General features: G+C 55.8%; 53 protein-coding genes and 4 pseudogenes (2 of these 57 running past the window's edge). 24 read left to right on the forward strand and 33 right to left on the reverse strand.

The genetic code is table 11. The annotated features are described in order from the left end of the window. A protein-coding gene (gene urtB / locus PSEST_RS02780) for an urea ABC transporter permease subunit UrtB (RefSeq protein ID WP_015275556.1) crosses the window boundary here: on the reverse strand, positions 1 to 958 show its 5' portion. The gene continues 614 nt to the left of window position 1, outside the view; 958 of the gene's 1,572 nt are visible here — the first part of the coding sequence; its start codon is at positions 956 to 958; its stop codon lies beyond the left edge, outside the window. Between the two features lie 158 nt (positions 959 to 1,116). Beyond that, positions 1,117 to 2,385: an urea ABC transporter substrate-binding protein gene (gene urtA / locus PSEST_RS02785; protein WP_015275557.1), complete on the reverse strand. Its 1,269-nt coding sequence runs from the start codon at positions 2,383 to 2,385 to the stop codon at positions 1,117 to 1,119. Between the two features lie 319 nt (positions 2,386 to 2,704). Between urtA and PSEST_RS02790 the strand changes: the two genes are divergently transcribed. Continuing rightward, positions 2,705 to 3,334 (forward strand): pseudouridine synthase, encoded by a 630-nt coding sequence (locus PSEST_RS02790; protein WP_015275558.1) that lies wholly within the window; start codon positions 2,705 to 2,707, stop codon positions 3,332 to 3,334. 21 nt (positions 3,335 to 3,355) lie between these two features. On the opposite strand, the gene PSEST_RS02795 is transcribed toward PSEST_RS02790, so the two are convergent. From PSEST_RS02795 to PSEST_RS02815, 5 genes are all read right to left on the reverse strand, one after another. After that, positions 3,356 to 3,574, reverse strand: coding sequence for a DUF2788 domain-containing protein (locus tag PSEST_RS02795; protein WP_003298283.1), 219 nt, complete (start codon positions 3,572 to 3,574; stop codon positions 3,356 to 3,358). Positions 3,575 to 3,748: 174 nt separating this feature from the next. Continuing rightward, positions 3,749 to 4,141 (reverse strand): globin, encoded by a 393-nt coding sequence (locus PSEST_RS02800; protein ID WP_015275559.1) that lies wholly within the window; start codon positions 4,139 to 4,141, stop codon positions 3,749 to 3,751. A 160-nt stretch (positions 4,142 to 4,301) separates the two neighbouring features. Next, entirely contained in the window at positions 4,302 to 4,781 is a 480-nt protein-coding gene (locus tag PSEST_RS02805; protein ID WP_015275560.1) for an Lrp/AsnC family transcriptional regulator, read from the reverse strand. 544 nt (positions 4,782 to 5,325) lie between these two features. After that, positions 5,326 to 6,216, reverse strand: coding sequence for a cation diffusion facilitator family transporter (locus tag PSEST_RS02810; protein ID WP_015275561.1), 891 nt, complete (start codon positions 6,214 to 6,216; stop codon positions 5,326 to 5,328). A 25-nt stretch (positions 6,217 to 6,241) separates the two neighbouring features. Then, a complete protein-coding gene (locus PSEST_RS02815) occupies positions 6,242 to 6,658 on the reverse strand; it encodes a hypothetical protein (protein WP_015275562.1) in 417 nt (138 codons plus the stop codon). A 156-nt stretch (positions 6,659 to 6,814) separates the two neighbouring features. On the opposite strand from PSEST_RS02815, the gene PSEST_RS02820 reads away from it, so the two are divergent. Further along, positions 6,815 to 7,279, forward strand: coding sequence for a DEAD/DEAH box helicase (locus PSEST_RS02820; protein ID WP_015275563.1), 465 nt, complete (start codon positions 6,815 to 6,817; stop codon positions 7,277 to 7,279). 27 nt (positions 7,280 to 7,306) lie between these two features. Here PSEST_RS02820 and PSEST_RS02825 read toward each other — a convergent pair whose 3' ends face one another. Beyond that, the gene (locus PSEST_RS02825) at positions 7,307 to 7,906 is read right to left on the reverse strand and encodes a DUF6088 family protein (protein WP_015275564.1); all 600 of its coding nucleotides are present in this window, start codon (positions 7,904 to 7,906) and stop codon (positions 7,307 to 7,309) included. A gap of 166 nt (positions 7,907 to 8,072) precedes the next feature. Next, a complete protein-coding gene (locus PSEST_RS02830) occupies positions 8,073 to 8,363 on the reverse strand; it encodes a helix-turn-helix domain-containing protein (RefSeq protein WP_003292631.1) in 291 nt (96 codons plus the stop codon). A gap of 104 nt (positions 8,364 to 8,467) precedes the next feature. On the opposite strand from PSEST_RS02830, the gene PSEST_RS02835 reads away from it, so the two are divergent. Continuing rightward, a complete protein-coding gene (locus PSEST_RS02835; RefSeq protein WP_015275565.1) occupies positions 8,468 to 8,914 on the forward strand; it encodes a hypothetical protein in 447 nt (148 codons plus the stop codon). 219 nt (positions 8,915 to 9,133) lie between these two features. Further along, positions 9,134 to 9,472: pseudogene (locus PSEST_RS02840) on the forward strand (hypothetical protein); the annotation flags it as partial. Between the two features lie 78 nt (positions 9,473 to 9,550). Here PSEST_RS02840 and PSEST_RS02845 read toward each other — a convergent pair. Next, the gene (locus PSEST_RS02845) at positions 9,551 to 10,231 is read right to left on the reverse strand and encodes a heavy metal response regulator transcription factor (protein WP_003292635.1); all 681 of its coding nucleotides are present in this window, start codon (positions 10,229 to 10,231) and stop codon (positions 9,551 to 9,553) included. A gap of 424 nt (positions 10,232 to 10,655) precedes the next feature. Here PSEST_RS02845 and PSEST_RS02850 point away from each other — a divergent pair, with 424 nt between their 5' ends. The 7 genes from PSEST_RS02850 (at position 10,656) to PSEST_RS02880 (ending at position 17,058) form a co-directional block, all read left to right on the forward strand. Then, the gene (locus tag PSEST_RS02850; RefSeq protein ID WP_015275566.1) at positions 10,656 to 10,865 is read left to right on the forward strand and encodes a co-regulatory protein PtrA N-terminal domain-containing protein; all 210 of its coding nucleotides are present in this window, start codon (positions 10,656 to 10,658) and stop codon (positions 10,863 to 10,865) included. Positions 10,866 to 11,182: 317 nt separating this feature from the next. After that, positions 11,183 to 13,024, forward strand: a complete 1,842-nt coding sequence (locus PSEST_RS02855; RefSeq protein WP_003292636.1) for a copper resistance system multicopper oxidase — start codon at positions 11,183 to 11,185, stop codon at positions 13,022 to 13,024. Between the two features lie 12 nt (positions 13,025 to 13,036). Beyond that, positions 13,037 to 13,339: a hypothetical protein gene (locus PSEST_RS02860; protein WP_003292637.1), complete on the forward strand. Its 303-nt coding sequence runs from the start codon at positions 13,037 to 13,039 to the stop codon at positions 13,337 to 13,339. Next, entirely contained in the window at positions 13,329 to 14,327 is a 999-nt protein-coding gene (locus PSEST_RS02865) for a copper resistance protein B (protein WP_015275567.1), read from the forward strand. Before PSEST_RS02860 ends, PSEST_RS02865 begins: the two co-directional genes overlap by 11 nt. A 9-nt stretch (positions 14,328 to 14,336) precedes the next feature. Next, positions 14,337 to 15,146 carry a c-type cytochrome gene (locus tag PSEST_RS21640; RefSeq protein ID WP_003292639.1) on the forward strand — a complete coding sequence of 270 codons (810 nt, stop codon included), beginning with the start codon at positions 14,337 to 14,339 and terminating at the stop codon, positions 15,144 to 15,146. A 478-nt stretch (positions 15,147 to 15,624) separates the two neighbouring features. Further along, positions 15,625 to 15,954, forward strand: a complete 330-nt coding sequence (locus PSEST_RS02875) for a four-helix bundle copper-binding protein (RefSeq protein WP_015275568.1) — start codon at positions 15,625 to 15,627, stop codon at positions 15,952 to 15,954. A gap of 414 nt (positions 15,955 to 16,368) precedes the next feature. Next, positions 16,369 to 17,058: an SDR family NAD(P)-dependent oxidoreductase gene (locus PSEST_RS02880; RefSeq protein WP_231600321.1), complete on the forward strand. Its 690-nt coding sequence runs from the start codon at positions 16,369 to 16,371 to the stop codon at positions 17,056 to 17,058. Here PSEST_RS02880 and PSEST_RS02885 read toward each other — a convergent pair. From PSEST_RS02885 to PSEST_RS02930, 10 genes are all read right to left on the reverse strand, one after another. Further along, positions 17,033 to 17,488 (reverse strand): DUF305 domain-containing protein, encoded by a 456-nt coding sequence (locus tag PSEST_RS02885; protein ID WP_003292642.1) that lies wholly within the window; start codon positions 17,486 to 17,488, stop codon positions 17,033 to 17,035. The genes PSEST_RS02880 and PSEST_RS02885 overlap by 26 nt on opposite strands. Positions 17,489 to 18,032: 544 nt before the next feature. Then, a complete protein-coding gene (locus PSEST_RS02890) occupies positions 18,033 to 19,601 on the reverse strand; it encodes a hypothetical protein (protein WP_226924959.1) in 1,569 nt (522 codons plus the stop codon). A 204-nt stretch (positions 19,602 to 19,805) separates the two neighbouring features. Further along, complete coding sequence (locus tag PSEST_RS02895) at positions 19,806 to 21,179, reverse strand: heavy metal sensor histidine kinase (protein ID WP_003292645.1); 1,374 nt, start codon at positions 21,177 to 21,179, stop codon at positions 19,806 to 19,808. A gap of 90 nt (positions 21,180 to 21,269) precedes the next feature. Beyond that, positions 21,270 to 21,500, reverse strand: a complete 231-nt coding sequence (locus PSEST_RS02900) for a hypothetical protein (RefSeq protein ID WP_003292646.1) — start codon at positions 21,498 to 21,500, stop codon at positions 21,270 to 21,272. A 23-nt stretch (positions 21,501 to 21,523) separates the two neighbouring features. Next, the gene (locus PSEST_RS02905; protein WP_003292647.1) at positions 21,524 to 21,781 is read right to left on the reverse strand and encodes a DUF2933 domain-containing protein; all 258 of its coding nucleotides are present in this window, start codon (positions 21,779 to 21,781) and stop codon (positions 21,524 to 21,526) included. Positions 21,782 to 21,813: 32 nt separating this feature from the next. Next, positions 21,814 to 22,131: a co-regulatory protein PtrA N-terminal domain-containing protein gene (locus PSEST_RS02910; protein WP_003292648.1), complete on the reverse strand. Its 318-nt coding sequence runs from the start codon at positions 22,129 to 22,131 to the stop codon at positions 21,814 to 21,816. A gap of 142 nt (positions 22,132 to 22,273) precedes the next feature. Then, a complete protein-coding gene (locus PSEST_RS02915; RefSeq protein WP_003298789.1) occupies positions 22,274 to 22,630 on the reverse strand; it encodes a copper-binding protein in 357 nt (118 codons plus the stop codon). Beyond that, positions 22,627 to 25,791 carry an efflux RND transporter permease subunit gene (locus tag PSEST_RS02920; RefSeq protein ID WP_003292650.1) on the reverse strand — a complete coding sequence of 1,055 codons (3,165 nt, stop codon included), beginning with the start codon at positions 25,789 to 25,791 and terminating at the stop codon, positions 22,627 to 22,629. Before PSEST_RS02920 ends, PSEST_RS02915 begins: the two co-directional genes overlap by 4 nt. Beyond that, a complete protein-coding gene (locus PSEST_RS02925) occupies positions 25,788 to 27,239 on the reverse strand; it encodes an efflux RND transporter periplasmic adaptor subunit (RefSeq protein ID WP_015275570.1) in 1,452 nt (483 codons plus the stop codon). Before PSEST_RS02925 ends, PSEST_RS02920 begins: the two co-directional genes overlap by 4 nt. Further along, positions 27,236 to 28,489: a TolC family protein gene (locus PSEST_RS02930; protein ID WP_003292652.1), complete on the reverse strand. Its 1,254-nt coding sequence runs from the start codon at positions 28,487 to 28,489 to the stop codon at positions 27,236 to 27,238. The genes PSEST_RS02925 and PSEST_RS02930 overlap by 4 nt, the downstream gene beginning before the upstream one ends. Positions 28,490 to 28,752: 263 nt before the next feature. Between PSEST_RS02930 and PSEST_RS22015 the strand changes: the two genes are divergently transcribed. Beyond that, positions 28,753 to 28,926 carry a hypothetical protein gene (locus tag PSEST_RS22015; protein WP_157372369.1) on the forward strand — a complete coding sequence of 58 codons (174 nt, stop codon included), beginning with the start codon at positions 28,753 to 28,755 and terminating at the stop codon, positions 28,924 to 28,926. 122 nt (positions 28,927 to 29,048) lie between these two features. Here the strand turns inward: PSEST_RS22015 and PSEST_RS02940 are convergent, their stop codons facing one another. Next, positions 29,049 to 31,412 carry a heavy metal translocating P-type ATPase gene (locus tag PSEST_RS02940; RefSeq protein WP_015275571.1) on the reverse strand — a complete coding sequence of 788 codons (2,364 nt, stop codon included), beginning with the start codon at positions 31,410 to 31,412 and terminating at the stop codon, positions 29,049 to 29,051. A 494-nt stretch (positions 31,413 to 31,906) separates the two neighbouring features. Then, positions 31,907 to 32,011 (reverse strand): annotated as a pseudogene (locus PSEST_RS02950) (integrase); the annotation flags it as partial. 198 nt (positions 32,012 to 32,209) lie between these two features. Here PSEST_RS02950 and PSEST_RS22020 point away from each other — a divergent pair. After that, complete coding sequence (locus tag PSEST_RS22020; RefSeq protein ID WP_015275572.1) at positions 32,210 to 33,256, forward strand: hypothetical protein; 1,047 nt, start codon at positions 32,210 to 32,212, stop codon at positions 33,254 to 33,256. Positions 33,257 to 33,869: 613 nt separating this feature from the next. Here PSEST_RS22020 and PSEST_RS02960 read toward each other — a convergent pair. Next, positions 33,870 to 34,175 (reverse strand): annotated as a pseudogene (locus PSEST_RS02960) (tyrosine-type recombinase/integrase); the annotation flags it as partial. On the opposite strand from PSEST_RS02960, the pseudogene tcmP reads away from it, so the two are divergent. Together tcmP and PSEST_RS02970 are read left to right on the forward strand one after the other, a co-directional pair. After that, a pseudogene (tcmP, locus tag PSEST_RS02965) lies at positions 34,173 to 34,976 on the forward strand (three-Cys-motif partner protein TcmP); the annotation flags it as partial. The pseudogenes PSEST_RS02960 and tcmP sit on opposite strands and share 3 nt — an antisense overlap. A gap of 57 nt (positions 34,977 to 35,033) precedes the next feature. After that, on the forward strand, positions 35,034 to 35,666 hold the full coding sequence (locus PSEST_RS02970; protein WP_003292660.1) for an HAD family hydrolase: 633 nt from the start codon (positions 35,034 to 35,036) through the stop codon (positions 35,664 to 35,666). An 86-nt stretch (positions 35,667 to 35,752) separates the two neighbouring features. Here the strand turns inward: PSEST_RS02970 and PSEST_RS02975 are convergent, their stop codons facing one another. Then, positions 35,753 to 36,643, reverse strand: a complete 891-nt coding sequence (locus PSEST_RS02975; protein WP_003292661.1) for a cation transporter — start codon at positions 36,641 to 36,643, stop codon at positions 35,753 to 35,755. 92 nt (positions 36,644 to 36,735) lie between these two features. On the opposite strand from PSEST_RS02975, the gene cadR reads away from it, so the two are divergent. Continuing rightward, a complete protein-coding gene (cadR, locus tag PSEST_RS02980; protein ID WP_003292662.1) occupies positions 36,736 to 37,140 on the forward strand; it encodes a Cd(II)/Pb(II)-responsive transcriptional regulator in 405 nt (134 codons plus the stop codon). Positions 37,141 to 37,262: 122 nt separating this feature from the next. On the opposite strand, the gene PSEST_RS02985 is transcribed toward cadR, so the two are convergent. The 3 genes from PSEST_RS02985 to PSEST_RS02995 all read right to left on the reverse strand — a co-directional run bounded on the left by PSEST_RS02985 (position 37,263) and on the right by PSEST_RS02995 (position 40,947). After that, positions 37,263 to 38,636, reverse strand: a complete 1,374-nt coding sequence (locus PSEST_RS02985; protein ID WP_003292663.1) for a heavy metal sensor histidine kinase — start codon at positions 38,634 to 38,636, stop codon at positions 37,263 to 37,265. Further along, positions 38,633 to 39,307 carry a heavy metal response regulator transcription factor gene (locus PSEST_RS02990; RefSeq protein WP_008569962.1) on the reverse strand — a complete coding sequence of 225 codons (675 nt, stop codon included), beginning with the start codon at positions 39,305 to 39,307 and terminating at the stop codon, positions 38,633 to 38,635. Before PSEST_RS02990 ends, PSEST_RS02985 begins: the two co-directional genes overlap by 4 nt. Before the next feature lie 320 nt (positions 39,308 to 39,627). Next, on the reverse strand, positions 39,628 to 40,947 hold the full coding sequence (locus PSEST_RS02995) for an OprD family porin (RefSeq protein ID WP_014822255.1): 1,320 nt from the start codon (positions 40,945 to 40,947) through the stop codon (positions 39,628 to 39,630). An 839-nt stretch (positions 40,948 to 41,786) separates the two neighbouring features. On the opposite strand from PSEST_RS02995, the gene PSEST_RS03000 reads away from it, so the two are divergent. From PSEST_RS03000 to PSEST_RS03010, 3 genes are read left to right on the forward strand one after another with little or no spacing between them, the layout of a single operon-like run. Continuing rightward, a complete protein-coding gene (locus PSEST_RS03000; protein ID WP_008569960.1) occupies positions 41,787 to 43,094 on the forward strand; it encodes a TolC family protein in 1,308 nt (435 codons plus the stop codon). 8 nt (positions 43,095 to 43,102) lie between these two features. Beyond that, positions 43,103 to 44,449: an efflux RND transporter periplasmic adaptor subunit gene (locus PSEST_RS21645; protein WP_015275575.1), complete on the forward strand. Its 1,347-nt coding sequence runs from the start codon at positions 43,103 to 43,105 to the stop codon at positions 44,447 to 44,449. A gap of 17 nt (positions 44,450 to 44,466) precedes the next feature. Continuing rightward, entirely contained in the window at positions 44,467 to 47,637 is a 3,171-nt protein-coding gene (locus PSEST_RS03010; protein WP_015275576.1) for a CusA/CzcA family heavy metal efflux RND transporter, read from the forward strand. Between the two features lie 638 nt (positions 47,638 to 48,275). Here PSEST_RS03010 and PSEST_RS03015 read toward each other — a convergent pair. After that, positions 48,276 to 48,605, reverse strand: a complete 330-nt coding sequence (locus tag PSEST_RS03015) for a hypothetical protein (protein WP_023444715.1) — start codon at positions 48,603 to 48,605, stop codon at positions 48,276 to 48,278. Between the two features lie 377 nt (positions 48,606 to 48,982). Between PSEST_RS03015 and PSEST_RS03020 the strand changes: the two genes are divergently transcribed. Further along, complete coding sequence (locus PSEST_RS03020) at positions 48,983 to 49,903, forward strand: cation diffusion facilitator family transporter (RefSeq protein ID WP_008569956.1); 921 nt, start codon at positions 48,983 to 48,985, stop codon at positions 49,901 to 49,903. Positions 49,904 to 50,117: 214 nt separating this feature from the next. Here the strand turns inward: PSEST_RS03020 and PSEST_RS03025 are convergent, their stop codons facing one another. The 3 genes from PSEST_RS03025 to PSEST_RS03035 are packed head-to-tail and all read right to left on the reverse strand — an operon-like array spanning position 50,118 to position 51,695. Next, positions 50,118 to 50,579 carry a methyltransferase family protein gene (locus tag PSEST_RS03025; protein WP_003292672.1) on the reverse strand — a complete coding sequence of 154 codons (462 nt, stop codon included), beginning with the start codon at positions 50,577 to 50,579 and terminating at the stop codon, positions 50,118 to 50,120. A gap of 4 nt (positions 50,580 to 50,583) precedes the next feature. Beyond that, the gene (locus PSEST_RS03030; protein ID WP_008569955.1) at positions 50,584 to 51,264 is read right to left on the reverse strand and encodes a DsbA family protein; all 681 of its coding nucleotides are present in this window, start codon (positions 51,262 to 51,264) and stop codon (positions 50,584 to 50,586) included. Further along, entirely contained in the window at positions 51,261 to 51,695 is a 435-nt protein-coding gene (locus PSEST_RS03035; protein ID WP_003292674.1) for a disulfide bond formation protein B, read from the reverse strand. Before PSEST_RS03035 ends, PSEST_RS03030 begins: the two co-directional genes overlap by 4 nt. A 209-nt stretch (positions 51,696 to 51,904) precedes the next feature. Here PSEST_RS03035 and PSEST_RS03040 point away from each other — a divergent pair, with 209 nt between their 5' ends. Beyond that, positions 51,905 to 52,864: an arsenic resistance protein gene (locus tag PSEST_RS03040; RefSeq protein WP_003292675.1), complete on the forward strand. Its 960-nt coding sequence runs from the start codon at positions 51,905 to 51,907 to the stop codon at positions 52,862 to 52,864. Positions 52,865 to 52,889: 25 nt separating this feature from the next. On the opposite strand, the gene tnpC is transcribed toward PSEST_RS03040, so the two are convergent. Further along, positions 52,890 to 53,252 (reverse strand): Tn3 family transposase post-transcriptional regulator TnpC, encoded by a 363-nt coding sequence (tnpC, locus tag PSEST_RS03045; RefSeq protein WP_003292676.1) that lies wholly within the window; start codon positions 53,250 to 53,252, stop codon positions 52,890 to 52,892. Continuing rightward, positions 53,249 to 53,425 (reverse strand): hypothetical protein, encoded by a 177-nt coding sequence (locus tag PSEST_RS22030; protein ID WP_003292677.1) that lies wholly within the window; start codon positions 53,423 to 53,425, stop codon positions 53,249 to 53,251. The genes tnpC and PSEST_RS22030 overlap by 4 nt, the downstream gene beginning before the upstream one ends. A 63-nt stretch (positions 53,426 to 53,488) precedes the next feature. Here PSEST_RS22030 and PSEST_RS22035 point away from each other — a divergent pair, with 63 nt between their 5' ends. The 3 genes from PSEST_RS22035 to PSEST_RS03060 form a co-directional block, all read left to right on the forward strand. After that, positions 53,489 to 53,737 carry a hypothetical protein gene (locus PSEST_RS22035; RefSeq protein ID WP_101153433.1) on the forward strand — a complete coding sequence of 83 codons (249 nt, stop codon included), beginning with the start codon at positions 53,489 to 53,491 and terminating at the stop codon, positions 53,735 to 53,737. A 478-nt stretch (positions 53,738 to 54,215) separates the two neighbouring features. Continuing rightward, positions 54,216 to 55,874, forward strand: coding sequence for an ATP-dependent nuclease (locus PSEST_RS03055; RefSeq protein WP_015275579.1), 1,659 nt, complete (start codon positions 54,216 to 54,218; stop codon positions 55,872 to 55,874). After that, positions 55,867 to 56,977: the 5' portion of a UvrD-helicase domain-containing protein gene (locus tag PSEST_RS03060; protein ID WP_003292679.1), read on the forward strand. 74 nt of this gene lie beyond the right edge of the window; only the first 1,111 of its 1,185 coding nucleotides appear in the window; it begins with the start codon at positions 55,867 to 55,869; its stop codon lies off the right edge, out of view. The genes PSEST_RS03055 and PSEST_RS03060 overlap by 8 nt, the downstream gene beginning before the upstream one ends.

Consider the following 56,977-nt stretch of genomic DNA (forward strand, 5'->3'; position numbering starts at 1 on the left):
CGTAGAGGTGGCGAATCACCGTGCGCTCCAGCGCCATGCCGATCGCGGCGGTGACGAAGAAGGCCACCGGCAACGCCACCAGCGGGTAGAAGGCGAGGGCTTCAGGCGCGAGCCGCGCCATCAGCACCTGCACCATGTAGGTGGTGTAGGCGCCGAGCATCAGCATCTCGCCGTGGGCCATGTTGATCACCCCGAGCAGGCCAAAGGTGATTGCCAGACCAAGCGCGGCGAGCAGCAGGATCGAGCCCAGCGACAGACCGCTGAAGGCCTGGCCGAGCAGTTCGCCGATCAGCAGTTTGCGTTTGACCTGGGCCAAACTGGTCTCGGCGGCCTTGCGTACGGCGGCGTCGGTTTCCGCTTCATCGGCCAGCAGGTTTTCCAGGCGCACCCGCGCCAGTGGTGCGCCGGTTTCGCCGAGCAGGCGCACGGCGGCGAGGCGCACGGCCGGGTCGCTCGCGGTCAGCTGCAGGTTGGCTAGCGCCAGGGTGAGTGCCTCACGCGCGGCCGGGTCGTCTTCGGCTTCGAGGCGCTGTTGCAGGAGTGGGAGCTGTTCCGGTTGACCGCTACGCTGCAGGAGCTTGGCGGCGCCGAGGCGTTGTGACGGGTCTTCGGAGAACAGCTGGTGGCTGGCCAGAGCGGTGTTGAGCAGACCGCGCAGGCGGTTGTTCAGGCGCAGCTTCTTCGGCGTGCCGACAGGTTCGGCGTCGCTTTCGAGGGCGCGGTAGGTGTCGCCGTCCTCGACGAAGGGCGTCTTGTTCTGGTCGATGGCCACGCGGTTGGCGCGCAGCGCTTCGATCAGTGGCAGGCGCTCGGGAACCGGCGCGATGGCCCAGTCTTCCAACAGCCTGGCCTGTTTGGCTGGACTGGCTTTGGCGTAATCGGCCGCGTCTCCGGCCTGGGCCGCCCAGGGAAGGGCGAGCAGGAGCAGCAGCAATAATCGGTGCAGGGCAGTGTTCATTCGTGTTTTCCCCAGGGACCCCGGAGCTCTCTTGATGGAGCTTGTGGGCGTCGATAGGTGGAGAGAAAGGAGTCGACTCCGCGTCCCGATCCACCCTACGGACCCGCTTCGGTTGACGGTGGATGGCGCATATCCATCCACCGCAACGAAAACAGCGCTTAGTTCGACTTCACCGCGTAATCCGGCTTCTTGTCGTTGCCCGGGATATACGGGCTCCACGGCTGGGCGCGGACCGGGCTTTCGGTTTCCCAGACCACCGAGAACTGACCGTCCTCCTGGACTTCACCGATCATCACCGGCTTGTGCAGGTGGTGGTTCTTTTCGTCCATGGTCAGGGTGTAGCCGCTCGGTGCCTGGAAGGTCTGTCCGGCGAGGGCATCGCGTACCTTGCCGACGTCGGTGGTGCCGGCCTTCTCGACCGCCTGCGCCCACATGTGGATGCCGACGTAGGTGGCTTCCATCGGGTCGTTGGTCACGGCCTTGTCGGCGCCCGGCAGGTTCTTGGCCTTGGCGTAGGCCTTCCACTTGCTGACGAAAGCTTCGTTGACCGGATTCTCCACCGACTGGAAGTAGTTCCAGGCGGCCAGGTGGCCAACCAGCGGCTTGGTGTCGATGCCGCGCAGCTCTTCCTCGCCGACCGAGAAGGCGACGACCGGAACGTCAGTGGCGTCCAGGCCCTGGTTGGCCAGTTCCTTGTAGAAGGGCACGTTGGAGTCGCCGTTGATGGTCGACACCACCGCGGTCTTGCCGCCAGCGGAGAACTTCTTGATGTTGGCGACGATGGTCTGGTAATCGCTGTGGCCGAACGGCGTGTAGACCTCTTCGATGCTGGACTCCGGTACGCCCTTGCTGATCAGGAAGGCGCGCAGGATCTTGTTGGTGGTGCGCGGGTAGACGTAGTCGGTGCCGAGCAGGAAGAAGCGCTCGGCGCTGCCGCCGTCTTCGCTCATCAGGTACTCGACGGCCGGGATGGCCTGCTGGTTTGGCGCGGCGCCGGTGTAGAAGACGTTCGGCGACAGTTCCTCGCCCTCGTACTGCACCGGGTAGAACAGCAGGCCGTCGAGCTCTTCATAGACCGGCAATACCGATTTGCGCGAAACGGACGTCCAGCAGCCGAAGGTCACCGCAACCTTGTCCTGGGTCAGCAGCTGCCGGCCTTTCTCGGCGAACAGCGGCCAGTTGGACGCCGGGTCGACCACCACGGGCTCGAGCTGCTTGCCGAGCACGCCGCCCTTGGCGTTGATCTCGTCGATGGTCATCAGTGCCATGTCTTTAAGCGACGTTTCGGAGATGGCCATGGTGCCGGACAGCGAATGCAGAATGCCGACCTTGATGGTCTCGGCAGCCTGCAGGGTGAACGGGAACAGACCGCTGAGCATCAGGGCACTGGCGGCGAGGGTGGACTTCAACAGGGGACGGCGTTTCATTGTGGGCGGCTCCTTGGCTGTCCGTGCGCAACTGTGGGTTGGTCCTTGGGGACTGGGAGGCCTATCGCAGCATCCGTGCCAATTTCGCTGGAGCCCTTTGCGTGCGCGGCTTTGCTGGCAGTACGGCCGATGCGCCTTGGCGGGGCGCTGCGCTGGCGCAGTGCGAAAACGGGGCGGCCTGCACGTGATGGGGCAGCGCGTTGCACGCTTGTGGTGCGAAACATCCGCCGCCGATTGTTGTGATTACGTGGGTGACGGTGGGCGGCTTGCGGGCCTCATCGCTGCGCCCTAGCATGGCCGGCCTGTTCTGGGAGCTTTCATGCCGCGCATTTCTCGTCCCCACCCACCGCGCGCCGCCGCGGCGCGTACACCATCCCGGCGAGTCGCCAAGGCACCGCCGGCCGAGCCGCGCTTGCTACTGCTGAACAAGCCCTTCGACGTGCTCACCCAATTCAACGATGCCGATGGCCGCGCCACGCTGAAGGACTTCGTCGACGTGCCCGGCGTCTACCCGGCAGGGCGCCTCGATCGTGACAGCGAAGGCCTGCTGCTCTTGACCAACGACGGCCAGTTGCAGGCGCGTATCGCCGACCCCAAGCACAAGCTGCCCAAGACCTACTGGGTCCAGGTGGAAGGCGAGGTCAGCGCCGAGCAGCTGCAGCGCCTGCGTGATGGTGTCGAGCTCAATGACGGCATGACCCTGCCCGCCGAAGCGCGGCAGCTGGAAGAGCCCGAGCTATGGCCGCGCAACCCGCCGGTGCGTTTTCGCAAGAGCGTGCCGACCAGCTGGCTGGAACTGGTGATTCGTGAAGGGCGTAACCGGCAGGTCAGGCGCATGACCGCGGCGGTCGGGCTGCCGACGTTGCGCCTGGTGCGCGTGCGCATCGGCCCATGGACACTGGGCGGCCTGCAGCCGGGCGAGTGGCGGGAAGTGCCGGCGCAGCTGTAGCGCGCCGGCCGGTGCATCAACTCAGTGCGGGATGCCCTGAGTGACTTCGATGACGTAACCGATGACCGGCTTGGCGAGAAAGGCGAACAGACACAGGCCGAGACCGAGAAACAGGATGGCGGTGCCGAGGCGGCCGGCCTTCGACTTCTTGGCCAGGTCCCAGATGATGAACGCCATGAAGGCCATCAGCCCACCGACGAGCACGATCATCATCCACTTTTCGAAAACTTCGGGCTCCACAGGGATCTCCTGACTGACTTCGACGAATGCGCCCGTGGCAGGCCGGGCGCGAAAGCGCGGCAGTATACGCCGGCAGCAAGCGGCGCGTGTGCCACCGCTGGTTGGACGGCGGTGCTCGGAAAGCGTTCGTATCGAGCCGACCGGGTGCTGCTGCGACGAAATGCCTCACCTGCGTCAGTAGCCCGCCTTGATCACGTCGATGCCCTTGTTCAGCACGGCGCGCCACGCCTGCAGGTCCTGCGCTTGCAGCTCGTCGTCATGCTGGCTGATGGTCTTCAGTAGCGCCGCGATCCACAGGTCATAGAGTTCCGGGTGGATATTCAAACGCTCGCGTGAGTGACTCTGGCCCAGTGCGCGGAGCTTGGTGTCCGGCATGCCGCGGGCGAACAGCACCAGGTTGAGGATGCCGGCGCGCAGCAGCTGCTTCTGCGCCGTCATATCGGTGCGGACGAATTTTTCCCTGATCGCCGGCGAACTGGCGAGGAAGGCAACGTAGAAGTCGTCGAAGAAGCTGGAGCTCGCGCAGCAGCGGCCATAGCTCTGCATGACGCGATTGGTGTCTTTCATGGGGCATTTCCTTTGCAACGAAGGCTTGCGTGGCGACGCCTGCGTGGGGCGACGCGCTTGCGACCGGCTACCTGCGGTGGTCCACAGCGGCGCGGAATGAAGGGCGCGGATTATAGGCAGTAACCCTGCGAAAAGTAGGGTGCAGGTTGTGCGCTGTGTCTCAGCTGCGCAAATGCTCCAGCGGCAGCTCGGTACTCGACGCCACCTGGCGCAGGACGAAGCTGGAACGCACGCTGGAGACGCCTTCGATGCGCGTCAGGGTGCCGAGCAGAAACTGCTGGTAGTGCTCCATATCGGGTACCACGACCTTGAGCTGGTAGTCCGCATCCATGCCGGTGACCAGGCTGCATTCGAGCACCTCCGGGCATTTGCCGATGATCCCCTCGAAGTGCTCAAAGCGTTCCGGTGTGTGGCGGTCCATGCCGATCAGGACGTAGGCGGTCAGCGTCAGGCCGAGCTTCTTGCGGTCGAGCAGGGCGACCTGGCGGGCGATATAACCGTCATCTTCGAGTTGCTTGACGCGGCGGGAGCAGGGCGAGGGCGACAGACCGATGCGTTCGGCCAGTTCCTGATTGGAGATGCGGGCATCGTGCTGCAATTCGGCGAGGATGCGCAGGTCGTAACGGTCGAGTTTGCTCATCTTCCGACTCTTGCGGGTTATGGTTGCGCTGGATGATGGATTAATAGCTTGCAGTTGCGCAAGTGGTGCTTATTTGAGCAATCTTCGCAATCCTGTGCTGGAGTCGGCAGCGTAAGCTTTATCTCAACTTCAGCCCCCGGCAGAAACGGACACGGCACAGGATCCCCGCCGTGACCACCGAAGGCCTTACCAAGGTCGACGGTCCGGGCCCCCGGTGCTCACGAGGCGCCGCGCGAAGCAGCCGTTACCATCGGCCAGACGAATCGAAGAGACTACGCCCAGGCGTGGTCTTTTTCGTTTTGGGCGTTGTGGTGGTTTGGGTGTCGAGCCAAAGCCGGTTGTCGAGTTGGCTGATGGCTTGGTTTCGCCCTGCTGGGCGAGTTCCTTTTGGCCGTAGCCCGGATGGCCGGCCCCGCCAAACGGAACCAAAAAGTCTTGCCCTACACTGAAGGCGCGTTTGGCGTTGCCCGATCGCCCTAGGGCGAAACGAAGCCATCAGACAGCGCCAAAAATCGGCCATTGGAATGGAATCCGAAAACGCCAATCACCGCTTCGGCGGCGCCACCTCAAGCGGATCGGCATGCACCAGCACCTCCGCATTCGGATAGCGATCGTGAATCGCGTTCTCCACTGCCACGCACAGATCATGCGCCTGCGAAAGCGGCAGCTCGCCCGGCAGCTCCAGGTGCAGCTGGACGAACCAGCGGGTGCCGGAAATACGGGTGCGGAAGTCGTGACAGCCATGCACACCCGGAACCTCGCAGACCAGTTGCTGCATCTGCTCGCTGATTTCCGGTGACAGTTCGGTATCCATCAGCACCGCACCGGCCTCGCGGACGATGGTGATGGCGCTCCAGAAGATGTACAGCGCGATACCGATGCCGAACAGCGCATCCAGTCGCTCCCAGCCGAAGCCGGCGAGGATCAGGGCAACCAGGATGCTGGTATTGAGCAGCAAGTCGGAGCGGTAGTGCAGCGAATCGGCGCGGATGGCGGTGGAGCCCGTCACCTTGACCACATGGTGCTGATAGCTCAGCAGCACGGCGGTCATCACCAGGGAAAAGAGCATCACCGCGATACCCACGCCCTGGGCGCCCAGTGGTTGCGGGTGCAGCAGGCGGTCGACGCCCTGCACGCCGACCAGAATCGCGCTGACGCAGATGAAGGCGGCCTGGCCGAGCCCTGCCAATGCTTCGGCCTTGCCGTGGCCGTAGCGATGGTCGTCGTCGGCCGGGCGCAACGAATAGTGCACCGCCAGCAGGTTGAGCAGCGATGCGGCGCCATCGAGCAGCGAGTCGGTCAGACCGGCGAGCAGACTCACCGAGCCGCTCAGCCACCAGGCCACCGCCTTGCTCAGCGCCAGGACGATTGCAGTCGCCAGCGCGGCGGCGGTGGCCCGGCGCATAAGCCGGGCGTGGTCGCGGTTGATGCTCATCGATGCCTGCTACTCGTTTTCGTCATCAGGCAGCGGGGCGCAGACCGAAGGCCGCGAGCTGCTCCATGCTGCCGTTGTGCTGGATCAGGCGCGGGTCGTCCAGCGGCAGGCTGCGGCCGATTTCCTTCTCGATGATGGCCTTCAGGCGCGCCTGATCGATCTGGCCGTCGGCACCAATGGCTTCCTGCAGCTTTTCCGGCGCCATGGAGTACTGATTGTCAGGCAGGTAGATCGCGCCGGTGGCGAAGTCGATGCCGAAGGCGATCAGGCCCGGAATGACATAGAACAGCAGGCCGACGGCGTTGAGCACGGCTACAGCTGGGTCGATGCGGCCTTCGATCTGCCCGCGGCGATCCGGGTAGAACAGCGTGCCGCACGCGGTCAGCTGGGTGAACAGGGAAACGGCCAACACGCCGCCGATAATTCGGTTACGAGTACGCATAAGGACCTCCTGGAAAAAGTGGCGCAACTATACAAGGGCTGGATGATGTTTTCTCGACATCAGACCGCCCGAGCCGCGCCACTGTTCGCAAAAACTCGCCGGTCCGCTTTCGAAGCGGTCGCCTCGATATAATCGGCGGCCGCAATCGGAGCCGACATGATCAGCCTACCTATCGACGAAGCCCTGCCGGCGTTGCGCCAGGCCCTGCAGCAGCGCGACGAAGCCGTGCTCGAAGCGCCGCCCGGCGCTGGCAAGACCACCCGCGTACCGCTGGCGCTGCTCGGCGAGGCCTGGCTGGGCGGGCAGACCATCATCATGCTGGAACCGCGCCGACTGGCGGCCCGGGCCGCGGCGGAGCGATTGGCCAGCGAGCTGGGTGAGCGCGTCGGCGAAACCGTCGGCTACCGCATCCGCCTGGACAGCAAGGTCGGGCCGAATACCCGCATCGAGGTGGTCACCGAAGGCATCCTCGCGCGTCGTCTGCAGGACGACCCGGCGCTGGAAGGCGTCGGCATGGTGATCTTCGACGAATTCCACGTTTTGCTAAATGCGCAGGAAGTCGCATTGTCTTGTCAGAAAAGCCAGCCACGTCTCGCCTCAGGCTTTGGTAGCTGCCAGTAGGTGGAGTCGGGTAGGTGCTATTGCGCACTACTCAATCTCCTTGGCAGCAAAGCGCAATGCCGACCGCATCCACTCCGGCATCTTGCAGGCCCGGAGCTTCATCAGCTCTTCGCCGCTCAGCGCACTAACAATCTTGGAAACCACATTAGCGGACAGCCCTTCTTTCCCGATGTAGTAGAGAGCAGTAAGCGCCACACCTACCGTCGTGCCGGCGTGCTGCAAGCGGTCCTTGGATACGTGGCGGAGGCGAACCACCGCATTGCCAACCTTGATCTCGCGAGTAGATCCGCTGGTGTAAAAGGTCGGCAACACCTGCATCTGTGTGCTGAGGCCCAACCTCCGAACAGCCTCCGCGCCGTGTATCTGGATCGTCTCGCCGTTCGCCTTCGTGATGACCTCCACGACAGCCAGCGGACTCGGGCGCACCACCCTGCCGGTGTACTTGCTCATTTTGGGGCGCATGTAGACACCGCGAGCGACTCGCTCCAGCGTGCCTGATTGCACCAGCCTAGAAAGCGCTTTATTAATCGACGCACGGGAACCGACCTGCGCGAACACCGCGCCGGCAAATGGCCTCCCCTTTGGCATGTGCTTGACTCGATTTAAAATAGCTTGCGCGACGGACATATGAGCCCCAAAAAGTCAGAATCCACATATTTTCTGACGCCCACAAAAACTATAAGCCCTGCCAAAAACAGGACCTCCAGGCCAGCCACTGGGGACAGAGGGACAGCAAGATCAACACTCACTGTGCGGCCACGGAACCGGCCCCTCACACAGCCTCGCTGAGTAATCAGTCAGGTTCGACTAGAGCTCTCAACTCCTCACCAACCTTCTCCAGGAGCTGCTCAAAACTTTCAGGAGCTTCGGATCCAAGCAAGTAGGTCAGGGCCAAGAGGGTGACAGGGTGAGTGTCGAGCACCGTGCAGAGGCTATCGAGCTTTTCGAGAGTCGGGCTCGTTGCCCCGCGCTCCAGCATGCTGACGAAGGTACGACTGCTAACGAGCGAGAAATCTTCCTGTGCCAGCCCCCTACGCTGCCGCACGAGCCTCAACGCTTTCCCGAACGAATCCCGGACTTCCATTTTGCTGCTCCGCAAAATGGAACGATGAAGCGCGATTGAACAATATATGACTACAAAATATATTGTTCATCAATCAAGTACAATTATCATTAGGAGATTGGCGCGTGTTCAAAACCAGTCGGAATGCGGAACTGCTTCCTGGGCTCTCAACAGCGCCAGATGGCGTGCAGTTCTGGTCATATGTCGAGCTAGAGATGACCTGGCCCTGGTTCTACCTGCAGATCGTTGAGGACGCTGGAAACGCGGCCTTTCGAAGCATGCTAATGGTTCCGTCGGTTCCATTGCTGGAACAGGTCATAGCTGCGCAGACCGAGCACGCCTGGCTGGAGCAGGCGTATCTTGTGAGTCCCGGGCATATGAACGAGGTGGGTCGCTGGTTGATGGAGCCGTTACTGGAGATCCTTTCAATTCGTGATGCACAAGGTAGCGAGCTTGGGCACCAGTACCGAGTGGAGGGAGATCGCACGTACTCAACCTCAGCGTGTCAGTCTCTCGGCAGTCGAATTAGTAAACACGTGATCTTCTCTGCTGCATTACATCTGCGAGGCTAACGCCCCACTTCCTACCCGTATCCATAGTCCCATCTGAACCGAGCTCAGTTGTCTTTCCAGAATTCGCTCCGCTGCACAAGGCCGAACTCATCGCCAGTCCTATCGGGATTCTCGTCGAACATGGTGTTGACCATACGCTCGCGGCGGAGACCACTCAGCGCTCGGAAAAAGCAGGCCTCACAGAGATGCACCTCATAACGCTCGCCATCATGCAAACACGATTTGCTGTTGGATGAGCATCACTTCGACGATGCCACCGATGACCGCGTCCGAGGAGAACTTTCAGAGCTCTTGCCCAACCAGGTCTACGAGGTAGAACGGCAACCTTTTTTGGGCCTGATGAGCGGATTGACCAACTACACCATGGCTGACGAGTTTCGCGTAAAGCAGGCGCTCGATATCGCTGTTGCGACCGGTGATTTGCTGGCGGTCGGTAAGGATGGCAAGACCAGGCGTCGCAAGGGCACTAGCATCAAATCCAGTGATATTCTGATAGCTCCCCCGCAGAGACCCATCTTCTTCGTGCCACAGCTGAAGAAATCCAGCTCGGAGAACTGAGGTTCGGCACCGCTGCTCGCCTTAACCGCATCGGTACCGGTAGCTTGGCCCATCGCGTGAAATGCCGAGCATTTCGCTCTAGGGGTCTGGCGCGTCGATCAAATAGCCCATCCCACGCGCGGTTTGTATGAGCTTAGGTTCGAACTCATCATCGATTTTTGCTCTCAGCCGTCGTACCGCCACCTCAATCACATTGGTATCGCTGTCGAAATTCATGTCCCATACTTGGGAGGCGATAAGGGACTTTGAGAGCACTTCCCCGCGACGCCGAAGTAATAGCTCAAGAAGTGCGAATTCCTTTGCAGTTAGGTCTATTCGTTTCCCCGATCGCGTAACTCGACGCCTGAGCAGATCGACCTCAAGGTCGAGGAGTTTGAGTATTGTTTGGTTGGGGACATTATTGCCGCGGCGAAGCAACGTACGGATCCTGGCTAGCAATTCGGAGAAGGCGAACGGCTTGATGAGATAATCATCAGCGCCCAACTCCAATCCCTTTACTCGATCCTGAACCCCGTCTCGGGCGGTGAGAAAGAGCACGGGAACCTCATTACCAGCAGCGCGGACTTTCTGTAAAACCTGCCACCCATCCAGGCCAGGCATCATCACGTCTAAGATGAGCAAGTCGTATGTGGTATGAAGCGCGTGCTGAGCAGCATCGGTCCCGTTTTCAACTCTATCGACTGTGAAGCCTGCCTCTGAAAGCCCCTGCTGTAGGTAGGTGCCTGTTTTCGGCTCGTCTTCAGCAACAAGAAGCTTCATGAAAGTATTCCCTCCGGCATTTGGAGCAGTGTGCCGATTGTCAGGGCGTGCAGCCAGTACCTTACAGAAACGTAATGCTCGCATCATCTGTCTGACAGCTTGTAGCGTTAACGTCTACATCAGCAGTTGCTCCCACACTCTGCTTTTTGGCCTTTTCCATGCTCCTTTGGCCTATCGGCGCCTAGATGGCGCCCTTTTTTTGCCCGCTGGAAACAAGACCTATTTGCCTGAACGAAAAGGCACCATGCACGCTACCTGCGCTTTCGCTTGGGCTCACTGCTTTTATGCATTACTGACGAAACCGTAATGTCTAAATCAGGCTTCTGACAGGAACGCTCGGTTAGCTTAGACACAGGACCAAGCCAAAGCCCCTATTTATGGAGCTGCGCTGGGTCTCCCATGTCTTCGAACGAGGTAACAAGTAATGAAATTCTTCAGATCCGTTTCTGTACTGCTCGCCATCGCAGCAAGCTCTTCCTATGCAATGGCAGAAGGTGGTGGTGATCGTACCTTTGCTCGTATGGAGCAGGCTCGCCAAATAGCGATCGCTAGTTATCAGGCTGACCAGAAGGACCAAGCCCAGGAGGTAGCCTCAAAAGCAACTTCAGCGAAGCACGCCCACGCTAATTGCTGAAGCGAAACCTTACGCAACTGTGACCATGCACCTTGAGTATCGTTGCAACCGGATCCTTGCACGGAAATCAAAAGCCATTGCGCAGCTTCCACCTGGAGATTGACATGCTCACAGGCGATTTTTTGGGCGATTTCTGAAGCGCTTTAAGCTTACAAAAATGTAATCCCGCGTCTTTCTTAGGCATGCCATATTTACGATTAAAGGCGAGTCGCTTGATAAGACAGACCGTGCGCGAGTTTCTAAGATCAATTAACGCTGGCAACACCAACCTTACGGCTGGTTTCGGCTTGGCTCCTTAGTTTGATTGGAACCTACACATGCAACGTAAAACCTCTAGGCGAACCTTTGTTAAAGGCTTGACTGCCGCAGGCATCCTTGGCGGTCTTGGCTTGTGGCGAGCTCCGGTCTGGGCAGTGACTAGCCCAGGCCAGCCCAGCGTACTAAGTGGCACGGAGTTCGATCTGCTGATTGGGGAGACGCCGGTCAATATCACCGGCGCGGCCCGGACAGCGATGACTATCAATGGGACCATCCCAGGGCCGCTTCTACGTTGGCGTGAAGGGGATACCGTCACGCTGCGAGTCAGAAATAAGTTGAGCGAAGATACATCGATTCACTGGCACGGCATGATCCTGCCGGCCAACATGGATGGCGTGCCTGGATTGAGCTTCCACGGCATCGCTCCCGATGGCATGTATGTCTACAAGTTTCAGGTTAAACAGAACGGTACCTATTGGTACCACAGTCATTCAGGCCTACAAGAGCAGCTTGGTGTCTATGGTCCCTTGGTCATCGATGCGAAGGATCCCGAACCGTTCAGCTATGACCGCGACTATGTGGTGATGTTGACTGATTGGTCCGATGAGGATCCCGCTCGAATCCTTTCTAAGCTCAAGAAGCAGTCCGATTATTACAACTTCCACAAGCGCACTGTCGGAGACTTCATTAACGATGTGAGCGAAGACGGCTGGGCCGCTACGATTGCGAATCGGAAAATGTGGGCTCAGATGAAAATGAGTCCCACCGACCTCGCCGACGTAAGCGGCTACACCTATACCTATCTAATGAACGGCCAAGCACCCGACGGGAACTGGACCGGCATCTTTAAGCCCGGCGAGAAGCTTCGTCTGCGGTTCATCAACGGCTCGGCCATGAGCTATTTCGATGTCCGCATTCCAGGGCTGAAGATGACTGTAGTCGCAGCCGATGGCCAATACGTCAACCCAGTTAGCGTCGACGAATTCCGCATTGCCGTGGCAGAAACCTACGATGTGATTGTCGAGCCTGCGACCGAGGAGGCTTACACGATCTTCGCCCAATCGATGGATCGCACAGGATACGCCCGTGGCACGCTAGCGGTTGCCGAAGGGCTGAGCGCTCCTGTTCCAGAAACCGATCCTCGACCACTAATCACCATGGACGACATGGGGATGGATCACGGCAGCATGGGCGGTATGGCGGGCATGGACCATGGCGGCGACATGGGCGCGATGGACCATAGCAACATGTCCGGCATGAACCACGGTGACATGCAAGGGATGGGCGACATGGGCGCAATGGCCGGCATGGATCACAGCAAAATGGGTGGGATGTCCGGGATGGACCACTCTGGAATGGCTGGGATGAGCGCAGGTATGCAATCGCACCCGCCCTCAGAGTCCAATAACCCACTGGTGGACATGCAGACCATGAGCCCAACTCATAGGCTGAACGATCCCGGTATTGGCTTACGAGACAACGGCCGCCGAGTCCTGACCTATAGCGACTTGAGAAGCACTTTCCCCGATCCGGACGGCCGTGAGCCCAGTCGGACGATCGAACTCCATCTCACCGGCCACATGGAGAAGTTCTCCTGGTCATTTGACGGTATAGAGTTCTCTGATTCGGAGCCCCTGCGGCTCAAATATGGCGAGCGGGTACGCATCACTTTGGTCAACGACACCATGATGACCCATCCGATTCATCTGCATGGTATGTGGAGCGATCTTGAAGATGAGAATGGAAAGTTCATGGTTCGCAAGCACACGATCGACATGCCTCCAGGTTCGAAGCGCAGCTACCGCGTGACAGCCGATGCGCTCGGGCGTTGGGCTTATCACTGTCACCTACTGCTTCACATGGAAATGGGCATGTTTCGTGAAGTCCGAGTGGACGAGTAAGAGGAACTTTATATGGGAAATTTTACGAAGCGTAAAACTCTTATCGGCAGCGCGTTAATGTTCAGTCTGCTGGGCGTAATGAATATGTCAGCTGCGTTTGCAGAGCAAAAGCATGATCAGCACAAGCAATCATCGGCTTCATCGCAGAATCCAGGCAACAAGCCGGCATCTCAGACACAAGGCACCTCTAACTCAAAAATGAACCACGACGACATGGATCATGGCTCGATGGACCATGGAGAAATGGAGCACGGCAAGATGGATCATGACCCCAAGGCCACTGATACTGAGGTGGATTCGCACCATGACCACTAGACCTTCTCGCTTTGCTCTGATTGCGCTCGGAGTTTCGTTGAGCGCAGCGGCTGGAGGGACAGCCAACGCTGCCGAGATGATGGATCATTCGATGCATCAAACCCCTCCTGCTGAGGCAGCTCAAGCCCCTGCATCTTCAGCGAAGCCCGCAGCTAAGAATCATGGCTCCGGTGGGCAAACGGACCATTCTGCGATGGGTCATGGTGCGATGGACCATAGCACGATGAACCATGGCCAAATGAAGCATGACGATACGCTCGAAATGCCCGGCATGGTTCATCCCTCGTTCATTCCAGTATTGACCGATGCGGATAGAGAAGCGGCTTTCCCTGGTCTTCAAGGTCATACAGTCCATGACAAGTATCTGGCCTGGTTCCTTCTGCTAGATCAACTTGAGTACCAGAACGCAAATGAAGGTAGCACCCTCAGTTGGGAAGCTACTGCCTGGGTTGGTGGCGATATCAATCGGTTCTGGTTTCGCTCGGAAGGTGAGCGAACGAATGGCGTTACTGAAGATGCGGAAATTCAGGCGCTCTACGGGCGTGCCATCAGCCCCTGGTGGGATGTGGTAGCAGGTGTTCGCCAGGACTTTAAGCCCGAGTCGCCGCAGACGTGGGCGGCTTTAGGCGTCCAGGGGATGGCTCTGTATAACTTTGAGGCGGAAGCCACCGCCTTCGTCGGTGAAGGTGGGCAGACAGCAGCACGTTTTGAAGGCGAGTACGACATTCTCCTCACTAACCGGCTGATCCTCCAACCGACTGCCGAGCTCAATTTCTATGGCAAGGACGATCCTGCGCGCGGAGTAGGCGCTGGTCTCGCAAACACAGAGGTGGGGCTCCGCCTCCGATACGAAATCGTTCGTGAGTTCGCACCGTACATCGGCGTCACGTGGAGCCGGGCATACGGTAATACCGCCGATATGGCGAGAGATGAAGGCGAAGACGTAGATGAGGCGCGGTTCGTTGCTGGCATCAGGCTTTGGTTTTAAGGACCCTAGATGAAAAGAATAATTATTAGCTTCGCTGCCTTCTGCGCACTAGGCCTGTTGGTGGTGGCCGGTGTTGTTTTCTCGGGACTAATAAACGTTGCCGCGGATGATCCTCATACGGGAGTCGTGCACGCATTCCTGGAAACTGCTCGCAATCGCTCGATTGAGGTTCGCTCCGAAGACATAGTCGTGCCATCTCTCGACGATGAAGACCAAATCCGCGCCGGGGCGGGGAACTACGACTCGATGTGTGTGGGTTGTCATTTGGCGCCAGGCATGGCTGAGACCGAGCTAAGCAATGGCCTTTATCCCGCTCCACCCAGCCTGGCTGAAGCGGGGCCATACGATGACCCAGCAAAAACATTTTGGGTCATCAAGCATGGCATTAAGGCCACTGGGATGCCCGCGTGGGGTAAAAGCATGGCTGACCCGTACATCTGGGGAATGGTGGCTTTTCTGCAGAAGCTTCCTGAGTTAGATGAAGGAGCGTATCGAGCACTCGTTGCGTCTAGCGGTGGTCACCAGCATGGTGGTGGGGAGACCCCAGCTGGGCATAGTGAGCAACACGGCGAGATGGCCTCGGGCGACCACCATCAGGGCGACAGTGGCGGCTCGGATCACCATGGCTCCAGCAGCACAGGTGGAGCATCCGGCCAATCAGGCTCCGGTCATCATGGTAATAACGAAAGCGATGACCATCATGCGTCCGAGGAGCCCCAGGCGGTTGAGCACAGCAATGGCAGTGACAGTGCCGATGCGGAAGGCAAATCCCCTTCAAAAAACCATGTGCACGCAGACGGGAAGCAACACGAGCACTAACATCCGGTATATGTGTGCCTATGCGGTTCTGATCGAGGCTCTAAGAAAGGCGGTTCAGCAAGCAGAGGATCGGCCCTAGGCCATCCTAGTCGACGCAACGGTACCGGAGGGCTTTGCAATTGCTTCCTTCCTAAAAGTTAGGCCGCAAGGCCAGTAACTTACCTAGTTAAGCGGCTTGCGCTCCGGCCGTTCCCCAACGAATGCTCCCAGTCGTGGCGACAGGGAGCTCCCTCATTTTCAACTCAATCATCTCGAACAGACTAGCGAAGCCGTACAGGCAATCTGACGGCCACATCGCCACCAACTGCGCCCGCAGATCCCCGGTGCGGTTGGACTTACCTTACAACATTGTAATGAGGTTTTTCGAAACGGGCTCGGTAGGAGCGTGTCGTAATTCAGTGTCTGCTAACAGGCTGATGAGCCATATCGGCCAGTAACCAAACGACGAAATACAACTATCGAACCCTGGAGAACGTAAATGACAAACTCAATGTTCGCATCCTGTATCCAAGCTTGTTCGAACTGTGCCCTAGTGTGCGAAATGTGCGCCTCTGCTTGCCTACGCGAGGATGATGTAAAAATGATGGCTCGCTGCATCGAGCTTGACCGCGACTGCGCGGACATTTGCAGGTTGGCTGCCACACTGATGAGCCGCGAAAGTGAATATGCTAAGAAGTTCTGCGCCCTTTGCGCCAAGATCTGCCGTGCATGCGGAGAGGAATGCGCGAAGCATGAAATGGATCATTGCCAAGAGTGTGCGAAGGCGTGCATGAACTGCGCTGAGGAATGTGAGCGTATGGCAGGATAACATCCGTAACTCACTGCTCTGGCACTACTAAATTGGGAGTGTCAGAGCCCCTCGAAGAATAAGAAAAGCCATGGTGCGCTTAATGTTCGCGCCTCCATGACATATCGAAAAAGTGCGTACGATACCCGCAACTGCCAAGAGCGAATCAATCCCTGTCCAGCAGCATTTCATTCCAAAGCGAAATACGATAGTTACGCGCTAGCAACTCTTACTTAGCCACCGATGATCGCCACCGTAACGGTCTATTCTCTTGCCACTGTCTCCCGATTGAGCGCTGAAAACTAATTGAGTGAATTAGCATGAAAGCTCCTGGCAAAAAGGCGGTCCAACAACAACCAAGCGGGCCATGCGACCTTATTTTGCTGGGAGAAAACGAAAATGGTTTTGCGAATATTCCCATCGCAGCGATTGGCTTTGCTGCTAGTACTGCTCGCCGTTCTGCAACTCAGTGGCTGCGCCGTTTCCCCGCGCCTGAAACCAAGCGACCAGCCAAGCGTTGCTCGCAAAACCTTTGTCATCACTGGTGCCTCCAGTGGCTTCGGCCGCGGCGTGGCGCTCAAGCTTGCCGCTCTGCAAGGCGACGTGGTGCTAGCGGCCCGCCGGACCGACGTGCTCGAAGAACTGGCCGCGCAGATACGCATGGCTGGAGGATCGGCACTGGTGGTGACCACCGACGTGAGCAACCCGAACGAGATGCAGGACTTGGCACGAGCCGCCATCGAGCGTTTCGGCAGGATCGACGTTTGGATTAACAACGCTGCGGTCGGAGCGCTGGGTCGTTTCGAGGACGTTCCCGTCGAGGACCATGCGCGGATCGTGGATGTCAATCTTAAGGGCATGATCTATGGCAGCCACGCAGCCATGCGCCAGTTCAGAGCTCAAGGCTTCGGCACGCTTGTCAACGTGGGCTCAGTCGAGAGCGAGATACCGCTGGCTTATCATGCCTCCTCCGCAGCGACCAAAGGTGGCGTCATAAATCTCGGCGCGGCAATCGCTGAGGAGATTCGCCTGAGCGGTAGCGAGACCATCAATGTCGCCACCGTCATGCCCTGGGCTGTGGACACACCGTTTCTGGGAATCAATTTGCCCTTTCTAGTTCATTGATCAGGGACTTCATTTCTGCGATTTCTCGGCGCTGAGCGTCGATGATTTCGTCAGCTAACTTGCGGACGCGAGGATCTGAAATCTGAGCTCGTTCACTTGTTAGGATTGCTATGGAATGGTGGGGGATCATGGCCTTCATGTAGTCCGTGTCGTCTACCGTCGCTTGCCCACGTACAAGCCATAGTGCAATGGTAAAAGCTACTGCACTTCCTGCCAATATCGCTAGGTTTACTGACTTACGCTTATACATGTTGAGCATGAATGCGAGCATGACTACTGCCATTACCGCGCCCATCACTAATGCCATCCAAGCGCGAGTCTCGCTCCAAAAAACATGCTCGAACGAGTAAGTATTTAAGTACATCACGCCATACATAATGATCGTAGACGTGGCTACCATCGCTGCAAAGCGCCAGTAAGACATTTGCATAGTTAGACCTCTTTAATGATTGCTGCTGGATCGGCGACTCAACGTGTTCGCGCAGCCCTGCTTAGAAGTGGCTTTCGAATGCTCTCCTAAAAACGGACAAGCCGAAGATGATGAGGTTTCGATTTTTTGAGAAGCTTACAAAAATGTAATCATCGACCGCTTTAAGACCGGCTTAAAGCGCTGCCAGCGCTGTACTACGCGTAATGTTCCCCTGAACTAATCAATCGCTAATAGCTTATAAGCAGACAATACCAACGTCGCGCTATGGACCACTGCGCGAAAGAGCGGGCCCACTAAGATGGCCTTCAAGCCTTGAGACCCGACTACTCGGCTTAGCAAGCCCAAAGAGTTATCGTGAGCAATAGAACACTCGGAGAGAACAATTCAGCACCCAGCATATGCCACGTTCTTGTCGAGTGTGACCGCAGGGTTAGTATTCGCACATTAGATGTGTGGCGGCTAAGACGGCTGGGTGTAGCTGGCTCCAAAACTGAGCGGCGAGGTTATTCTGTCCCAAGCCGCGCCTTTCGTGGCGCGCGGGACCTCACTCACTTTGAAACAACAGACCTTCGATTCGATCATGTTCTTCCGGTGTTGGCAGGGCAGATGAGTCAACATTGCCAATACTATTTGGCTGACCATTTTCTGGTGGGCCAACTTCAGGGTGGTAGGCGCCATCTGCGTCGAAAGCAACCCAGCCGTACAATTCTCGGATGACTTCGGAAGGATGGCCATCTTCCATTGCCACATACCAGTCCGCCAATCGGAAACGCTTACCGGCAAGCTTAGAAGTAGCCATTTCGGCTCGAACCAGCGCCAGATATAGCGGGTGCGGCAGTTCCTCTACGGCGCCGGTTTCGTCGAGCAAGAACATGAACGAGGCGTGCGACCGTTGCTCTGTAGAACCGGCTCGCTCCTCTTCCTCGCCTAAGGTAAAAACGGGAGCAAAACCGCCCCCCTCTGTTCTGAAGTTGGTCGTCTGGCCTTGGTAGACCCTGGCAGCGTTCCACTGCACCTCGCCAGCATAAGCGTAAGCGCGCAGATCAAACTTCATCGATCGTACCTGAGGGTCGGCGACGATTCTACGCTCGCCAGGAGCTACAAGGGACTGGGCCACGTAGTTTCCGCCAACGATTTCTTCCCAAACGCGCTTGGTGAGCTTGTCTCCTCGGTATGCACCGCGACTACCATACCCGCTGACAGGCTTGAAAAAGAGGCTACGGCGGTTTTGCCACAGGTGCTCTGCATTACCATGCCCGACAGGAACGGTAAGCGGGACGTATTGGGCCAATACGGTTCGGATTTGCTGATCAACGCCAATCTCTTCCAAAAAACGTGCGTTGGTTAGGTCAACCAACCTGCGTTTGTCGGCGTAAAGGGCATAGGCCTGAGGGTGTGGCGTTACCGTCACGACATCAGCCAAATAAGCGCTGCGCAGCGCGCTGCAATTGTCGCCTTCCAGATAGAAATCGGTGAGTCGGTTGTAGACGAGATCCACAGGCTTTCCGTCGACCAAGAGGGACTCGTTGTGAAAGGCCAGATCGGCTGGGTCTGCGATTAGGCAGTCGATTCCTGCTGACTCGAATAACCGCTGAAAAAGAAGGAACTCCGGATACAGGTATTGGGCTTGTGGGCTTTCATCCAAGATCACCACGCGCGTGAGCGGACGTGGCTCGCCGCTCGTAGACCATTCCTGGGCGAACATATCCAGAATCGAACGCTCGAAGCCGCCGGGTCCTTCCTGACCTGGCGAAAGCCCGACTACGCCGCTGCAACAACTACGCTGCGCGCGGGCGAGCAATACGTTTAGCATCGCTCCGCCCGCATTTGTGTTTATTTCGATGAGCCCAAGCTTGTCATCATCCAGATGGAAGTCGTAGCCAAAGAAGACGCCGCGCGCGCCCCGAGGATCGTGTCGGGCAATAGGAGGTGCAGAATCCAGAGCATGCTCACGCCAACCGGGCGAGCTCACGGTCTGCTCGATGGCCTGAATAACCTCATTAACCTGGCGCAGCCGCAAGGATGAAACAAAGACCGGTCGTGCTGCAAACACATGAGGGCAACGTGACTTCAATAGCTCCGACAGCTCTGAATTCCCAAGCTGTTCGGTCAATGAGTTTACGAGCGCAGCTTGATCTAGGCTTACGCAGAAGCACGCTTCGTTGAGCGCTGCGGCTGTCGTACCGCATTTTCTCGATGAGGACGCTTGCACGGGAACCTCCAGAACCAAACATACAGCTTCGAAAGTCTCGGCCTCTTTCGGTTCAGCCTGGCGTTTCTATGAGCGTAGGTCAGGGTCGTTGCTGGCACTCTGCCATTAACTAGACATAAGCTTTGGAAGCGTCATTGTGAAAGTCGTATGCCCCTCAGCTGATTCGCAAGCGATGCGCCCTTTGTGCGCTTCGACTATCGAACGAGTGATAGCCATGCCGAGGCCCGCATTCATGGTGGTTCCTTCGCGCCTTGCGGTGTCGACCCTATAGAATCGATCAAACACTCGGGCCTGAAGCTCGGCTGGAATCGTTGTGCCTCGGTTGGATATGGCTGTGCAAACCGAGCCACCGCTCTCGCTTATTTCAACGCTGATGGTGCTGCCTTCCTCTGCATATCGAACTGCGTTAGAGACTATGTTTGAGACGGCCCGTCTCAGCATCGATTTATCGCCATGTACCGATCCATCGCCTGAAAGCGCGATTTCTACCTTTTTGTCCTCGGCTGCAAGCTCGTAATATTCGATAACGCTCGCGGTAATCTCAGCCATGCTGGCATCTTCGGCATTGGGCGTAATCTTCCCGTTGTCCGCCTTGGCGAGGAATAGCATGTCATCGACCATCTTTGACATGCGCCTAAGTTCTTCGAGGGCGGAATACAAAATGTCTTTGTAGTCGGTATTCTCGCGGTCGCGCAAGAGCGCGACCTCCATTTGGGTAAGCATGCTGTTCAGCGGCGTTCTTAGCTCATGCGCGATATCCGCTGAGAAACCTGACAATCTGAGAAAAGAGTCGTCCAAGCGCGAAAGCATTTCGTTGAAGTTGTCTACGAGTTCATGCAGCTCGCCTGGCACCGACTCGGTTGGAATTCTGGTATCTAAGCAGTGGGCGGTTACTGTAGAAGAAGTCTTGGACAGTTCGTCTATTGGTTTTAAGCCTTTCCTGATCAGAACAACACCTAACGCGCCACTCAGAAGTGCACTAACGACAAGCGTATAAGCAAACCACTGCTGAATCATATCGAAGAAGTGGATTCGGTGCGTTACATCCAAAGCCAAATAGATAACAGTGTCCTGCCCTTCTACCCACCGATTTACTTTTCTGGTAATTCCGCTGTACTGGTGGCCACCGAAACTTACCGTCCAGCGTTCCTCTTGGATGTCTGTGACAAGAGGTAGCAAGCTCTCAGACAGATTGTGATGGGAGTAAACCGTCTTACCGTCTACTACAACCGCAGTCGCGAAGCCAAAGGAGTGCTCAATAACGGCATCGATCCTTGAAGCGGTCTCAGGCCCGAATGCTGAGCTGTTGAGTAGCGTACGCTCTACTGCAGCGGCCTTTTCATTAAGCACTTGTGCATCTTTGCGTTCGAAATGGAGCTGACAAAAATAATTAAAGCTGATTGCGGCCGCCAGCAGCACAACCGTAACCACGAGCATGAAAGCTATCGCCATTCTGCTCGTCAGTGACACTTTTCCCATCAGTACGGTCCTGGTTAGGCCATCAAGCACAAAAAAGCAGGTGGGGCACCCCCCACCTGCTTCGATCATTGTTACTCACACCCTCATATCCTATGCTGCGTCTGGATTTTCGCCATTTTGCGAGTGGTCGGCTTTGGCGGCCCCCATCATCTCACGACACTCTTTCATCATTCCACGCATGTCACCCATCATTTCCATATGCTTGTCGCCGCTCATCATGCCGGTTTCTGAATGGCTTTGGTCCGCTTTATCTGCCGCTGCGAAACTCAGTCCGCTCGCCAAGGTGATTGCGATTGCTGTAACGGTGATGGCCTTTCGCATGTTAAATCTCTAAGTTCAGTGGGTTATTCGCTTTTGCTTAACAAGGTGTTTTCGCCAACGTTGGGCTCCTTGGGCTTGTCGCACTTACCGCTAGACATATGCTTCATGCATACGACCATCATCAACAAGCAGGGCAAGAGAAAGAGCAGGCTTGGCAGCGTTGTTGCCAACGCCGCAGTGCTTTGGTTCAGTAGCATGTAGCCAACCACAGCTGCGGTTAACCCCGTTACGACCGGATTGCGCTGCAGTACGCTTTTAATCTTGGATATTATGCTGCTCATCTAACTATCCCTCGGATATTAAGCTTGGCAGATTAGCCATTGTTCACGCCAACTGGGGTGCTCAGGAACTCTACCGTATGGATCTTCCCGTCGGGGGTCTTGACCTTCATCTCATACGTCTGGACTTGGGCACTAGTTCTATAGTTTTGAATCATTCGAGTCGTGCCGGTCGCCCCTGCAGGTGCGATGCTCAGCACTTGACCCTCTTTGACAAGCTCCTTAAGGGTGGGCTTTGCTCCTGCCGAGTCATTTAAGCGATTCAGCGTACGTTCGCTTCCGCCTTCGGCCATTGCAAGCGAGGAAGCAACGGTCAGAATAAAAGGAACGATTACTTTGGTTATGCGGTTCATGGTTTGCACCTCTTGGTTAGTTGATGCCTGTAGATTAAAGGCTTGCTACTTACAAGAAGCTGTTGCCAAGGTTACAAAGCGGTAATCGCTTCATTCTCGTGTTGGTACGACCGCCGCGCCTGCGGCGGTCGCTTTCTGCTCTTTACTGCTTTTCGATGCGCGTAATGGTGGAATCCATACCTTTCGAGGAGAACTCGAATTCGACCTGGTCCCCTTCTTTCAGCGTTTGGAGCTGATCAGGCTTTGCTTTGAAGCCCATCGTCATCGACGGCCAGCCCAACGCTTCGACCGGGCCGTGGGCAATGGTGACGGTTCCGCTCTCGGTGTTTACTTTCTTGACCGTACCTGTGGCTGTAGCGGTCTGTCCCGCCGACTTCTGGTCCATTGGCATGTTCATGCCTTTGTGATCCATCGGCATGCCGTCCATTGGCTCCTTGTCGGCGGCATAGGCGACTGGCACCAGGAAGAGTGAGGCAAGGGTGATGTGCTTAATGTTCATGGATGTTCTCCAGTGGGGTTGGTTGCTTGCTGGGTGGTAACTCGCAATTGCCGGCGGCGCATCAGCAGGTAAGCTGCCGGCAGAACGAACAGGGAGAGCAAAGGGGCGGTGATCATCCCGCCCACCATGGGCGCGGCGATGCGGCTCATGATTTCGCTGCCGGTTCCGCTACCCCAGAGGATGGGCAGCAGACCGGCGATAATCACTGCTACGGTCATGGCCTTGGGGCGCACCCGCTGCACAGCGCCTTCGCGGATTGCGTCGAGCAGTACGCCTTCGCCATGGGCTCCAGCGTTAACCCGATCTGTCCATGCGTTCTTCAAATACAGCAGCATAATGACGCCGAACTCAGCAGAAACGCCTGCCAGTGCGATGAAACCGATTCCTGTCGCTACGGATAGGTTGTACCCGAGCAAATAGAGGAACCAGACGCCACCGGTTAGGGCGAATGGCAGCGTGGCCATGATCAGCAACGCCTCCCCAAAGCGCCCAAACGTGAGGTAGAGCAAGACAAAAATGATGAGCAAGGTAGCCGGCACGACGAGCTTCAGCTTCGCGTTAGCTCGCTCCATGAATTCGAATTGGCCGGAATAGCTGATGCTCATGCCGGATTCGAGCTGGACCCCTTTGCTGATCTTTTCCCTCAGATCGCCCACCACAGCCGCCATGTCGCGGCCACGAACATCGACGTAAACCCAGCCCGACAGCCTTGCGTTTTCGCTTTTAAGCATGGGCGGTCCGTCTGTCACCTGTACTTTGGCCACGGTCCCCAACGTGATCTGGCTGCCTTGCGGCGTGTAGATCGGTAGGTTGCGCAGATCGGATATCGAGTCGCGCCACTCGCGGCCATAGCGGAGGTTGATCGGATACCTGGCGAGCCCTTCCACGGTTTCACCAATGGTTTGACCACCGATGGCACCGGCCACGATCGATTGCACGTCCGCGATATTCAGGCCGTAGCGTGCGGCGGCGACACGATCGATATCCACATCGATATACCTGCCGCCGGTCAGTCTCTCAGCAAGTGCCGAACTGACCCCAGGCACCGTTTTGGCGATTTTTTCCACTGCCTGGGTGGCTTTGTCGATCTGTGCCAAGTCAGTGCCATACACTTTCACCCCGATCGGGCTCTTGATACCCGTCGCCAGCATATCGATACGGTTTCGAATCGGCGGGATCCACAGATTGGCTAATCCAGGTACCTGTACGGTGCGATCCAACTCCTCAACCAGCTTGTCAGGCGTCATCCCAGGGCGCCATTGATCCTTCGGCTTGAACTGAATGGTCGTCTCGAACATTTCCAGCGGGGCGGGATCTGTAGCGGTGTCGGCTCGACCAGCCTTACCGAACACGTGTGCAACTTCTGGAACCGTTTTTATGAGCCGGTCCGTCTGCTGCAGTAGCTCAGAAGCCTTCTGAGCGGAGAGGCCTGGAAGCGCAGTGGGCATATAAAGGAGGTCACCTTCATCCAGCGGGGGCAAGAACTCCCCACCAAGGCGAGAGGCCGGCCACAAGCCTGTCAGGAAGACCAGAACAGCCACCAGCAGAGTCATCTTGGGCCAGCGCAGTACCGCGTCCAGGGCCGGCTTGTAGATCCAGATGAGGCCACGGTTGAGTGGATTACGGTGTTCGTCAGGGATTTTGCCCCTGATCCAATACCCCATGAGCACCGGAACCAGCGTGACAGACAGGCCCGCGGCGGCTGCCATTGCATAGGTTTTGGTGAACGCCAGTGGACCGAACAGCCGGCCTTCCTGCGCCTCCAGGGTGAACACTGGTATGAACGACAGCGTGATGATCAGCAGGCTGAAGAACAGTGCCGGCCCCACTTCAACAGCCGCGTCAGTAATGACCTTCCAGTGCTCCTGGCCCTTCAAGGTGGAGTCAGGATGCCGCTTGTGCCAGGCCTCAATGTGCTTGTGGGCGTTTTCGATCATGACGATTGCTGCATCGACCATCGCTCCGATGGCGATCGCGATGCCACCCAACGACATGATGTTGGCGTTGATGCCTTGCCGCTGCATGATCACAAAAGCAATCAGGATGCCGATCGGCAACGACACGATGGCGACCAACGACGAGCGCAGATGCCACAGAAAAATCGCGCAAACCAACGCAACGACAATGAACTCCTCGATGAGCTTGTGCGTGAGGTTTTCAACGGCACTGTCGATCAGCTTGCTACGGTCGTACGTCGTGACGATTTCGACGCCTTGGGGCAGGCTCGCTTTCAGCTCATCCAGTTTGGTCTGAACGGCAGCGATGGTTTCCCGAGCGTTCTTGCCGCTCCGCAGGATCACCACGCCGCCGACTACCTCACCTTCACCGTCAAGCTCGCTGATGCCCCGGCGCATTTCCGGGCCGAGCTGGATATGCGCAACGTCCCCTAGCGTCACAGGCACGCCGCCGTCGAGACGCAAAGGAATGGCTCGAAAGTCTTTGAGTGTCTTGAGATACCCGGTCGCACGGACCATGAACTCGGTTTCTGCGAGTTCCAGAACACTCCCGCCGGTTTCACGGTTGGCTTCATCGATCGCCTTTGCAATCTGCTGCTGCGTCACGCCCCTGCTTGCCATGCGCACGGGATCCAGTACGACCTGATACTGCTTGACCATCCCGCCTATGGGCGCGACTTCCGCCACGTTGGGCAGTGTCTTGAGCTCATAGCGCAGGAACCAATCTTGCAAAGAGCGCAGCTGCGAGAGGTCATGTTTGCCCGTTCGGTCTACCAAAGCATATTGGTAGATCCAGCCGACACCTGTGGCGTCAGGGCCCAAAGCGGGTTTGGCGGCGGCGGGAAGCCGACTCTGCACCTGACTCAGGTACTCCAGCACCCGAGAACGGGCCCAATAGAGGTCGGTGCCGTCCTCAAACAGGACGTACACGTAGCTATCCCCGAAGAAGGAGTAGCCGCGGACCGTCTTTGCGCCGGGGACAGACAGCATGGTCGTCGTCAGTGGGTAGGTGACCTGATTCTCAACGATCCGGGGCGCCTGCCCGGGGTATGGCGTGCGGATGATGACCTGAACGTCGGAAAGGTCTGGCAATGCATCAACAGCGGTGTTTTTGACCGACCAGACACCCCAAGCCACCGCGAACACAGTAGCCAGCAGGATCAGAAAGCGGTTGGCCACTGACCAGCGAATTATGGCTGCGATCATCGCTGGCCCCCCAGCTTCTCGATGTGCTCAATGACCAGGCCCTCTTCGCTTTCACGCGCGCCGACACGGACGTGATCGCCGGTCTGCAACTTTGTTAGGAGCGATTGATCTGCAACCGGAAAGGACATTGTCATCCCAGGCATGTTCAGCGTCTTGAACGGCCCATGCGACAGGCCAACCATGCCATCTTCCAGGCTGACGATCGTACCTTCAGCCTCGTGCAGCGCAGGTTCTGTAGAAGTTGCAGGCTCCTCCAAACCCTGAGCGGTCAGCCCGCGTAGGCTCGCCTCTGAATCCAGGAGAAACTGACCGGACGCCACGACCTTCTGACCGGCTTCCAGCCCTTCAAGCACCTCTGTCTGGTCATCGAATTCCCGGCCTGTGCGAACCTCAATCGGGCGGTAACGGCCTTGATCCTCGGCCAGCATCACCAATGCGCGCCGACCGGTGCGAATGACCGCCTCGGACGGGATGACCAAGACATCTTCGACGTTGCGACTCAACGTCACCTCGGCCGTCATGCCGGGACGAAGCCGTTGTTGCGGATTAGGCAGTTCAACCCGGACGCGCACAGTACGGCTATCCAAGTTGGCTTGTGGTAGTACGGCCTGGATCGTCCCTTCCAGAACTTCACCTGCAAAGGCCGGGAGGCGCGCGTTGACCAGCTGCCCAGGCGCCACATTTGCAACCTGCGCCTCAGGCACCGCAACCTCTAACCATACCTTTTCCAGCCCATTAACACGTGCCAGAGACGCACCAGTGGATACGGTCATGCCCTCGCGAACGTCGAGGCTGTTCAGCACGCCGCCTATTGGACTCCTCACTGTCCAAACAGGGCGCGCTTTACCAGTTCGTTCTAGCTGCACTATGACTTCTGGCGGCATGCCAGCAAGGCGCAACCGCTGGCGAGCCGCTGCGAGCAGCTGGGGTTCGCCAATCCCTTTGAGCGCCAGGTACTCTTCCTGTGCGGCAACCCATTCGGGAACCAGCAGATCGGCTAACGGCGCGCCTTTTTCGATGACATCCTCCGGTGCTCGGTCGTAAACGCGCTCGACAAAGCCACCGGCACGCGCCTGCACAACCGCCACGTCTCGCTCGTCGAACATCAATGCGCCTGTCGCTTCGAGCGACTGGCTGATCGATTCACGCGTTACGGTTGCAAAGCGCACGCCGAGATTCTGCGTCACGCTCGGGTCGATACTGATCGATGCCCCGTCGCTTCCCTCATCTGCATAGCGTGGAATCAATTCCATATCCATGAATGGCGACTTGCCCGGCTTATCGAACTTTTGCTGGGGGACCATAGGGTCATACCAATAGAGCACTTCCTTGTCTTCTTCTGCAGGCGATTGTCCGAAGGCTGCGGTAGGCAGACCGATTAGCGCTGCAGCGCTAATCATCAGAGGCAGACTGAAGGCGAGTACCAGCCGCTTGTGTTGGAATGTCATGGTCGGGTATCTCCAAAGGCGAAATGCAGGCGGGCATTGCTCAACGATCGATCGCGGGCGACGTCAATACGCCGTAGCCGGGTCTCCACAAGCTGTCGTCGCGCTTCGATCACAGCGGTCAGCTCACCGCTTCCGGAGCGGTAATCGGCCATGGCAAGGCGGACCTTCTCTTCAGCGAGGGGTAGTAAGGTTTTGTCGAGGCGGATGAGTGCGCGGTCCAGACGCTGATACTCAGCGAGGTCAGTACTCAGCTCTTGGTTGTACAGGCGCAAGGTCGCTTGGCGCTGAGCCTCGATCTGGGCAAGGCGAGCTCGTTCGGCCGCGATCTTCGGATCCTGCCGAGAGCTGGTAAACAGCGGCAGGTCGAAGCTGACGCTGAGGTTCACCATGTCGCCGTACTCACGGCCACGTCGCAGGTAGTCGATCCCCCAACTCCAATCCGGTGTTTTCTCTGCGATGGCCTGGTGAACCTTTGCCTCCGCTTCACGAGTCATCGGGTCGAAGGCGAGTAACGCCGGGTGCCGGTTCAGGTTGTGCTGATAGTTATCAACGGCGGCAAGCCATTGCGGCCAGTCACCTGTAAGCGGCTGGCCTGCTAGCTCGCCTATCCAGCGCCGGAGGCCGGCCCGCGCAACAGCCTGGTTACGCAGCAGCTCATCCTCTTGTTCAGCCAGCAATGCTGCCTCTTGCCTCGGAAGTACGCTGTCTGCGGTTTGTCCGCTGCCGCCAGCAATGCGGGCCTGAACAGCCCGCGAAAGGAGCTGATTCTCGCTGTAAAGCTGCTTGAAAAGGCTTAGCTTCTGCTCGACCGCGAAGCTAGCGATCCATGCCTCGGCGGTTGCTTGGCGCACACCGAGACGTTCAACCGTTTGCTGGGCGTTTGCGAGCGCAACACTAGCCTGCGCGGCCTCGACACGAGCGCGCCTTTTCGCTCGGTTTGGCACATCTTGCATGACCCCAACCATTTGCATGGTCATGGCCTCTTGCTCCAACTGCCAGCGAGCGTCACCTTCGATGGGCACGCTTTGCAGTCCAAGCTTAAGTTTAGGGTCAGGAAGCTCGCCGGCAGGGATTGCAGCGCTGCGTGCGGCCACCAGGTTGGCGGCTTGCGCATGCAGCGAAGGCGCGTCTTGCTCGGCCACGCTCAGAGCTTGTTCTAAGGTCAAAGCGGACGCTAACCCTGGAAACGAGAGCGCGCCCATGATCAAGGCGGCCACGTACGGCGGCGCCCAATAAATACGGGGTTTCATTTGCGAAGGATTCCTGATCTTTCATGCGAGCCAAAGGCGCGCAGTAGCCGGCCCGAATGCTCACTCGGGCGGTTCCTATAATTTGATCGGAATTAGACGCGGGGTGGACGCCAGACGGCGTCTAAAAGGCTAGAGGGGATCAGGCCGTTATAGGGAGTGGTCACGGGTTTAGCAGCAGGCATCAGCTGGGCTTTTATTGAGACAAGCTGAAGGATACTTGCAGTTTTGCATTCTTGGCCCGTCTTGCAGACGGTCGCCGTTCCATGCTCATTCGCTTCACAGCACTCGTGTTCAGCACCGTCATCGGCGCCAACCATCGAAGCGTGGTCGGTCGTCATGGCGCCCACACCTTCCATATCGGACATCATGTGATGCCCGGACGATCCAACCGTCATGAGCATTTCCGCTATCCCATTGATCTGAAGCGCAAGCACTAGCAGCAGGATAAGGAAGGAGCGCATGTAGGACGTCATATTTCCAGCTTACGGGGCAATTCATGAGCAATCAATGAGGCAATCGGTCGCTTCGCAACCGAAGCCTAAGCCTAAGCCGACAGGCTTCAAACTACACGCGTTTGACGGAGCCGGAGTGCGTTGAACACAACCGATGCTGAGCTGAGGCTCATGGCCAGGGCAGCAATCATCGGAGACAGCAACAGTCCGAAGAACGGATAGAGCAGACCTGCGGCAATCGGGATGCTCAACCCGTTGTACATAAAGGCAAACAGAAGGTTCTGACGCATATTGCGAACCGTCGCCACCGAAAGCGTGCGCGCGCGCAGTATCCCCATCAGGTCACCTTTAACGAGCGTAACTTGGGCGCTGTTCATGGCGACGTCAGTGCCCGTGCCCATCGCTATGCCGACATCAGCCCTGGCGAGCGCCGGCGCATCATTTATTCCGTCGCCTGCCATGGCGACTACTTTACCTAGGGCTTGTAGCTTAACCACCAGCGCCTCCTTGTCCTGCGGCTTCACTTCGCCATGCACCTCATCGAGCGATAGCTCACGAGCCACCGCGCGGGCAGTGGTAAGCCCGTCGCCGGTGGCCATGATGACTTGCACGCCCTCCGCTTGGAGCCGCGCTACAGCTTCCTTGGAAGTCGGTTTGATTGGGTCCGATACGGCCAGCAAGCCGGCAAGTGCCCCATCAACAGCCAGGTACACAATGCTGGTACCGCTCTCGCGCATTTTTTCTGCCTGATATTTCAACGGCTCGACGCTCACACCCGCATCTTCCATAAGCGCGGTGTTGCCTAGCTGTAGCTGCTTGCCTTCCACCAGACCACGGACTCCGATCCCTGACCCTGACTCGAAGGTCTCTGGCTTCGCCAGCTGGAGACCTTCGCTTCTGGCATGGTCTACGATCGCGTGGGCTAGGGGATGCTCACTACCTTGATCCAAGCTGGCAGACAAACGGATGACTTCCTGCGAGTCAAACGGCGTGACGCCTATGGCCCGATCGAAGACAGGTCGGCCCTCGGTCAAGGTTCCTGTTTTATCGACAATCAGCGTGTCTACCTTACGGACATTTTCGATGGCGCCTGCGTCTCTGAAAAGCACTCCACTTCCAGCCGCTTTGCCTGTGGCAACCATGATCGACATAGGCGTTGCCAGGCCAAGTGCGCAAGGGCAAGCAATGATCAAAACCGCAACTGCATTGATCAGGCCGAATACCCAGCCCTGGTCAGGCCCGAACAGGCCCCATGCAAAGAATGTCAGCAAGGCGATACCGATGACCGTCAGCACGAAATAACCTGCAACCGTGTCTGCCATTCGCTGCATGGGTGCTTTGGAGCGTTGTGCATTCGCAACCATCTGGACGATTTGTGAAAGCATAGTCCCGGAGCCAACCCTGGTGGCTCGCATGACAAGCGAGCCGCTCGTGTTCATCGTCGCGCCGATAAGCGAATCGCCTGTCCGCTTCGTCACCGGAACCGGCTCGCCCGTTAGCATGGATTCATCGACGGCGCTCTCGCCCTCCAATACCTCTCCATCAACGGGTACCTTTTCACCAGGACGAACGCGCAGATGGTCGCCCTCATGAACATGTGTGAGCGGGATGTCCTCCTCTGAACCATCTTTGGCGATACGGCGAGCGGTTTTAGGTGATAAGCCAAGCAGGGACTTAATTGCCGAGGACGTCTGCGAGCGGGCCTTCAATTCCAGCAACTGGCCCAGCAGAGTCAATGAAATGATCACCGCGGCGGCTTCGTAATAAACGCCTATCCGGCCGCCTACTGTGAATGACTCTGGAAACATGCTCGGTAAGAGGGTTGCTACGACGCTGTAAATATAGGCAGCCCCCGTGCCAAGCCCGATCAAGGTCCACATGTTTGGGCTGCGATGTTTGACCGAGGCGAGACCGCGCGCGAAAAATGGCCAGCCTGCCCACAAGACAACCGGGGTCGTGAGGGCCAGTTCAACCCAGTTCTGGCTAGCCCCGTGAAACAGCGGTATCGCATGTCCCGCCATTGCCAACAGGGTTACTGCTACGGTCAGGGGCAGAGACCACCAGAATCGCTTCGAGAAGTCCTTGAGTTCGGGATTCTCCTCCTCGTCGAGTTCAGGGATCAGAGGTTCCAATGACATCCCACAGATAGGGCAATCACCTGGACCCATTTGGCGGATCTCAGGGTGCATCGGGCAGGTGTACTCTGTCGTTGCATCACCGGCGGGTGGTTTCTGTGCGGGTGGGGTAGATGCCCGAGAGGAGGTTCCATGAGCCTGCGGTGCAGCGAGATATCGAGCAGGGTCGGAACGAAACTTGGTCTGGCAACCCTGGCTGCAGAAGCGGTAAGTGCTTCCCTGATAATGCTCTTGATGCTCGCTATCCTCTTCCACCTTCATCCCGCAGACGGGGTCTGTGAGTGCTGCAGTACCTTTCGTTTGGTCGGGCTGGTGATGGCACTGCTGAGAGGACATACGGGGCACCTTATGGATTGGTTAGCGACGAACTTGGCCTATTGCAGGGACATTTGCGGTTTTTCAATGCTTGCAGCGTCTGACAGCCAATATATGCAAAGCGTCCTGACCAAAGGCTGAAGTAACCATTACATTTCTGTCAGGTTCTCTGGTATGTCAGGTCGTATGTATGTTGAAGCGAGCTGCTGGAAAAGTAGCTCGCGCAGATACCGCCTGCTGGCCTAGCCTATGCCTCCATTGTTCGATGCTCGGCCGCTTCATTTTGATGAATACCGAACCGTGCAAAAGCCTAAGCGCAGGTACTCTGCTTTTGAATACGCCTTTGGCAGAGTGGGATACGCCGTACGCTCTAATGAAGCCATAGGAACTCCTTTTCTGAGGAGTCAGAAAAGATAGTCCACGATCAGAGGCTGTGCGGTCGATTTGGTAAATTCTCTTGGCATCAACACGTTACGTGCGAAGTGAGTGAATTTTACTTATATCTCGGCATGACCCCTTACTCGGATCGCCCAGATATCTCTCAGTCGGAGCGGGATTTTCTGCCCGACCAATTTCCCTTTGTTCCAGGGCTGACGGCTCCAGGTAGCGATGATGTTCATGGCAAGTCCTCCACGTGTGGGAGGACAAGGATGGCTAGCCAGAGCAATGGTCGCTAACCGGCCAGAAGCTGACGTTCAAATTCGTCTAATAATTGCGTGTCAGTCATTACCGCCGGGCTGCGCCGGCAGATGGTTTGCGTGGCTAGGTGTTGTCAGGTAGGTTCGATCGAATCAGTGGGTCGAATAACAAGGGCAGCTATGGACTTCGCTAAGGCTTACAAGCAGTGCAGAAAATCGATGGCGCTGGGGCGAGGAATAAAAGCAGTAGAAGCTTGCTTACATCGAGGGAAGCATGAGTTTGATAGTTTGCAGGAAGCGAAGCTGAGCTGTTTTCGGGATATTCGCGGATATAAAATTGTTTCATCTGGTGAGTGTGCATTTTTTCCAAGAGATCTTTCGGAAATCAAAGTGGGCTCTGGGCTAGCTTGGTACAGAGATACGTTTGCGACTACTGAGATAGTACTCCCCCCATATCATAGCTTTGGATTTCTATCTGAATACGGCGGAAAAATCTCGAAAAGCAACAGTGAAGAGGAAAGGTACGCTCACGCGAATAATATGCTGTTGGAAATGTACACGCCCCCACGAATGGCCGACCTGATTTGTGGGGCATGGTCTCAGCGCATCACTTTTGCTCAGTATCAAGAACAGCTGATTGAGGCTGTAAAGGCATACTGTCTGGGTCTGTACGGCGTGGCAATTGTTGGAATTCTGCCTTGCATAGAAGGGTTCCTAAGAGAGCTTGGAAAGCACGTCTCTCTTCCAGTTAAGGATGCCGTGAATATAGAGACGCTTCTAAAGGTTTTTCATCGAATAAAGCAAGGTGAGTTGAAACGACTGGTCGCAGGTTATGATTGGTATCCAGACAAGGAATTAACGATAAACTATTTAAGTCGATATCATGAGCGAGTGCAGATGCTGGAGAGCATGGAAATGTACTTCCGTGGGTGTTTTTACGGTCATACAGAGTCGTTACCATCGCACTTTGTTTTAAATCGGCATGGGATTGCGCATGGATTCTTTAAAGGCTACGCAACACCGAGTAATTTCTTGCGGCTTTTTAATTTAATTAGCTTATTGTCGTTTGCAGCCATTCTTGTCGAAGGGCGCGGTAGCATGTTACAGCCGGGAGTTACCACTGATTCCGAAGCATTGGCATTGAATTTTACTAAATGCCTATTATCCCGACGATACGTTCAGCCGAATGCTCAATCGATTCTTCCATCCCCTATTATTTTGGGCTAGCCCTATACTCCACGGCACGCCCGCCGGCCGCGCATCGGGCAAGGATTCGGCCGGGCAAGGTGGTATTCAGATTTGCAGTCAGGTAGCGTCGCGCTCTTCCAAGGGAGGGGCGAGCGATGTGGACAAAGCATTACCGAGTGATGCGATCTGAGTTGGCCAAGTGCGAAAAAGCCAGGTCCGAACTGGAGAAGATGCACCCGCCCCACACCGTCCAACCGGAACAGGATGGACAGCTTCAGGACTATATTCAGAAGTCGGACAGTCTGTACGAATGGCGGCTGCTGATCTTGACCGAGTACTGGATGATAGAGGCAGACCGCCTCGGTGTCCCACTGCCTGATCGCGATGACAGGACTTTCTGGGGGCGAGTCGAATTTGATAGCGACCCGCGGGAGCCCAGGTATCTCACAGATGCTGGCATTCGCATTGTCAGGGCAGACATCCGCGAGGAGCGTAGGCAGCGCCGCGAGCCGGTAACCTTCTGGAGTAGCATCATGATTGGGGTAGTCGGCGCCCTGACCGGCCTAGCATCTGTCATACCGAACTGGTGGGCAGACTAGGGCGGCTATTGGCCGGTTAGCGACGGCCTGGCTTCGACCGTCGCTATGCATGGTCAAACCTCGGTCTGTTCCGCCATCTCTAGGGCATCATCGACCTCAATCCCCAGATATCGAACGGTGCTCTCCAGCTTCGTATGGCCGAGCAACAGTTGAACTGCCCGCAGGTTCTTCGTCCTGCGATAGATCAGCGATGCCTTCGTACGTCTTATTGTGTGAATGCCATACAGGGCTGGATCAGGGCCAATGGCTTTCACCCAACCTTTGACGATACGAGCGTATTGACGAGTGGATAGATGGTCTGAGATATGCAGCCGGCTCGGAAAAAGGCAATCCTCGCTGCGGGGCTGGGCATGATGTATGGCGATGTGCCGTTCCCTAAGATCAAATGGATTTTCCAGAATCTCAACAAAGCCGAGGTCCTGCTGACCTTCAATGTCGATTTTTTGGTTACGTATCTAGCCGACCGCCAAGCGAACCGGAAAGCCATTGCAAATATCGGCTTGGATCAGCATGTGCCATGGGACATGCTTAAACAGCTGAAGGCGCATCAGCCACGGAGCTGGCAATACCTGATCCAGCGCTATCTGTCCGAGGGGATCAAGCAGGAAAGCGGTGCCCAGTACATGACCGTCTTCTTCATTCGTCCGGCCGGCAGCAACCCGATGGCCTATTGGTTTATCCATCTGGCGAACAACTACCGCGCTAACGATGTGATGAAGAAGATCCACTGGAAATACGGCAACAACTTTTCCCATATGCTGTCGCCTTCCAGCTTTTTCAGCTACGACGCCAATCGGGATATCGCCGTGACAGGTCAGCACGATTTGCTGTTGGATGAGCATTATTTCGACGATGCTACCAATGACCGCATCCGAGGAGAACTTTCGGAGCTCTTGCCCAAACAGGTCTACGAGGTAGAACGGCAACCTTTTTTGGGCCTGATGAGCGGATTGACCAACTACACCATGGCTGACGAGCTTCGCGTAAAGCAGGCACTCGACATTGCTGTCGCGACCGGTGATCTGCTGGCGGTCGACAAGAACGGCAAAACAAGGCGTCGAAAAGGCACAAGCATCAAGTCGACAGATATCCTGATAGCGCCCCCGCAAAGACCCATCTTCTTCGTGCCACCTCTGAAGAAATCCAGTTCAGAAAACTGAGAGGGGCGGCATCGCTCTTCGGGTGGGCGGTTCGCCTCCAACGGTAGAGGTACCGGCATGATACAAGCAGTAGTTTTCGATGTGTTTGGCACGCTTCTCCAGATAGGTGAGCGCCGCCATCCTTTCCGCCAACTGATGCAGAACCTGCGGCTTCAGGGCAAAACACCAAGGCCGGATGACGCACGGACTCTGATGACTCGAAATCTGGGCTTGGCTGGAGCTGCCGATTATTTCGGTGCGCAGTTGAGCAACTCTGAGTTAGCTAGCCTTGAAAGCGACCTTTTCACCGAGCTGGCCAGCGTTCGCCTTTTCGATGATGCGTTGGAGTCGCTAAATCAGCTAAAGGACGCCGGCCTGAATCTCGCGTTGTGCTCCAATCTCGCAGCCCCATATGCGATTCCGGCCAAACTGTTACTGCCGTCGTTCGATGTTTACGGATGGAGCTTTGAGGTTGGGACAATAAAGCCTGAGCCCGCAATCTATCGTCAGATGATCGAACAGCTTGGCTGCGAAGCCTCCGCTATCGCAATGATCGGTGACACGTTGCAAGCCGATATGCTTGGTCCAATTGGGCAAGGCATGCGGGGCTACCACCTACAGCGTGAAGGAAAAGCCGATCAGTGCGGCTTCGTCTCGCTGATGGACTTTGCAGCCCACGTTCTGCAATACCCACCATCCGCCAACGGCTAAAGCGGCGTCGCCAGTTTTAGCTGACGCCGCTAGACCCGGATGGCTTACAGGCATGAAGACACCCTTTTTCTGTAACGGGAGCTCCTTCAACCCTTGAGCGCCAGAATACGCCGAGCGCCGTTGAGAACGATGAATCCCACGACGGTACCGATAATCAGGTCTGGGTAGTTGGACCCAGTCCAAGCGACGAGCGCTCCGGCGACTATGACGCCCATGTTGATGACCACATCATTGGCGGAGAATATCCAGCTCGCTTTCATGTGAGCACCACCTTCCCGGTGTTTGGAAATCAGCAGCAAACAACCCGTGTTGGCGAGCAATGCCAGGAACGCGACGGCCATCATTATCAGCGACTCGGGCTCGCTGCCGAATATAAAGCGTCTGATCACCTCTACGAGCACGCCGAGGGCCAAAATCAGCTGGAGCACACCAGCAAGGTGTGCAGCACGCACCTGCAGATTGACGCTGCGCCCAACCGCATAAAGGGCCAGGCCGTACACTGCCGCGTCAGCGAACATGTCGAGCGAATCGGCAATCAGACCCGCGGACCTGGCAATCAGGCCAGCAGTCATCTCTACCACGAACATGAAGGCGTTGATGCCTAACAGTAAACGTAGGGAGCGGGATTCCTGTGTAGAGTTCGCCGGATTCTCGGCGGCTTTGATCATCTCAGGGTCTGCCGCGACAGTTTTCTGAAGAGTGGCGCCTAGCCCTAACGTCGCCAGCTTTTTGGTTATGGGCTCAACGGCACTGTCATGCATGACATCTAACCGACGGTCCGACAGATCAAAAGTCAGCTTCCGAACTCCGTCCAAACCATTCAGCGCCAAGCGGATCATTCGCTCTTCTGATGGACAATCCATCTTGGGCACGGCGTAAACACTGACCCATTGCCCCGTCGTATCGGAAGGGTTTTGCATATCGGCATCAGCGGCTGGTGTCGCATCGCAGCCGCAGGGACCATCGGACTTGCTCATGATACGGCTCCACTTGAAATCGAAGATGGGATCATTAAAAGCCTTATAGCTACTATAAGGTCAATAACGCAGAGCCGATGAGGATTCACACGATGCGCATTGGTCAGTTAGCAAGGCTAATAGGGATTGATACACAGACGATCCGCTTCTATGAGCAGCAGGGCTTGTTGCCACCGCCTGATCGCCAGGCGAACGGCTATCGTGTCTACACCGAGAAGCATGGCGAGCGGCTAGCTTTCATCCGGCGCTGCCGAATCTTGAATCTGTCACTTCCAGAGATTCACGCACTCCAAAGCTACCAGGATGACCCTCGCCAGCCTTGTACGGCCGTCAATGCCTTACTCGATGATCACATTTCTCAAGTCAGATCCCAGATAACCGCTCTGCAATCACTCGAACGACAACTCGTTTCACTGCGGGCTAATTGCAACGATGGGCGGGAAGTTGAGGCTTGCGGCATTCTCGCCGGAATTAGCGAGGACGCATGCATTAAATGAACGGCGTTGGGGCTTGCGGGCCTGGTTACCCGGCCAACGCGCATGCCCTCGAAATGGTTGTTTGTCCCTGTGGTTTTTGCCCCTTCGTAGTGATGGCTGTCTCCGTGCGGTATCACTTTGAGTCAGGCCTGCCGAGGAAACGTGAGTTCAAACGTGGTCCGACCGTCTTTGCTGGCGACGGCCACGTGGCCTTTGTGGAGGTTCATCACTGAGCGGACAATCGCTAGCCCCAATCCTGCCCCGCGAGGTTGTATGCCGTTAACGCGGTAAAAGCGGTCGAACAGATGTGGGAGATGATCCGATTCGATAGTCGCGCCATGATTGGTGACAGCCAGCGAGACGATGTCTACGTCCTCCTCAAGGATCTTAAGTTCGACCGTACTGCCAGTATTTGAATGCCGCAGCGCGTTGGATAGCAGGTTGGAAATGGCCCGCTGGACCATAAGTCGATTTCCCAAAATCATGGCATCGCCCGTTACTGTCGTAGCGACTCCCGCTTCTTCGGCAAGGACTTCGAAGTATTCACATACGCGCCTCGCCTCGCTTCCTAAAGATAATTGTTCGAGCTTCAGTGCTGGGCTGGCGTGGCTGGCCTGGGCGAGAAACAGCATGTCTGACACGATTCGATCCATGCGTTCGAGTTCTTCAACCGACGACTCGATCACCTCCCGATAATGCTCCTTGCTTCGCTCACGCACCAAAGTCACCTGCGCCTTGCCTATCAGGTTGTTCAGCGGAGTTTTTAACTCATGAGCCACATCGTCCGAGAATTGTGACAGTTGCTGAACGCCGTCATCGAGTCGATGAAGCATTACGTTGAGGCTGTGCGCCAATGCCTGGAGCTCTTGCGGAAGCCGATCGGTGCGGATTCGAGGTGATAGATCCTGTGTAGATACCTTAGTCGCCAAGGCCCGGAACTTGCGAAGCGGCCGCAAGCCATTTTGGGCGATTAGCCATCCAGCCAATCCGATCAATATCAGTAGCATCGGCACGGTCACTAAGGCCGAGCGCAGGAATGCAGCCACCAGCCGTTGATCGGCACTGCGATCTTGCGAAAGTAAAAGCGTCATTGGAGCCAGTCCCGGGACTTGGATTTGCTTGCGCCCGGTTAGCATCTGCACGCCATCTTTCGTTGTCCAGCCAAGATAGTCGCCGTCCCTGCTCACGAGATCCAGCTGCTGCGGCGCATTGGCGAATCGGCCGATACTGAAAATGGGTGATTTCGCTGTATCGCCGATGACCGTAATCGAAAGGTTGTCATGGCCGAGTACGGTATCGCTCAATGCGTGTTGCCAGGAGCGGCCCATACGGGCTTTGGTGTCTTCGAGGAGTCCATGATCGATCTGAGAGAGCTTGGCCGTCACTTCCTCCTGGGCGCGCAGTTCCAGTTGGCGCACCAGTACCCAGTAGCTCAGTGCAATCAGCAGCGCGACCAAAGCGGCGCCGGTCAGTGTGATTTGAAGCGCGAGACGCGATGCGAGGCTGAGTGGCTTCAAGGCCGCGCCTCCAGCACGTAGCCCACACCCCGGATGGTGTGTATCAGGCGATCGCCGAAGGGTTCGTCCACTTTCATCCGCAGGCGACGAATCGCAACATCCACCACATTGGTATCGCAGTCGAAATTGATGTCCCACACCATGGCAGTTATTTCCGTACGCGTGAGGACTTCGCCAGTCCGGCGCATGAGCAGATGCAATAACGCAAATTCTTTGCTGGTGAGGTCGATACGCTGACCGCTCCGGTAAGCCCTATGCCGGGCCGGGTCCAGTTCGAGGTCGGCTACACGCAGGTTGCTCGGAAGTGTGACTGCCTCGCCTCGCCGCAACAGTGTCCGGATACGGGCAAGCAGCTCGGGGAACTGGAACGGCTTGACCAGATAGTCGTCGGCGCCCGATTCCAAGCCGCGGACTTTTTGCTCTAAGCGGCCATTGGCAGTCAGCATGATGACGCGTGTCTGCTTACGCCGCCTGATGAGTTCGAGAACCTCCCACCCATCCATGGTTGGCAGATTCACATCTAGCAGCACGATGTCATAGTCGTTCTGCAGTGCCAGGTGAAACCCATCGAGGCCATCACTTACGCAATCGACCAAGTAACCACATTCGATAAGACCCTGCTGCAAGTATTCCGCAGCTTTGATCTCGTCTTCGACAACCAGGATGCGCATGTTTTGAGGTAACTCGGCAAGGAGGTGCGCGGTAAGCGGAACCAAAAAAATCCATGTAGTAACTAGGTCAAGACGAAAGCGGCTTGGCTCTAGCGTGAAAGGCAGAGGCGAAAAGATCTGCCCAGGGAAGCGGGAAGCACTTTAACGCGGTAAAAGCCCTGTGAGGGCTATCTTGCGAATTTGTAATCTACCGGTCATTTGGTTGACCCGCAGCGCGAGCGGGTGCACCAAACGAAAAAAGGCGCCCTGATGGGCGCCTGAAACACATCTTCAAACCAAGGGAGCAAAACTAAAGAAGATGTGGTGTTGCTCATGGTGTTTCACAAGATCGAGAGAGGGTACTCGGCGATGAATCGGACCTCATCGAGGTCGGACTCGAAAGCAGTCGCCCGCGTGGTAGCCTGGCGCACCCGCAGAGACAAATCCTTGAGAGAGCCAGTCTGTACAACGTAGCGGGCTTCGACGTCGCGTTCCCAGCGGTTCTGTCCCGTCAGCGGCGCACCGTTATCGTCTTGGCGCATGTACACCTCGTTCGCGTTGCTGTAATCGGCGCCCCAACCGCGGGCGTAGCGGGTCATGAAAGTAAGCCCGGGTATGCCGTACTCCGCCATGTTCAGGTCGTAGCGCAGCATCCAGGACTGCTCTTTAGGTGAGTTGAAATCACTGTACTGAATGGAGTTGTTCAGGTAGATCGAGTCCGCCTGGCGCAAGTAGTCAAAGTCGTTGTTACCGTTGTTTCGCTGATACGACGCCGTGACGGTGTGCGCGCCGAAGGCGACACCCAGGCTGGAGCTCCAGATGTTGTTGTTGAACTCGCCCAGCAACTCACGGCCTTCGTCGGTTGCCTTGTAATAGTTGAAGCTGGCCAGCAGCGCGACGATATCGGAGAGCGGATAGGTGGCCGACGCACCGAAGTAATGCTGGTTCCAGGCATCTTTGAGGCGGCTGGTGTACAGGCTAAGACTGATATTTTCATTCACGCTGTAGTCACCGCCTGCGTAGCCGAGCCAAGGCGCGTCTACGCCCCCGCCGTAGAAGGTGACGAAGTCTTCGTTCATGTTACTGGTGTTGGGCTGGCTCATCGCGTGCAAGCGGCCTCCCTGAAGGGTGAGGTCGTCCAGCGAGTTGTTCACAACGGTGACACCCTTGAAAGACTCCGGCAGCAGCCGAGAGTCGCCGAAGTGCACGACAGGTGTAGTGGGAAATACATCGCCGGCCTTGATCTCGGTGTCCAGCAAGCGTGCTTTCACCGCGCCCCCCACCCGTGTGAAGTCATCCTCAGGATCGCCAGCGCTGTCGTGGGGAAGCAGGTCGATGCTGCCGCCCACACCGGAGCGCCCCGAACCGGAGTCGAGCTTGAGGCCGAGCATGGCGAAAGCGTCGAAGCCAATCCCTACCGAGCCTTGGGTATATCCGGACTCGAAGAAGGCCATCAATCCGTGGGCCCATTCCTCGGAGTAGCCATTGCCGGCGGCACTCTCACCGTCGCGAAAATCCCGATTGAAATAGAAGTTGCGATTTATCAGCGATAGCGTGCTGCCTTCGATGAAGCCCTCGGCTGTTTCCGATTGGGCAAAGACCGGGGCGCTGCCCAATGCCAGTGAAAGGGCTGTCAGCGAAAAAACGGCCTTTTTGCTCATGATGATGCTCCTTATGTACGGCAGGTCAGTGCTCGAATGACGCCTTTCGCCTTTTTGTTTTTAGCGCTTGGCCATGTTCTTCCCCTAGAGATGACGGCAGGATTAGCGGCAAATGACTATTTTGTAATCTGAGGAAGCCCAATCGCGCACTCCTTCGATTACAGATTTGTAATGTTGCGGTCACCAGGTCGTTATCCACACTTATTTAAAGTCACCACCCCATAGCCATCAGCTATCTCGCCGGCTTGGCAAGGCTGATAAAAACGCTTTCGTGTATTTGTCTACTAAATTCAGGGCGAATCACTATCGCAGTAGAGGCGCATGTGTTTCGCGTCTTGGCGGGGGTAGTTCTTATGATTGGATTCGACATCTAAACCAGGAAGTCATCGTTTTGCCTTGGATGAGAAAAATAGTTTTGCTGATGTTGCTAGCCTTGTTCCCATTGCAATCATCATGGGCAGTTGTTAGCACGAGCTGCAGTCATGAGGATGGTTCGGCAGCAAATCATCTTGGACATCACGAACATCCGCACGAGTCTCTGGGTACTGACGAGGAAGGATCGTCAAAAGCCGCAAAAAAAATCAGTCTGGATGGAGACTGTGTCTTTCATGGCGACCATATCAAGCCGCTTATAACGAAAGGGATCTGTCCTGGTTCGGTATTATCAATGAGCTTGAAACCGTTTCCTTCTGCTAGCTACGCATCGGCTGAAGCGGGGCGTCCTGAGAAACCTAATTGGCGCATCGGTGCAAAACCGGTGGGACGCCAAAGTAACCAGTAAGCGCCATTTATCTGTATCTGACGTCTCACCGAACCTTCCCTTTTTTTAGGAGATTTCGGTGCGAAAAGCTCTTTTCTCGCTGGGGTTGACGACGTTGTCGTGCAATCTCGCCTTTGCGCAACCCTTAGAGTTGCCGACCTTCACACAGACCTTACCTGTCGGTGTGTCAAATACATTCCCCGTTGAGTCTGTCGAATCCATAAGCTTTCTACGCGCCTTGGAACTCGCTAGCTCTGCAAGCCCTGAACTGGCTGTTGCAAGACGTGAGCTGGCTGCTTCTCGCGCATTAATTAGCCAAGCCGGAGCACGTCCGAATCCAATATTGTCCGCTAGCCAGGAGGGAATCCGGGGCGATGCCCCGGAGACCACGCTTGAACTGAGCCAAGAAATAGAGCTGGGTGGTAAACGTTCGGCTCGTATTGAGGCGGCGCAACGAGCCTTGGACGTAGCAGCTGCTGACCTACAGGACGCCCAAGCTCGACTGAGGGGGGCAGTGATGGGCGCGTACTACGATGTGCTTACTGCTCAAGAACGGCTGGACCTCGCTCAGGCTGCTTCAAAGCTTGCGAAGCAAGCAGTGAACGTGGCCAATCGACGTGTGAGGGCCGGCATGGTTTCTCCCGTAGAGGAAACCCGGGCGCGGGTTGCGGCTACTGGAGTGCAAGTAGAGCTTGCCCAGGCCACAGCTGAACTCGAAGCTGCGCGCACTCGGCTGGCGGCCAACTGGGGAAATCCACAGCCACGCTTTGAGCGAGTAAAAGAGCCGGCAGAGGCAGTGCCTCCTCTTCCCGAGCTAGCTGAGCTTTATAGCCGTTTGAACGATTCCGCCCAACTAACCCGCGCGCGTCGGGAGGCTGAAAGACGTCGGGCTGCGTTAAAGCTGGAAAGGACGAATCGCTTTTCTAACGTGACGGTTAGCGTAGGTGCCCAACGCTCAGATGAATATAACGGCACGCTGGGATTGGTGAGTATCTCGATGCCCCTGCCGTTGTTTGATCGAAACCAAGGCAACATCGGAGCAGCGCAGGAACGGGCCTACCAGGCGCAGGACGAGCTCAACGCCGTCCATATACGCCTGAAAAGCGAACTTTCCCAAGCGCACATGCGGCTGCGCACTGCTCGCCAGCAGTTTGAACTGTTGCGCAACGATATGCTCCCCAGTGCCCAAAGCGCTTATGAAGCTGCCAGCAAGGGGTTCGAACTTGGAAAATTCACGTTCCTTGACGTACTGGATGCTCAACGCACGCTTTTCCAAGCCCGATCTCAGTACCTGTCTGCGCTATCACAAGCTAACCAGGCGGCGGCAGAAATCTCGCGAATTGTCGGAGATGGGTCGGCCGTTATCACCTCGGCCACTCAGCCATAGGAATCCATATGAAAAGTAAATCGAATACATCTTCCTTGGCTGGTCACAAGAAGCAGATTTTTTGGATCGTCGTCATATTAAGCGTGGCACTTATGCTTGGCGGATTGCTTCTTCGCAGTAGTCCAGCTGTGCCCGATGCGGGCGACGCACATAGCGAGCATGGTGACGAATCGGAGCATGAGGATGAAGGGCATTCGGATGAGGATGCAGAAGCCGAAGGAGATCATGGCCATGATGAAGGAGGCGCCGATAGCGATCACGAGGTCGGTGCGGCAGAGAAAGATGAGCATGAAGATGAGCCCGAGGGAGCGGAGCATACTGAAACAGCAGAGGTAGAACTCTCAGAGACACAAATCCTAGCCGCCGGCATCTCACTGGCAACTGCTCAGCCCGCAAAGATAAAAAGCGCAATTGAGCTGCCTGGCGAAATTACATTCAACCAAGACCGCACAGCGCAAGTTGTGCCTCGTCTCTCAGGTGTCGTTGAAGCGGTCAAAGTCGATTTGGGCGAACAGGTGAAACAGGGGCAAGTACTTGCTGTGATCGCGAGTACAGACCTGTCGGAACGTAGAAGCGAGTTCTACGCGGCGCAAAAACGTCTTGCATTGGCTCAAAAAACCTATCGACGCGAAAAGGAGCTATGGGAAGAGCGTATTTCTGCGGAACAGGATTATTTACAGGCACAACAGGCTTTACGGGAAGCAGAGCTGACTGTTGCGAATGCAAACGCACAGCTACAAGCGCTTGGCAGTGATGCTGGCAAGCCAGACGCATTGAGCCGCTACGAACTCAGGGCGCCGTTCGATGGGATGATCGTTGAGAAGGACATCACGCTCGGTGAGTCAGTCAATACCGATGACCAGATATTCATCATTTCCGATCTCTCCACCGTGTGGGCAGATATCAGCGTTCCTGCCAATGCACTCAGCGCGGTACGAGTAGGCAGCAATGCCGTTATCGAGGCCACAGCATTCGAGTCCAGTGCCAATGGAACCGTTTCTTATGTCGGCTCACTTGTTGGTCAGCAAAGCCGCGCCGCTACCGCCCGGGTCACACTTCCCAACCCTGAAGGGGTTTGGCGCCCCGGCCTGTTCGTCAAAGTGCAGGTAGGCGCTGGCGAAGCATCCGTGCCAGTCGCAGTAAGTCCTGATGCGATCCACACATTGGAAGAAAAGCCGGTGGTGTTTGTACGGACCGACCATGGCTTTGCTGCTCAGCCAATCGTGAGTGGCCGCAGCGATAGTGACGCGGTCGAAATCAAGGAAGGCCTCCAGCCCGGAGCGCGCTATGCCTTGGATAACAGCTTCATCATCAAGTCCGAGCTTGGCAAAGCCAGCGCCTCGCATGCTCACTGATACGGAGTTATAGAATCGTGTTCGAACGTATCATTCGTTTTTCTATCGAGCATCGCTGGTTGGTTATGCTAGCCGTGCTTGGCATGGCAGCGTTAGGAGCTTACAGCTACCAAAAGCTGCCTATCGATGCTGTCCCGGATATCACCAACGTACAGGTGCAAATCAACACTGCGGCGCCAGGTTATTCCCCGCTGGAAGTGGAGCAGCGTATTACCTACCCGCTCGAGACGGTAATGGCTGGGCTGCCCAAGCTCGAGCAGACACGATCCTTGTCTCGATATGGACTTTCTCAGATCACAGTTATTTTTGAGGAAGGCACTGACATCTATTTTGCCCGCCAACTTGTGAACGAGCGCCTGGGAGGGGCCAAAGATCAGCTCCCAGATGGCGTCACTCCAACACTTGGCCCTATTTCCACTGGGCTTGGCGAAATCTATTTTTGGACGGTTGAAGCTGAGGAAGGTGCCACCAAATCGGACGGTACGCCGTATACCCCTGCTGACTTGCGTGAGATTCAAGATTGGATCATCAAACCGCAAGTCCGAAATGTACCTGGTGTTACTGAGATCAATACGATCGGAGGATATGCAAAGGAATATCAGATCGCCCCCAACCCAGACACTTTGCGGTCGTTTGGACTAACACTACAAGATTTGATCGAGGCGGTTGAGCAAAACAATAACAATCTAGGTGCCGGATATATTGAAAAGCGCGGCGAGCAGTATCTTGTTCGCGCTCCAGGACAAATGCAGTCTGTGGAGGACATCCGCGATACCCTTATTAGCAACGTTGACGGTACCCCAGTGCGTATCCGCGACGTTGCGACGGTCGAGGTTGGAAAGGAGCTCCGCACTGGCGCAGCCACCGAGAATGGCCGCGAAGTGGTACTAGGTACGGCCTTCATGCTTATCGGTGAAAATAGCCGAGTAGTTTCAAGGGCTGTCGACGACAAGATGAAAGAGATAAACCTTTCGCTTCCGGAAGGCGTAAAGGCAATTACTGTCTACGATCGAACTGTACTCGTAGACAAAGCTATATCCACCGTTAAGAAGAACCTCACTGAGGGTGCCATTCTTGTTGTGGTTATACTTTTTCTCTTCTTAGGCAATATCCGGGCGGCGATCCTAACCGCGCTTGTGATACCGCTTTCTATGCTCTTCACGTTCACCGGCATGGTAGCCAATCAGGTCAGCGCCAACCTGATGAGCCTAGGCGCATTGGATTTCGGCATCATTATCGATGGAGCCGTGGTGATTGTTGAGAACTGCGTGCGTCGACTTGCACACGCTCAGTCCCATCACGGACGGGCATTAACACTGTCCGAACGGCTTCATGAAGTATTCGCTGCGGCAAAGGAAGTGCGTCGGCCTCTATTGTATGGGCAGCTGATCATTATGATCGTGTATCTGCCGATATTCGCCCTTACAGGGGTAGAAGGTAAGATGTTCACGCCCATGGCGTTTACCGTAGTGACAGCGCTATTCGGGGCGATAATCCTTTCGGTGACGTTCGTCCCAGCGGCCGTTGCGCTCTTTATCGGTAAGCGGGTTACGGAAAAGGAAAACTTTCTAATCCGCAATGCTAAACGGGCCTACGCACCTGCGCTCGATGCGGTAATGGCCAACAAGCCAGCAGTGCTCACCTTTGCGGTAGTTGTAGTCATACTTTCTGGCCTCGTAGGGTCACGTATGGGCAGTGAATTCGTGCCTAGCCTCAACGAGGGAGACTTCGCTATCCAAGCCCTTCGTGTACCAGCTACCAGTCTTAGTCAGTCTGTAGAGATGCAGCAGCAGCTGGAGCGAAAGCTTATGGATGAGTTTCCGGAGATTGAACGCATATTTGCGCGAACTGGCACTGCGGAAGTGGCATCGGATGCTATGCCTCCAAATATCTCTGACGGGTACGTCATGCTGAAGCCACAAGAACAGTGGCCGGATCCAGGCAAGTCGCGTAATCAGCTCTTAAGCGAGGTGCAAGCATCCGCCGCTGAGTTGCCGGGCAATAACTACGAGTTTTCCCAGCCGATTCAGCTGCGTTTCAACGAGCTGATTTCCGGAGTTCGTGCCGCGGTAGCCGTGAAAATCTATGGTGATGACATGGACGTTCTTAACAGCACGGCGGCGGAAGTATCCGAGGTGCTAGGACAAGTACCAGGCGCTTCAGAGGTTACGGTCGAGCAGACGACTGGCCTTCCCATGCTCACGATTGATATCGATCGCGATCAGATCGCACGATACGGCCTGAGTCTAGATACCGTCCAGCAAGCGGTTGCAGTAGCTATCGGTGGCCGAGAGGCAGGCACCTTGTTTCAAGGAGATCGGCGTTTCGATATCGTGGTTCGTTTACCGGACGAGATACGCAGCGATCTCGCCGCAATTGAGCGGCTTCCAATTGCCCTTCCAAGGGAATTAAACAGCACCATAAGTTATATCCCCCTCGGCGAGGTGGCCACCCTGGATTTGGCCCCCGGTCCGAATCAGATCAGTAGAGAAGAAGGGAAACGGCGAATTGTCGTCAGTGCAAACGTCCGTGGTCGTGACATTGGATCATTCGTATCTGAGGCAGAACAGAAAATCCAGGCCCAGGTAGATATCCCGGCAGGTTATTGGATCGACTGGGGCGGTACCTTTGAGCAGCTTGAATCGGCAACGAAGCGGCTGCAGATTGTCGTCCCCGTGGCGCTGCTCCTGGTCTTCATTCTGCTTTTCATGATGTTCAACAATGTCAAAGACGGTTTGTTGGTCTTTACAGGGATTCCATTTGCGCTCACCGGAGGCATTGTTGCGCTGTGGCTCAGAGATATCCCATTGTCCATTTCAGCAGGTGTTGGCTTTATTGCTCTGTCAGGCGTCGCCGTTCTAAATGGCCTGGTAATGATCTCCTTCATCCGTAGCCTACGGGAGCAAGGTTTACCTCTGGACACTGCGATCCGCGAAGGTGCCCTTACCCGGCTACGACCGGTATTGATGACAGCCTTAGTGGCTTCACTCGGGTTCGTTCCAATGGCCTTGAATGTGGGTACCGGTGCAGAGGTACAACGTCCCCTTGCGACGGTGGTGATCGGGGGGATTCTCTCCTCAACGGTGCTAACGCTATTAGTTTTGCCGTTGCTCTACCAGATGGCTCATCGACGCGAAGACGAATTGGAGGAGCAAGAAATCGCGTTGGCCGCTGACAGAACAAGCTAGAGATTGGATGGCGGCACACAACGCCCCGTTCTTGCTAGCTAGCGAGAACGGGGCGCGTTAATTATCGGAGCGCAGTTTCATTAGCGGCGCAGCGGACAGCACAGCCTTTGTGGCGCAGTCTGATGCATCTAAGCGGTAAATAAAAAATTGCTCAGCGCTTAGTGCGTATGACTTTCGCTACATACGCGTCCTTGACCTGATGGCTTTCACCCACGGTGAGCTGACGAAGGATTATGCAAACAGCGACTGACCTGCCCCGGTCGGCAGCAAAGGGCGATAGCTACGACAAAGCCCTGGCTGGAACGATCAGCGGGCTGTGCAAGGCCGAGCTGACACCGTCAATCATGGGCGAACCGTGAGGCCTTTGAGATAGCGACCCAGACATGGGTGCGCTGTACGCCACAGCGTCTGTTCAGCTCACTCGGACATGATCCTTGCGAAGGCTAATAACAACAGATCAGGCAATGGCGGCCTGACTTAAACGAAACGGCTTATATAAATTCCGGGCGATTCGCTGGTAGCGATGTTGCGGGCAAGTTATGGAAACAAAAAAGCGCCCCGAAGGGCGCTTAGAGTGCAACTGCTTCCAAAGGAGATTGGAAGCTGCAGGAGGCGAATATCGTTCAGATATGAAGCGGTTAGTCAGCTTTGGTTTCTTTCTTGCTTTCCGTATTGTTCTGATCTTGGCGGGTATCCTTAATCTGTAATTCGTCTATTTTTCGTTTGGCGGATTCGGTTCCGTGAATTCGTTTTTGATCTGCTCGGAATTTTTCATTAAATTTAATTGAGCGGTCGTAACCATCTTCTGCATAAGACAATGCGGAGCCGCAGATTACCAAACCAACAACAATAGCTTTCAACAGATTCATAGGGCAGTCCTCGCTAAATTCAAAGGTGGCTTGCTGAGCTTTCTCGCTGAGCCCTGCAGGTTCGAATGAATTTTGCGTGATTGAAGTTAACAGCAGCATGAGCCAAGCATTACATTATTGAAATGTAATGCTTCCATTGCGCGGTGACATGAGCGCCTTGCTTCGTCATGTCAGCACCGAGGCGCACCAATCTGCAAGGGCCTATCCTACGAAAAGAATGATTGGAAGATTACAATTTTGTCATCTTCGGATTGACGCCGCATCATCTATCATTAGCGAGCAACGTCGTTTAACGTTTGAGAGGGATCGGCCAGTTATCGGCAAGTTTCAGACGATAATGCACGAACTCGCTTGAGAGTGGTCGCATTTCTGTCAGTGTGGTTTGGAAGGCCAGATGGTATTGGTGCTAGTATTATCTATTACTTTTTTGGGCTCCCTATCCTTGTCTTATGTTATTTAAGGACGGTTAAAAACCAATGGCTCACGAACATAACCATAACACCGAAGCCATAGGCGATAAGCGTTTAATCGCTGCCATTGGCGTTAATACTGTGCTAACTCTGGCACAAGTTGTTGGAGGAATACTTTCTGGCAGTTTATCGCTCATAGCTGACGCGCTACATAACTTGAGCGATGCCGCATCACTGGTTATTGCGCTCATCGCACGTAAAATCGGTCGCAAACCGCCAGATGCTTTTAAAACCTTCGGCTACCGACGCAGTGAAACCATAGCGGCTTTGATTAACTTGGTCACGCTGATTATCGTTGGTCTCTACCTCATCTACGAAGCTATAGGTCGGTTTTTTGCCCCACAGCCCATTGAAGGATGGACAGTGGTCGTGGTGGCGGGAATAGCCTTGATTGTAGATGTCGTCACGGCCTTGCTCACCTACACAATGTCTAAGAATAGCATGAATATAAAGGCGGCATTCTTGCACAATGTGTCGGATGCGCTGGCCTCCGTCGGTGTTATTATTGCCGGAACATTAATCCTTCTGTATGACTGGTATTGGACAGATACTGTACTGACGCTGATGATTGCTGGTTACGTGCTATGGCAGGGCTTTAGCATGCTACCTAAAACCATTCACTTGTTAATGGAGGGCGCACCAGAAGGAGTTTCCATCACTGATATAATCAATGTCATGGAGCAAGTGGACGACGTTGTGAGTGTTCACCACGTACATGTCTGGGAAATTGCCGAACATTCAACTGCATTGGAAGCTCACGTTGTCATCAAGAAGGCTAGCCTGCCCGAAATTGAACGAGTGAAGACTGATTTAAAACGTGTACTTCATGAGCGATTCAAAGTCAGCCACTCGACACTTGAAATGGAGCTAGACGGCAGTGTTTGTATCGACACCAGGCAGGCCGACAGTCATCGCAGCGAAGCATAAGCCTGCTTTGCGCTCACCGCTGTTGCTAGACAGTTATCTCGATATCAACGGAGTGAACTTGCGACATCACTCGTTGGCGCTATGTCTTCGACCAGAGACATGCTAGCGGCATGTGGCCAAAGCAGCTCGTCACGAGGAGATCAGGCTAGGTCGTGGCACCTTCGGCAGGCTGCCGCGACGAGCAAGCCCCGCCAGTCGCTACCGCCGCGGACGCTCAGAGCCAGCGGCGGACTCGTGCACGGTAGCGGGCAAATGATTCGCCGAACAATGTTTCCAGCGCCCACTCTTCGGCTGGGATCTGGAAACGGTTCATGTACAGCACGAAAGCAACTACGCCAAGCAGGGTTAGAGGCGAGGCCAAGACCAGCGCCCAAGCCGCCAGGATAATGGCAAAGCCTAAGTACATGGGGTTGCGGCTGTACCGGTAGATGCCAGCCTCCACTAATGCAGAAGCCTGCTGCGGCTGCAATGGATTAACCGTAGTACGCGCGCGGCGAAACGACAGGACGCCGGCGAGGCACACGCCGAGCCCCAGGAGCAGTATTGGCAAAGCGAAGGTCAGGCGCGCGGTCCATGCCAGTTCGAAACCCGGCAATTTGGTTCCCGACAAACCCATCAGCACAGCGATCAGGCCGGCCACGAGCAGCGGTGGCACGCGGTTTTCCAGCGCGCTCATAGTGTCATTCTCGTGCCTTGGCCACTTCGCTGTTCACCAACTGGCGCAGCGGCTCCGGGCCAAACTCGCTGAGCGCACGACCATTGACAAAAAAAGTCGGCGTGCCACGAACCCCAACGGCTTTAACGTCCTGCATGTCCGTTTCCAGCACGGCGTTGACGCCAGGCGTATGCATGTCCTGGCGGGCCTGTTCCAAGTTCAAACCGACGCGCTCTGCAGCAGCCCATGCCTGCGTTACCTTGGGGTCGTCGTGCCAACCGGGTTGGGCTTCCAGCACAGCCCCCAACACTTGTTCATGGAGATTTTGCTTACGCGCCGCCTCCAGCATTCGCGCCACCTCTTCGGAGCCTTGATGGAACAGTACATAGCGCAGCACCAAACGCACGTCTTCCGGGTTCTCGGCGAGGATCTGCTTCACATAGGGGTGGAAGGCGCGGCATGCCTCGCAGGAAGGGTCAAAGAATTCGACGATGGTCACTGGCGCTTGCGCCGGGCCGAACACTGGTGAGTGGAAGCGAACCAACTGGCCGCCGTTCTGTTTGGGTTGTGTCGCGGTCTCTTGGGCTGTCGAACCGGGAGCCTGGGCCTGTTGAGGCGATTGCGAGGGGGAATAGAAGAATGCGGCGGCAGCAAAGACGGCCAGGATCACGACACTGACGATCAGGACCACGGAACGGCGATTCATGGGGTGGTTCTCCGACGGATGATTATGAGCAGGATGGCGATAAGGATAAAAGCGAACAAGGCGAGTGCCGGCAGGGGCACCACGCCGAAGAGGGTCATTCCGGCGCCTGAGCAGGATGGACCAGTGGCCGTGCAGGGCTGGATCGGCTGTGGAATCAGCCCTGCATAGAGCAGCGTGTGAACAAATGCCAGTGCCGCACCGATAGCGGTCAGCGGCAGGGCATAGTGCCAGACGGTGAAATCCGAGCGGTAGCAGGCGATGGCCAGGATCACCGCCAGCGGAAACATGAAGGCACGCTGGAACCAGCACAACACGCAGGGTGCCTGGCCCATCACCTCACCAATGAACAGCGCGGACAGGGTCGATACCAGTGCGACCAGCCAGGTTAGCAGCAGCAGGTTCCAGGGCATGCCTGAAGGTTGAGGATTCATTGCGGTTAACTCCTGGCGATGGCGAGCACTTGCCTCAGACCCGCCATCCAGTTATTTCGAAACATCATGCATCCTCTTATCGGCAGGACTTGTTAGGACCGTTGCGGACTTCGCCCAACGGCAAAGCGAAAAGCAACCAGCCTCAACGCTGGGTTAAATCCGATGCCAGTGGGAGAATGTCGCCCTTGCGCAACAAGGGAAGATATCAGATGTCGCGGGACTGGCTGGAAGAACACCAGATAGCATTTTATTTCGCGGCGGTGGTGGCCGCTGCCATTGCAGGCCTGAGCTCTGCGCAATTCACCGGACTGACGGCCATGGCCATCACACCGGCGATTGCCGTGCTGATGTATGCCATGTTTCTGCAGATTCCTTTTTTGGAGCTGCGAGAAGCTTTTGCCAACCGCCGCTTCGTCGGTGCCTTGTTGCTGGCCAACTTCCTATTGGTGCCATTGATGGTGTGGCTGGTGACGTGGCCGCTCTCATCGAACAAGGCCTTGTTGGTCGGCGCGCTGCTTGTCCTGCTGACGCCTTGTATCGATTACGTGGTGGTCTTCACCCACCTGGGCAAAGGGGACTCTCGTCTGGTGCTCGCGGCGACGCCATTGCTGCTGTTGCTCCAGCTTCTGCTGCTGCCCCTCTACTTGCGGCTAATCCTTGGCCCCGAAGCCGGCACAGTGATCGAGCTGTGGCCCTTCGCAGAAGCCTTCCTGTTACTGATCGTCCTACCCTTGGTAGCGGCTGTGCTCACCGAATTTGGCGGACGCCGATCTCTGCTGCTTCGCGCATGGAGCGCAGGTTGGGCCTGGCTGCCAGTGCCTGCAATGGCCCTGGTTCTAATCGTGGTGGTGGGTTCGCAGATCGCGGCTGTCGTGTACCAACTCGACATCCTGGCGCCGTTGCTTCCGGTATACGGAGCGTTTCTACTACTCGCTCCGGCCCTCGGCGTACTCAGCTCCCGGCTATTTGGCTTGGAGGCTTCTGCCGCACGGGCAGTGGCCTTTAGCTCAGGCACTCGCAACTCGCTTGTAGTGCTTCCCCTGGCCCTAGCGCTCCCGGAGTCCATTCGCGCGCTGGCCGCGGCGGCTGTGATTACTCAGACACTCGTAGAACTGATTGGTGAATTGATCTACTTACGGGCGATTCCAGCCATGGTCAGAAACAGTTGAGCCTCGTCGAAATCGGCGAGAGCGCTCATGCCTCGTGCTGTGGAGCAAGATTGATCAGCGGCGCAATGATGAGCTGAGCGGAGCGCGCCCAAGAAACCAGTGCCTCAAGATCCATCTGTAGAGATTGGGCTTCTGTCCAGATACAAGCACTCTCGGCAGGCACCGTAAGAGCGATGCCCTCAACTATCGTCAGAGCCATCGCATGCAATCTCAGTAGCTCGTCGCGAATGGAGGTGATTCCACCCAGTTCCACCAAGCAGACGTCCAAGCGATCAACCAGCCGGAGCAGTTGAGAGGTGTCGAAGCTGTCGCGCAGGTTTTCCAACGCCACGGCGTCCACTTCGCCGTACGGTGTAAGGCGGAAGGATGCGGGAGGAATGTTGATCATGGCGTTTTCTCGGTATCTAGCTGGCTAGGTCTGATCACCCGCAGCGAGCCGGCAGCTTGTTGGAACACCGAGTCCTTGATCCAGGGCTCCGGTGGCCGGTTTAGCTTGAGGTTGAATTCGCCGAAGCGCTTGAGGTTGCTGGTCAGGTAGAGTGGTTGGGCCCCCTTCAGCATACATAGCGGAACTGGTGTAGACGACTAGCCCTGAGCTAGGCCTTGGGCTTTCAAGCAGCTCCAATGATCGGCACTGAAGTGCTAGGGAGCGGATTACTTCTAAAATTCTGGCTAACACGCTCACACTTAAAAACGCTTCTGGATATGCTGGAAAAAGGCAAGCCAAGCAGGCGAAAAATTGACACTAACTACTTTCAATACAATGGTTATTTCTTGGGATATAACTCTTCTAAAGATAATGCCGGTAAATACGGATTTGAAGAAAGCCCTGCTGAAATCAAGCAAAAAGTGAAAGAGCTTTTACTAATCTAGCTCGGTCGAACAAACTAGGTCTATTGCTCGTTGAGTGATCGTCTCTGAGCATTTTAACTGCTGCCGTTGCTGGCAGCCATGAGTCAAAAATTGCACTCAACGACAGGCAGCTTTTGGCCGACAGGTGCCTGTCGTCACCGGCTGCAATCGGCCGAGGCTGTGTAAAAACGTTTTCGAGCGCGACAGGTACTCAAAACCGGACTGGAAATCGCGCATCTGGGCGAAATCCACATCTGCTGAGGTGCCGAAAAATTTCAGATTTCACGTAGACGCGCGCGCTTCAATTTTGACGAAGCGTTTTTACACACTCTGGGCCAAAAGCAGGCATTAGATGTGACCACGGCACTCGAGGTGATTCAAAACTGCTCTAGACGTTCGTCTTCAGCTGATAGCCATATGGACAGCACACACCACCCAAGGTACGGTTCATTTGCCATGGTAATACGCCATTATCAAGCGATGCCTAGAGGGATTTAGAGTGCACGTTAAAGCCATCAAGCTGATCAACTTCAAAAAATTTCGCGACGAACTTCTAGAATTCAACGACGACGTCAATATTTTCGTCGGCGACAACAATGCTGGTAAAAGCACAATCTTGGAAGCGTTAGAAATTGTGCTCAATTACAATCATCGTGGACGGCCCTTCAACGGCGAGTTCTCCCCTGATCTTTTCAATCAGGATGCCGTCACGCGGTTTCTCGCCTCTGACTTGAGCTCCAAGCACCTGCCCAGCCTTATCATCGAAGCCTACATTGACGGTGTGCCTGAGTACCGAGGCTCGAACAACAGCCTCAAGGCTGACGCCCAGGGCGTCTTGGTACAAGCCTGTTTCGACCCGTCGCTGGAGGCCGTATACGAGAGCCACCTGCTGACCAAGCCGAACATCACCAGCATTCCGATCGAATTCTATAAGGTGGAATGGCTCGATTTCGGTTGGAATCCGATAAAACCGATCGCTAAGAAGTTTAAGGCGCTGTACATCGACCCCACACGTATCCACCCAACCATGGGGAAGAACCAGTACATTTCGAGCATTCTCAACACCGCATTGGCGAAGGAAGAGCTCGTCAAGCTGACCCTCAATTATCGTGAAAACCTGCAGGTGTTTAACAACTCCGGGGAGGTCAGGACGGTCAATGCCAGCCTTGATGCGGGTCACCTTATCACCGATAGCAAGCTCACCATTGCAGCAAGTACGTTACCTGCGGGCTCCATCCAGACCGGCCTACAGCTTGAGGTCGATGATGTGCCTTTTCACCTCATCGGCAAGGGTGAACAGAGCAATGTGCAGATTAAACTGGCCATTCAGAACAAATCCCACGACATCGATCTGGTGATGATGGAAGAGCCCGAAAATCATCTATCTCACACCAATCTGAACAAGCTTGTGCACTACATCGAAACCCAGCGAGGAGACAAGCAGCTGTTCCTGACCACCCACAGCTCGTATGTGTTGAACAAGCTGAGTATCGACAAAATTTGCCTTGTGCAGTCAGGGTACAAAAGGCTGCACACGCTAGACGCTAAAGTGGTGAAGACCCTCAAGCGTCTTCCTGGCTACGACACCTTGCGGGTGGCACTGTCGGGCAAGGTCATCCTGGTCGAGGGGCCGTCGGACGAACTGGTGCTCAAGAAAATCTACCAACGAAAACACAACCGACTGCCTGAGCAGGACGGGATAGATATCATCGTGGTACGCGGTGTAGGTTTCAAGACGTTCATCGAAGTCGGTAAAGAGATCGGCACCAAGATCCATGTGCTCAGGGATAATGACGGCGACTATAACGGTAACGTTGTACAAGGACGTCTGGAATACGCTGCGTTTCCTAACATCAAGCTGTACTCGTCGATGAACGACGCCGAATTTTCGCTTGAGCCAGCGATGATTTATGCCAACGCAGTTGACATTAAAACCCTTGACGCTTTCGCAAAGGAAGTCTTGTCGACGGAAACCTTCAATATCTACAACGCAGAGGTCTCTCTGGAGGATCGAAGGGAAAATTTGATCCGTTGGTTCAAGAGCGTAAAGGGCAACGGTAAAGGCGCTCGCAAGGTCGACTCTGCGGTCAAACTGTTCGATGGCGCACTGGACTTCAAGTACCCAGCCTTTCTAGACGAGGTGCTCGATTTTGCCTAACGAACTCTGGGTCGCAGGCGCCGGATCAGGGAAAACGCACAAGATCATTACTGAAGCCATTGAGACCATCAAGGCTGGTGGACGTGTGCTTGTAGTCACCTATACAACCAATAATCAGGCAGAGTTGCGCTCTCGTTTTGTTGAGTTGTACGGTGCTAGCAGTGAGCACTTCGTCGTCAAGGGGCTGTTCTCTTTTTACCTGGAAGATATGGTGCGTCCCTATCAGAGCGAGGTATTTCCAGATCGGATCACGACTATCTCGTTCACTGAGAACAACCCTCACTTAATATCAGGTACAACCTACTACATTGAAGGCAGAGCTGAAAAATCGGAAGATGGCACGATCAATCCACTGCATTACCTGACGCCCTGCAAAACAAAGGCGTACTCCGGGTTTTTGGCAAAGCTTGCGACCCTCATTGCGAAACTATCCAAAAATGCCCCTGCCAAGCGGTTGAAGGAGATTTATCAAAGGGTCTATTTTGATGAAGTGCAGGATTTGGTCGGTTGGGACTACGACGTGATCAAATCACTCAACAAGGTCATGGTCGACTCGATCTGTTGTGTGGGCGACTTTCGACAGACAATCTACACAACGACGTTCGGCCATAAGGCTCCGCAGACGCCTCAACAGAAGGTCGATTACTTCGTCGGGAAAATGAAGTTCGAAAAGCATTCGATGCCGAAGAATCGCAGGTGCATACAAGAAATCTGCGACCTCTCCGACACGATCCACCTGGGGCTGTATGACAAGACGGTAACAGGTGTCGAGAAAGTGCCAGACGAAATATCGCATCACCATGGCACCTTCATAGTGAAACAATCTCAGGTGAGCGATTACTTGGCAGCGTTTCAGCCTCAAGTACTGCGCTGGTCGTCCACCACCGGCACTGGATACCTACCGGGTAACCTTATCTGTTATACGTTCGGTTCCTGCAAAGGCTTAGGCTTTGATCGAGTGCTTGTGATCCCGTCAGATAAACATCTGAAGTTCATTGGCGGAAATGCCAAAGTGTTCGACAAGGATAAGACGGAGGAGTCGCGAAACAAGCTATACGTCGCGATTACCCGCGCGCGCTATAGCCTGGCCTTCCTCGTCGAGG

The sequence above is a fragment of the Stutzerimonas stutzeri RCH2 genome (assembly GCF_000327065.1).
GTDB lineage: Bacteria > Pseudomonadota > Gammaproteobacteria > Pseudomonadales > Pseudomonadaceae > Stutzerimonas > Stutzerimonas stutzeri_AE.

Coding starts and splice junctions, on each gene's coding strand:
- urtA (WP_015275557.1), bottom strand. CDS start 2,385: ATGAAACGCCGTCCCCTGTTGAAGTCCACCCTCGCCGCCAGTGCCCTG.
- PSEST_RS02790 (WP_015275558.1), top strand. CDS start 2,705: ATGCCGCGCATTTCTCGTCCCCACCCACCGCGCGCCGCCGCGGCGCGT.
- PSEST_RS02800 (WP_015275559.1), bottom strand. CDS start 4,141: ATGAAAGACACCAATCGCGTCATGCAGAGCTATGGCCGCTGCTGCGCG.
- PSEST_RS02805 (WP_015275560.1), bottom strand. CDS start 4,781: ATGAGCAAACTCGACCGTTACGACCTGCGCATCCTCGCCGAATTGCAG.
- PSEST_RS02810 (WP_015275561.1), bottom strand. CDS start 6,216: ATGAGCATCAACCGCGACCACGCCCGGCTTATGCGCCGGGCCACCGCC.
- PSEST_RS02815 (WP_015275562.1), bottom strand. CDS start 6,658: ATGCGTACTCGTAACCGAATTATCGGCGGCGTGTTGGCCGTTTCCCTG.
- PSEST_RS02820 (WP_015275563.1), top strand. CDS start 6,815: ATGATCAGCCTACCTATCGACGAAGCCCTGCCGGCGTTGCGCCAGGCC.
- PSEST_RS02825 (WP_015275564.1), bottom strand. CDS start 7,906: ATGTCCGTCGCGCAAGCTATTTTAAATCGAGTCAAGCACATGCCAAAG.
- PSEST_RS02830 (WP_003292631.1), bottom strand. CDS start 8,363: ATGGAAGTCCGGGATTCGTTCGGGAAAGCGTTGAGGCTCGTGCGGCAG.
- PSEST_RS02845 (WP_003292635.1), bottom strand. CDS start 10,231: ATGAAGCTTCTTGTTGCTGAAGACGAGCCGAAAACAGGCACCTACCTA.
- PSEST_RS02850 (WP_015275566.1), top strand. CDS start 10,656: ATGAAATTCTTCAGATCCGTTTCTGTACTGCTCGCCATCGCAGCAAGC.
- PSEST_RS02855 (WP_003292636.1), top strand. CDS start 11,183: ATGCAACGTAAAACCTCTAGGCGAACCTTTGTTAAAGGCTTGACTGCC.
- PSEST_RS02860 (WP_003292637.1), top strand. CDS start 13,037: ATGGGAAATTTTACGAAGCGTAAAACTCTTATCGGCAGCGCGTTAATG.
- PSEST_RS02865 (WP_015275567.1), top strand. CDS start 13,329: ATGACCACTAGACCTTCTCGCTTTGCTCTGATTGCGCTCGGAGTTTCG.
- PSEST_RS21640 (WP_003292639.1), top strand. CDS start 14,337: ATGAAAAGAATAATTATTAGCTTCGCTGCCTTCTGCGCACTAGGCCTG.
- PSEST_RS02875 (WP_015275568.1), top strand. CDS start 15,625: ATGACAAACTCAATGTTCGCATCCTGTATCCAAGCTTGTTCGAACTGT.
- PSEST_RS02885 (WP_003292642.1), bottom strand. CDS start 17,488: ATGCAAATGTCTTACTGGCGCTTTGCAGCGATGGTAGCCACGTCTACG.
- PSEST_RS02895 (WP_003292645.1), bottom strand. CDS start 21,179: ATGGGAAAAGTGTCACTGACGAGCAGAATGGCGATAGCTTTCATGCTC.
- PSEST_RS02900 (WP_003292646.1), bottom strand. CDS start 21,500: ATGCGAAAGGCCATCACCGTTACAGCAATCGCAATCACCTTGGCGAGC.
- PSEST_RS02905 (WP_003292647.1), bottom strand. CDS start 21,781: ATGAGCAGCATAATATCCAAGATTAAAAGCGTACTGCAGCGCAATCCG.
- PSEST_RS02910 (WP_003292648.1), bottom strand. CDS start 22,131: ATGAACCGCATAACCAAAGTAATCGTTCCTTTTATTCTGACCGTTGCT.
- PSEST_RS02915 (WP_003298789.1), bottom strand. CDS start 22,630: ATGAACATTAAGCACATCACCCTTGCCTCACTCTTCCTGGTGCCAGTC.
- PSEST_RS02920 (WP_003292650.1), bottom strand. CDS start 25,791: ATGATCGCAGCCATAATTCGCTGGTCAGTGGCCAACCGCTTTCTGATC.
- PSEST_RS02925 (WP_015275570.1), bottom strand. CDS start 27,239: ATGACATTCCAACACAAGCGGCTGGTACTCGCCTTCAGTCTGCCTCTG.
- PSEST_RS02930 (WP_003292652.1), bottom strand. CDS start 28,489: ATGAAACCCCGTATTTATTGGGCGCCGCCGTACGTGGCCGCCTTGATC.
- PSEST_RS22015 (WP_157372369.1), top strand. CDS start 28,753: ATGCTCATTCGCTTCACAGCACTCGTGTTCAGCACCGTCATCGGCGCC.
- PSEST_RS02940 (WP_015275571.1), bottom strand. CDS start 31,412: ATGTCCTCTCAGCAGTGCCATCACCAGCCCGACCAAACGAAAGGTACT.
- PSEST_RS22020 (WP_015275572.1), top strand. CDS start 32,210: ATGGACTTCGCTAAGGCTTACAAGCAGTGCAGAAAATCGATGGCGCTG.
- PSEST_RS02970 (WP_003292660.1), top strand. CDS start 35,034: ATGATACAAGCAGTAGTTTTCGATGTGTTTGGCACGCTTCTCCAGATA.
- PSEST_RS02975 (WP_003292661.1), bottom strand. CDS start 36,643: ATGAGCAAGTCCGATGGTCCCTGCGGCTGCGATGCGACACCAGCCGCT.
- cadR (WP_003292662.1), top strand. CDS start 36,736: ATGCGCATTGGTCAGTTAGCAAGGCTAATAGGGATTGATACACAGACG.
- PSEST_RS02990 (WP_008569962.1), bottom strand. CDS start 39,307: ATGCGCATCCTGGTTGTCGAAGACGAGATCAAAGCTGCGGAATACTTG.
- PSEST_RS02995 (WP_014822255.1), bottom strand. CDS start 40,947: ATGAGCAAAAAGGCCGTTTTTTCGCTGACAGCCCTTTCACTGGCATTG.
- PSEST_RS21645 (WP_015275575.1), top strand. CDS start 43,103: ATGAAAAGTAAATCGAATACATCTTCCTTGGCTGGTCACAAGAAGCAG.
- PSEST_RS03015 (WP_023444715.1), bottom strand. CDS start 48,605: ATGCTGCTGTTAACTTCAATCACGCAAAATTCATTCGAACCTGCAGGG.
- PSEST_RS03020 (WP_008569956.1), top strand. CDS start 48,983: ATGGCTCACGAACATAACCATAACACCGAAGCCATAGGCGATAAGCGT.
- PSEST_RS03025 (WP_003292672.1), bottom strand. CDS start 50,579: ATGAGCGCGCTGGAAAACCGCGTGCCACCGCTGCTCGTGGCCGGCCTG.
- PSEST_RS03030 (WP_008569955.1), bottom strand. CDS start 51,264: ATGAATCGCCGTTCCGTGGTCCTGATCGTCAGTGTCGTGATCCTGGCC.
- PSEST_RS03035 (WP_003292674.1), bottom strand. CDS start 51,695: ATGAATCCTCAACCTTCAGGCATGCCCTGGAACCTGCTGCTGCTAACC.
- PSEST_RS03040 (WP_003292675.1), top strand. CDS start 51,905: ATGTCGCGGGACTGGCTGGAAGAACACCAGATAGCATTTTATTTCGCG.
- tnpC (WP_003292676.1), bottom strand. CDS start 53,252: ATGATCAACATTCCTCCCGCATCCTTCCGCCTTACACCGTACGGCGAA.
- PSEST_RS22030 (WP_003292677.1), bottom strand. CDS start 53,425: ATGCTGAAGGGGGCCCAACCACTCTACCTGACCAGCAACCTCAAGCGC.
- PSEST_RS22035 (WP_101153433.1), top strand. CDS start 53,489: ATGATCGGCACTGAAGTGCTAGGGAGCGGATTACTTCTAAAATTCTGG.